Annotated in this window: 49 protein-coding genes and 1 pseudogene (1 of these 50 only partly in view); 9 read left to right on the top strand and 41 right to left on the bottom strand. The window is 73.4% G+C overall.

From position 1 onward, the window contains the following. The 5 genes from ACH436_RS00250 to ACH436_RS00230 all read right to left on the bottom strand — a co-directional run. Positions 1 to 1,259, bottom strand: partial view of a glycoside hydrolase family 3 N-terminal domain-containing protein gene (locus ACH436_RS00250; protein WP_430558181.1) — the 5' portion only. It extends 436 nt beyond the left edge of the window; only the first 1,259 of its 1,695 coding nucleotides appear in the window; the start codon lies at positions 1,257 to 1,259; the stop codon falls past the left edge of the window. Next, entirely contained in the window at positions 1,256 to 2,083 is an 828-nt protein-coding gene (locus ACH436_RS00245) for a carbohydrate ABC transporter permease (RefSeq protein WP_430558180.1), read from the bottom strand. The genes ACH436_RS00250 and ACH436_RS00245 overlap by 4 nt, the downstream gene beginning before the upstream one ends. After that, positions 2,080 to 3,051: a carbohydrate ABC transporter permease gene (locus ACH436_RS00240; RefSeq protein WP_430558179.1), complete on the bottom strand. Its 972-nt coding sequence runs from the start codon at positions 3,049 to 3,051 to the stop codon at positions 2,080 to 2,082. Before ACH436_RS00240 ends, ACH436_RS00245 begins: the two co-directional genes overlap by 4 nt. Before the next feature lie 3 nt (positions 3,052 to 3,054). Further along, positions 3,055 to 4,374 carry a sugar ABC transporter substrate-binding protein gene (locus ACH436_RS00235; RefSeq protein ID WP_430558178.1) on the bottom strand — a complete coding sequence of 440 codons (1,320 nt, stop codon included), beginning with the start codon at positions 4,372 to 4,374 and terminating at the stop codon, positions 3,055 to 3,057. Between the two features lie 325 nt (positions 4,375 to 4,699). Next, complete coding sequence (locus ACH436_RS00230) at positions 4,700 to 5,776, bottom strand: lipoyl protein ligase domain-containing protein (RefSeq protein ID WP_430558177.1); 1,077 nt, start codon at positions 5,774 to 5,776, stop codon at positions 4,700 to 4,702. A 148-nt stretch (positions 5,777 to 5,924) separates the two neighbouring features. On the opposite strand from ACH436_RS00230, the gene ACH436_RS00225 reads away from it, so the two are divergent. Both ACH436_RS00225 and ACH436_RS00220 read left to right on the top strand, forming a co-directional pair. After that, on the top strand, positions 5,925 to 6,977 hold the full coding sequence (locus ACH436_RS00225; protein ID WP_430558176.1) for a BadF/BadG/BcrA/BcrD ATPase family protein: 1,053 nt from the start codon (positions 5,925 to 5,927) through the stop codon (positions 6,975 to 6,977). After that, positions 6,974 to 7,861: a MurR/RpiR family transcriptional regulator gene (locus tag ACH436_RS00220; protein WP_430558175.1), complete on the top strand. Its 888-nt coding sequence runs from the start codon at positions 6,974 to 6,976 to the stop codon at positions 7,859 to 7,861. Before ACH436_RS00225 ends, ACH436_RS00220 begins: the two co-directional genes overlap by 4 nt. 42 nt (positions 7,862 to 7,903) lie before the next feature. Here ACH436_RS00220 and cimA read toward each other — a convergent pair whose 3' ends face one another. Beyond that, a complete protein-coding gene (cimA, locus tag ACH436_RS00215) occupies positions 7,904 to 9,565 on the bottom strand; it encodes a citramalate synthase (protein WP_430558174.1) in 1,662 nt (553 codons plus the stop codon). Between the two features lie 274 nt (positions 9,566 to 9,839). On the opposite strand from cimA, the gene ACH436_RS00210 reads away from it, so the two are divergent. After that, on the top strand, positions 9,840 to 10,439 hold the full coding sequence (locus tag ACH436_RS00210; protein WP_430558173.1) for a DUF6069 family protein: 600 nt from the start codon (positions 9,840 to 9,842) through the stop codon (positions 10,437 to 10,439). Here ACH436_RS00210 and ACH436_RS00205 read toward each other — a convergent pair. From ACH436_RS00205 to ACH436_RS00195, 3 genes are all read right to left on the bottom strand, one after another. Continuing rightward, on the bottom strand, positions 10,390 to 11,565 hold the full coding sequence (locus ACH436_RS00205) for a winged helix DNA-binding domain-containing protein (protein WP_430558172.1): 1,176 nt from the start codon (positions 11,563 to 11,565) through the stop codon (positions 10,390 to 10,392). The genes ACH436_RS00210 and ACH436_RS00205 overlap by 50 nt on opposite strands. A gap of 43 nt (positions 11,566 to 11,608) precedes the next feature. After that, positions 11,609 to 12,748: a branched-chain amino acid aminotransferase gene (locus ACH436_RS00200; RefSeq protein ID WP_430558171.1), complete on the bottom strand. Its 1,140-nt coding sequence runs from the start codon at positions 12,746 to 12,748 to the stop codon at positions 11,609 to 11,611. 216 nt (positions 12,749 to 12,964) lie between these two features. After that, entirely contained in the window at positions 12,965 to 14,008 is a 1,044-nt protein-coding gene (locus ACH436_RS00195; protein ID WP_430558170.1) for a 3-isopropylmalate dehydrogenase, read from the bottom strand. 106 nt (positions 14,009 to 14,114) lie between these two features. Here ACH436_RS00195 and ACH436_RS00190 point away from each other — a divergent pair, with 106 nt between their 5' ends. Both ACH436_RS00190 and ACH436_RS00185 read left to right on the top strand, forming a co-directional pair. Beyond that, positions 14,115 to 14,645: an ASCH domain-containing protein gene (locus tag ACH436_RS00190; protein ID WP_430558169.1), complete on the top strand. Its 531-nt coding sequence runs from the start codon at positions 14,115 to 14,117 to the stop codon at positions 14,643 to 14,645. Between the two features lie 34 nt (positions 14,646 to 14,679). Further along, complete coding sequence (locus ACH436_RS00185; protein WP_430558168.1) at positions 14,680 to 15,408, top strand: HEAT repeat domain-containing protein; 729 nt, start codon at positions 14,680 to 14,682, stop codon at positions 15,406 to 15,408. Between the two features lie 86 nt (positions 15,409 to 15,494). Here ACH436_RS00185 and ilvC read toward each other — a convergent pair whose 3' ends face one another. The 13 genes from ilvC to ilvD (ACH436_RS00120) form a co-directional block, all read right to left on the bottom strand. Then, the gene (gene ilvC / locus ACH436_RS00180; RefSeq protein ID WP_430558167.1) at positions 15,495 to 16,523 is read right to left on the bottom strand and encodes a ketol-acid reductoisomerase; all 1,029 of its coding nucleotides are present in this window, start codon (positions 16,521 to 16,523) and stop codon (positions 15,495 to 15,497) included. A gap of 86 nt (positions 16,524 to 16,609) precedes the next feature. Further along, positions 16,610 to 17,131, bottom strand: coding sequence for an acetolactate synthase small subunit (gene ilvN, locus ACH436_RS00175; protein ID WP_430558166.1), 522 nt, complete (start codon positions 17,129 to 17,131; stop codon positions 16,610 to 16,612). A gap of 29 nt (positions 17,132 to 17,160) precedes the next feature. Next, the gene (locus ACH436_RS00170) at positions 17,161 to 18,999 is read right to left on the bottom strand and encodes an acetolactate synthase large subunit (protein ID WP_430558165.1); all 1,839 of its coding nucleotides are present in this window, start codon (positions 18,997 to 18,999) and stop codon (positions 17,161 to 17,163) included. 289 nt (positions 19,000 to 19,288) lie between these two features. After that, the gene (locus ACH436_RS00165) at positions 19,289 to 20,377 is read right to left on the bottom strand and encodes an ABC transporter permease subunit (protein WP_430558164.1); all 1,089 of its coding nucleotides are present in this window, start codon (positions 20,375 to 20,377) and stop codon (positions 19,289 to 19,291) included. Then, a complete protein-coding gene (locus tag ACH436_RS00160; RefSeq protein WP_430558163.1) occupies positions 20,374 to 21,426 on the bottom strand; it encodes an ABC transporter ATP-binding protein in 1,053 nt (350 codons plus the stop codon). Before ACH436_RS00160 ends, ACH436_RS00165 begins: the two co-directional genes overlap by 4 nt. Before the next feature lie 133 nt (positions 21,427 to 21,559). After that, positions 21,560 to 22,876 (bottom strand): VOC family protein, encoded by a 1,317-nt coding sequence (locus ACH436_RS00155; protein ID WP_430558162.1) that lies wholly within the window; start codon positions 22,874 to 22,876, stop codon positions 21,560 to 21,562. Then, a complete protein-coding gene (locus ACH436_RS00150; protein WP_430558161.1) occupies positions 22,873 to 23,205 on the bottom strand; it encodes a 4a-hydroxytetrahydrobiopterin dehydratase in 333 nt (110 codons plus the stop codon). Before ACH436_RS00150 ends, ACH436_RS00155 begins: the two co-directional genes overlap by 4 nt. A 64-nt stretch (positions 23,206 to 23,269) precedes the next feature. Continuing rightward, on the bottom strand, positions 23,270 to 24,979 hold the full coding sequence (gene ilvD / locus ACH436_RS00145) for a dihydroxy-acid dehydratase (RefSeq protein ID WP_430558160.1): 1,710 nt from the start codon (positions 24,977 to 24,979) through the stop codon (positions 23,270 to 23,272). Positions 24,980 to 25,028: 49 nt separating this feature from the next. Continuing rightward, on the bottom strand, positions 25,029 to 25,472 hold the full coding sequence (locus tag ACH436_RS00140; RefSeq protein WP_430558159.1) for a hypothetical protein: 444 nt from the start codon (positions 25,470 to 25,472) through the stop codon (positions 25,029 to 25,031). A 51-nt stretch (positions 25,473 to 25,523) separates the two neighbouring features. After that, positions 25,524 to 26,810, bottom strand: a complete 1,287-nt coding sequence (locus ACH436_RS00135) for a kynureninase (protein WP_430558158.1) — start codon at positions 26,808 to 26,810, stop codon at positions 25,524 to 25,526. After that, complete coding sequence (locus ACH436_RS00130; protein WP_430558157.1) at positions 26,807 to 27,859, bottom strand: amidohydrolase; 1,053 nt, start codon at positions 27,857 to 27,859, stop codon at positions 26,807 to 26,809. Before ACH436_RS00130 ends, ACH436_RS00135 begins: the two co-directional genes overlap by 4 nt. Then, positions 27,856 to 28,764 (bottom strand): tryptophan 2,3-dioxygenase, encoded by a 909-nt coding sequence (locus ACH436_RS00125; RefSeq protein WP_430558156.1) that lies wholly within the window; start codon positions 28,762 to 28,764, stop codon positions 27,856 to 27,858. The genes ACH436_RS00130 and ACH436_RS00125 overlap by 4 nt, the downstream gene beginning before the upstream one ends. 77 nt (positions 28,765 to 28,841) lie before the next feature. Continuing rightward, positions 28,842 to 30,704 (bottom strand): dihydroxy-acid dehydratase, encoded by a 1,863-nt coding sequence (ilvD, locus tag ACH436_RS00120; protein WP_430558155.1) that lies wholly within the window; start codon positions 30,702 to 30,704, stop codon positions 28,842 to 28,844. A gap of 259 nt (positions 30,705 to 30,963) precedes the next feature. On the opposite strand from ilvD (ACH436_RS00120), the gene ACH436_RS00115 reads away from it, so the two are divergent. After that, positions 30,964 to 31,539, top strand: coding sequence for a DoxX family protein (locus ACH436_RS00115; RefSeq protein WP_430558154.1), 576 nt, complete (start codon positions 30,964 to 30,966; stop codon positions 31,537 to 31,539). 48 nt (positions 31,540 to 31,587) lie between these two features. Here ACH436_RS00115 and ACH436_RS00110 read toward each other — a convergent pair whose 3' ends face one another. Next, the gene (locus ACH436_RS00110) at positions 31,588 to 33,111 is read right to left on the bottom strand and encodes a peptide MFS transporter (protein ID WP_430558153.1); all 1,524 of its coding nucleotides are present in this window, start codon (positions 33,109 to 33,111) and stop codon (positions 31,588 to 31,590) included. Between the two features lie 106 nt (positions 33,112 to 33,217). Here ACH436_RS00110 and ACH436_RS00105 point away from each other — a divergent pair, with 106 nt between their 5' ends. Continuing rightward, positions 33,218 to 34,633, top strand: coding sequence for a cryptochrome/photolyase family protein (locus ACH436_RS00105; RefSeq protein ID WP_430559122.1), 1,416 nt, complete (start codon positions 33,218 to 33,220; stop codon positions 34,631 to 34,633). Here ACH436_RS00105 and ACH436_RS00100 read toward each other — a convergent pair. Further along, complete coding sequence (locus ACH436_RS00100; RefSeq protein WP_430558152.1) at positions 34,614 to 35,447, bottom strand: bifunctional allantoicase/(S)-ureidoglycine aminohydrolase; 834 nt, start codon at positions 35,445 to 35,447, stop codon at positions 34,614 to 34,616. The two genes, ACH436_RS00105 and ACH436_RS00100, sit on opposite strands and share 20 nt — an antisense overlap. Positions 35,448 to 35,608: 161 nt before the next feature. On the opposite strand from ACH436_RS00100, the gene ACH436_RS00095 reads away from it, so the two are divergent. Continuing rightward, positions 35,609 to 36,169, top strand: a complete 561-nt coding sequence (locus tag ACH436_RS00095) for a hypothetical protein (RefSeq protein WP_430558151.1) — start codon at positions 35,609 to 35,611, stop codon at positions 36,167 to 36,169. A gap of 68 nt (positions 36,170 to 36,237) precedes the next feature. Here the strand turns inward: ACH436_RS00095 and ACH436_RS00090 are convergent, their stop codons facing one another. The 13 genes and pseudogenes from ACH436_RS00090 to ACH436_RS00030 all read right to left on the bottom strand — a co-directional run bounded on the left by ACH436_RS00090 (position 36,238) and on the right by ACH436_RS00030 (position 51,663). After that, entirely contained in the window at positions 36,238 to 36,822 is a 585-nt protein-coding gene (locus ACH436_RS00090; protein ID WP_430558150.1) for a GNAT family N-acetyltransferase, read from the bottom strand. Next, positions 36,822 to 38,327, bottom strand: a complete 1,506-nt coding sequence (gatB, locus tag ACH436_RS00085; RefSeq protein WP_430558149.1) for an Asp-tRNA(Asn)/Glu-tRNA(Gln) amidotransferase subunit GatB — start codon at positions 38,325 to 38,327, stop codon at positions 36,822 to 36,824. The genes ACH436_RS00090 and gatB overlap by 1 nt, the downstream gene beginning before the upstream one ends. 18 nt (positions 38,328 to 38,345) lie before the next feature. After that, complete coding sequence (gatA, locus tag ACH436_RS00080) at positions 38,346 to 39,866, bottom strand: Asp-tRNA(Asn)/Glu-tRNA(Gln) amidotransferase subunit GatA (RefSeq protein WP_430558148.1); 1,521 nt, start codon at positions 39,864 to 39,866, stop codon at positions 38,346 to 38,348. 1 nt (position 39,867) lies between these two features. Further along, a complete protein-coding gene (gatC, locus tag ACH436_RS00075; RefSeq protein ID WP_429731461.1) occupies positions 39,868 to 40,164 on the bottom strand; it encodes an Asp-tRNA(Asn)/Glu-tRNA(Gln) amidotransferase subunit GatC in 297 nt (98 codons plus the stop codon). A 160-nt stretch (positions 40,165 to 40,324) separates the two neighbouring features. After that, the gene (gene aceB, locus ACH436_RS00070) at positions 40,325 to 41,944 is read right to left on the bottom strand and encodes a malate synthase A (protein WP_430558147.1); all 1,620 of its coding nucleotides are present in this window, start codon (positions 41,942 to 41,944) and stop codon (positions 40,325 to 40,327) included. Between the two features lie 62 nt (positions 41,945 to 42,006). Then, positions 42,007 to 42,483: a thioredoxin-dependent thiol peroxidase gene (bcp, locus tag ACH436_RS00065; protein ID WP_430558146.1), complete on the bottom strand. Its 477-nt coding sequence runs from the start codon at positions 42,481 to 42,483 to the stop codon at positions 42,007 to 42,009. 58 nt (positions 42,484 to 42,541) lie between these two features. Further along, a complete protein-coding gene (gene allB, locus ACH436_RS00060) occupies positions 42,542 to 43,873 on the bottom strand; it encodes an allantoinase AllB (protein WP_430558145.1) in 1,332 nt (443 codons plus the stop codon). Then, on the bottom strand, positions 43,870 to 45,063 hold the full coding sequence (locus ACH436_RS00055; RefSeq protein WP_430558144.1) for a glycerate kinase: 1,194 nt from the start codon (positions 45,061 to 45,063) through the stop codon (positions 43,870 to 43,872). The genes allB and ACH436_RS00055 overlap by 4 nt, the downstream gene beginning before the upstream one ends. Positions 45,064 to 45,152: 89 nt before the next feature. Next, the gene (gcl, locus tag ACH436_RS00050; RefSeq protein WP_430558143.1) at positions 45,153 to 46,940 is read right to left on the bottom strand and encodes a glyoxylate carboligase; all 1,788 of its coding nucleotides are present in this window, start codon (positions 46,938 to 46,940) and stop codon (positions 45,153 to 45,155) included. 38 nt (positions 46,941 to 46,978) lie between these two features. Further along, positions 46,979 to 47,878 (bottom strand): annotated as a pseudogene (locus ACH436_RS00045) (2-hydroxy-3-oxopropionate reductase); the annotation flags it as partial. A 37-nt stretch (positions 47,879 to 47,915) separates the two neighbouring features. Next, positions 47,916 to 48,728 carry a hydroxypyruvate isomerase family protein gene (locus tag ACH436_RS00040; RefSeq protein WP_430559121.1) on the bottom strand — a complete coding sequence of 271 codons (813 nt, stop codon included), beginning with the start codon at positions 48,726 to 48,728 and terminating at the stop codon, positions 47,916 to 47,918. Between the two features lie 203 nt (positions 48,729 to 48,931). Beyond that, entirely contained in the window at positions 48,932 to 50,188 is a 1,257-nt protein-coding gene (locus ACH436_RS00035) for a DUF6986 family protein (protein WP_430558142.1), read from the bottom strand. Continuing rightward, a complete protein-coding gene (locus ACH436_RS00030; RefSeq protein WP_430558141.1) occupies positions 50,185 to 51,663 on the bottom strand; it encodes an NAD-dependent malic enzyme in 1,479 nt (492 codons plus the stop codon). The genes ACH436_RS00035 and ACH436_RS00030 overlap by 4 nt, the downstream gene beginning before the upstream one ends. 109 nt (positions 51,664 to 51,772) lie before the next feature. Between ACH436_RS00030 and ACH436_RS00025 the strand changes: the two genes are divergently transcribed. Next, positions 51,773 to 52,522, top strand: coding sequence for an IclR family transcriptional regulator (locus ACH436_RS00025; protein WP_430558140.1), 750 nt, complete (start codon positions 51,773 to 51,775; stop codon positions 52,520 to 52,522). A gap of 23 nt (positions 52,523 to 52,545) precedes the next feature. Here ACH436_RS00025 and ACH436_RS00020 read toward each other — a convergent pair whose 3' ends face one another. The 4 genes from ACH436_RS00020 to uraD all read right to left on the bottom strand — a co-directional run bounded on the left by ACH436_RS00020 (position 52,546) and on the right by uraD (position 56,229). Next, positions 52,546 to 54,246 carry a nucleobase:cation symporter-2 family protein gene (locus ACH436_RS00020; RefSeq protein WP_430558139.1) on the bottom strand — a complete coding sequence of 567 codons (1,701 nt, stop codon included), beginning with the start codon at positions 54,244 to 54,246 and terminating at the stop codon, positions 52,546 to 52,548. 54 nt (positions 54,247 to 54,300) lie between these two features. After that, positions 54,301 to 55,245, bottom strand: coding sequence for a factor-independent urate hydroxylase (gene pucL, locus ACH436_RS00015; protein ID WP_430558138.1), 945 nt, complete (start codon positions 55,243 to 55,245; stop codon positions 54,301 to 54,303). Positions 55,246 to 55,390: 145 nt separating this feature from the next. Beyond that, a complete protein-coding gene (uraH, locus tag ACH436_RS00010; protein WP_430558137.1) occupies positions 55,391 to 55,729 on the bottom strand; it encodes a hydroxyisourate hydrolase in 339 nt (112 codons plus the stop codon). Then, positions 55,726 to 56,229: a 2-oxo-4-hydroxy-4-carboxy-5-ureidoimidazoline decarboxylase gene (uraD, locus tag ACH436_RS00005; protein WP_430558136.1), complete on the bottom strand. Its 504-nt coding sequence runs from the start codon at positions 56,227 to 56,229 to the stop codon at positions 55,726 to 55,728. The genes uraH and uraD overlap by 4 nt, the downstream gene beginning before the upstream one ends. Positions 56,230 to 56,715 lie beyond the last annotated feature (486 nt).

Here is a 56,715-nt window from a genome sequence, read left to right as displayed (position 1 = left end):
GCGTGGTCCAGCCGCAGCCGCAGGTCGACGACGTCGGGCGCACCGGCGAGCGCCGCTCGCGGGCCGACGGCACGGACCGCGCGCCGGGCCGCCTCGGCGCCCACCTCCGCGAGCGCCGCGAGCGCGGCCTCGGCCCGCCCGGCGGTACCCGCTCCGGTGTCCGCGCCAGGCCCGGCGCCAGGGCCGGCCCCGTCGCGTCGAGCGCGCAGCCGCCGCGCCAGGGACTCGGTGCGCCGCCGGGACGCGGAGAGCCGGTCCTGCGTCAGCCGCCCGGAGCCGACGGCGGCCACGAGGGCGTCGACGGCGGAGCGGAACAGCGCCTCGTCGTCCCGGCCGGTCGTCGTGCCGAGGCAGAGCAGGTCCGCGCCGCCCTCCACGGCGCGCACCGCGGCCTCGCCGACGTCGACGCCGTCGGAGACGGCGCGCATGTCGAGCGCGTCGGTGATGATCGGCCCGGCGTGGCCGAGCTCCCGGGCGAGCGCCGCGACCGCGGGCTCGAGTGACGCCGGAGCGGGCCCGAGGGCCGGCACGACGACGTGGGCGGTCATCAGCGCGTCGGCCGCAGGCCCGTCGTCGGTGCCCGCGCCGGGCGCGAGGGCCGCGGAGAACGGCACGAGGTCGCGGCCCCGCAGGGTGTCGAGGTCGGCGTCGACGACGGGCAGCGCGAGGTGCGAGTCGACGGTCGTGGACCCGTGGCCCGGGAAGTGCTTGGCGCACGTGCCCACGCCGCCGTGCTGCAGGCCGCGGGCGAACGCGACGCCGTGCCGCGCGACGGCCGCCGGCTCGGTGCCGAAGGCCCGCACCCCGATGACCGGGTTGCCGGGGGCGTCGACGTCGAGCACCGGCGCGAGGTCGAGGTCGATCCCGGCGGCCGCGAGCAGCCGGCCCAGGGCCTCGCCCGCGGCCCGGGTGAGACGCTCGTCGTCCACGACGCCGAGCGCCGCGGCGCCTGGCAGCGAGGACCCGGTCGCGGCCTCGAGCCGCGACACGTCGCCGCCCTCCTCGTCGGTCGCGACGAGCAGGTCGGGCGCGGCCTCGTGCAGGCGTGCCGTGAGCGCCGTCGTCGTCGCGAGGTCCGGCGTGTTGTGCGCGAAGAGCACCACCCCGGCGAGCCCGGCGCGGGCCGCGTCGAGCAGCCAGCCCGGTGGCGTGGTGCCGGTGAAGCCGGGCAGCAGCAGCCCGTGCACGGCCCGCCGGACGGCGCCGGTACCGGCGCCGGCGCTGGCACCGGCACCGGAACCGGCACCCCACCCGGTCATCCCTTCACCGCCCCGGCGGTGAGGCCCGACGCGAGCCGCCGCTGGACCAGGATGAAGAAGACCATCACGGGCACGGTGATGATGGTCGACGCGGCCATGATCGCGCCCCAGTCGTTCGAGTGCTGGCCGAAGAACGACCGCAGGCCGATGGCCACCGTGTAGTTCTGCGTCTCGCCGCCGAGCAGCGTCATCGCGAAGACGAACTCGTTCCACGCCGTGATGAAGCTGAAGATGCTGGTGGCCACGAGGCCGGGCGCGACGAGCGGCAGCAGGATCGAGCGGAACATCCGGCCCCAGGTGGCGCCGTCGAGGTAGGCGGCCTCCTCCAGCTCCACCGGCACGGCGGCGACGAACCCGCGCAGCATCCAGATGCCGAACGGCAGCGCGAGCGCCACGTAGACCACGACCAGGCCGGTGAGCGTGCCGAGCAGGTCGAGGTTGCGCACCTGGACGAACAGCGGGATGACGAGGGCCTCGAGCGGCACCATCTGCACGATCAGGACGAGCATGAGCACCTGGGTGCGCAGCTTGAAGCGGAACCGCGCCACCGCCACGGAGGCGAGCAGGGCGAGCAGCGACGAGACGAGCACGGTCGCGAGCGCCACGAGCAGCGAGTTGCGCAGGAAGACGTCGAAGCCGCCGTCGGTGAGCACGAACTCGAAGTGCTCGAGCGTCGGGTCGGCGGGCACGAAGGACGAGCCCCGCCCGGCCTTCCCGTCGAACGCGCTGACGAGCATCCAGTACGCCGGGAACAGCGTGAACACCAGGAGCAGCGTGACGGCGACCCCCTTGCCCACCTGGGTCGCGGTCCTGGGCCGGCTCACAGCTCCTCCTCCTTCAGGATGGTGCGCACGTAGGCGACGGTGATGCAGAGCAGCAGCAGGGTCAGCAGCACCGCGATCGCGGAGCCGAAGCCGTACCGGTTCTGCCCGAACGACTCGGTGTAGGACCACACGCCGAGGTTGAGCACCTCGCGGTTGCTGCCGGCGCCGCCCGGCATGAGGTACACCTGCGCGAAGACCTTGAAGTCCCAGATGGTCGACAGGATGATCACGACGGCGAAGATCTGCTTGAGTTGCGGCACGATCACGGAGAAGAACCGGCGCCAGGCGCCCGCGCCGTCGATCTCGGCGGCCTCCAGCAGCTCCTTCGGCACCCCGAGCAGGCCCGCGAGCACGGTGATCGCCACGAACGGGAAGCCGTGGTGGACCACGTTGAGCAGCACGATGGCGTAGAACGACCAGCGGTCGGTGAACCAGTTGACGGGCGCGTCCTGCAGCCCGAGCGACTGGAGCACGTGGTTGAACACGCCGCGGTCGGCGTCGAAGATCCACACCCACACGTACGTGCCGGTGACGGCGGGCATCGCCCAGGCCGCCATGATCGCGCTGGACACGATCGTGCGCCAAAGGCGGCCGAGCGACGCGAGCAGCACGGCCACCGCGGTGCCGAACATCACCGTGAACGCCACCGAGAGCACCGCGAACACCACGGTGTTCGGCAGCACGACCGTCCACAGCTGGGACGACGTGAACACCTCGACGTAGTTGCCGAGGCCGATCCAGTTCGGCTCGCCGGAGACGATCTCCTTCAGCCCGTAGTCCTGCAACGAGAAGAGCGCGACCCGGACCAGCGGCCACAGGAGCAGCGCCGCCAGGACGAGCAGCGCGGGGGTCAGCAGCATCCACGGCCGCACCCGCGCCAGGAGCGACTTGCCGAGCGGGCGGCGCCCGCCGGGCCCGGGCTGCTGCCCGGGCCCGGCGGGGACCGCGACGGGGAGGGTGCTCGTCATCCGTCAGCTGCCACCGTTGAGCAGCGACGTCATCTCGTCGGCCGCCTTCGTGCTGGCGGTCGGGACGTCCTCGCTCCCGGAGAGGATCGACTGCATCATCGTGCTCGTCGTGAGCTTGGCCTGCACGGCCCCGAAGTTCGGCGAGACGGGCACCGAAGCGCCGCCCTCGACGAACTGCTGCGCGAACGGCGCCACGAGCGGGTCGGTGCTCTTCAGGGTCTCGTCGAGCAGCGACGTCTGGCCCGGGAAGTAGCCGGCCTGCTCGCCCCACTTCGTGGCGAACTCGCCGGTGGTCATGAGCTCGACGAACGCGAACGCCAGGTCCTTGTCCTCCGCCGTCTCGAAGACGGACAGGTGCGAGCCGCCGAGCACCGACGGCGACATCCCGCCGTCCTTGCCCGGGATCGGGACGGCCGCGAACTTGCCCTCCATGTCCTTGTTCGCCTCGACGATGGCGCCCGGCGTCCAGGAGCCCATGATCGCCATGCCGACGTCGCCCTGGGCGAACGCGTCGAGCACGTCGGTCTCGCGCCACGTGGTGGCGCCGGCCGACGAGTAGCCGTCCTTCGCCAGCCCGGTCCAGAAGCTCAGGCCCTCCTGGGCCTCCGGGCTGTCGAGGCCGGACGTCCACGTGTCGCCGTCGAGCGTCGCGACGTCGCCGCCCGCGCCCCACACCCACGGGTACACCGTGAACTCGGCGTCGCCCGGCACCGCGACGGCGGTCTTGTCCGGGAACTCCTTCTTGATCGCCGCGGCCGCCGACTCGATCTCCGCCCAGGTCGTGGGCGGCTCGACCCCGGCCTTCTCGAAGATCTCCGTGTTGTACACGAGCGAGCGGACGCCGGCGTACCAGGGCATGCCGTACAGCTGGCCGTCGTAGGTGCCCGCCTCGACGAGGCCCTCCACCAGGTCGTCGCCCAGCCCCGCCTCCGCGACGTAGTCGTCGAGCGGCGCGAGCGCACCGGCGTCGGCGAACTCGGGCGTCCAGGTGGTGCCGGTCTCCGCGACGTCGGGCGTGGTCTGGCCCGCGATCGACGTGACGAACCGGTCGTGCGCGTCCGCCCACTCGACGAACTCGACGTTCAGCTCGGCGCCGGTCTCCTCCGTGAAGGCCTTGCCGACCTCGTCGAAGAAGGTGTCGGCGCTGGGGTTGGTGCCCTGCATGATCCAGACGTCGAGGGTCTTGCCCTCGCCGTCGACCGTCCCGTCCCCGCCCCCGTCGCCGGAGCTGCCGCCGCTGCCGCACGCGGCGACGCCGAGCGCCACCAACGCCGCGGTGGCCACGACCCCCACGTTCCTGCGGGTCCACATGTCTCGACGCATCGTCGTCCTCCCCCGGCGGCCCGCGGGCCGCCCTCCCTGGTGCGCGGCGCCGCGGTTCTCGCGGTCGCGCGCCGTCCTCGCGGTCATGTCCTGCCGACGTCCTCGTCGTCCGGCGTGACGTCGTCGTCTCGCTGTGCTGCTGATCGCCGTGGTGATCGCTGTGGTGCGAGCAGCACCCCGGTCCTGAAAGGAAGTTCCGGAGCATCGCTTCGTGAGGGAGATTACTGACCGAACGCGGATAACGAAAGCCCCCGCACCAACTCGTGACCCGACGGTGACCTCGTCGGCGCGTCGCGGTCGGTACGGAGGCGGTGGTGAGCGGGGCTCAGGGAACCCGGTTGATCCAGGCCGGGTCGGCGAACTTCGTCCGGACCAGCTCCTCGGCCCGGGCCAGCTCGTCGGGCCGCAGCTCGGAGTCCACGGTCCGGTGGTGGGCCTTGAAGTGCGCCTCGAAGGCGTCCAGGATCTCGTCGCGCGACATCCCTGTCTGCGACCGCAGCGGGTCCACCCGCTTGTCGGCGCTCCGGGTGCCCTTGTCGGAGAGCTTCTCCCGGCCGATGCGCAGCACCTCGAGCATCTTCGCGTTGTCGATGTCGTACGCCATCGTCATGTGGTGCAGCACGGCCCCGCCCGCCAGACGCTTCTGCGCCGAGCCCGCGAGCTTGCCCGCGGGCGACGCGACGTCGTTCATGCCGGAGAAGTACGCCTCGACGCCGACGTCGCGCAGCGCGCCCAGCACCCAGGAGTCGAGGAACGCGTACGACTGCTCGAACGACAGGCCGTCGACGAGCGACGCCGGCACGACCAGGGAGAACGTCACGCAGTTGCCGGCCTCCATGAACATGGCGCCGCCGCCGGAGATCCGGCGCACCACCGTCACGTCGTGCGCGCGCACGCCGTCCGGGTCCACCTCGTTCTTCAGCGACTGGAAGGACCCGATGAAGACGGCGCGCTCGTTCCAGTCCCAGAACCGCAGCGTGGGGCCGCGCCGCCCCTCCGCGAGCTCCTCGGTGAGCACCTGGTCCAGGGCCGCGAGCGTCGCCGGGGGAAGCGGGCCGGGGCGCAGCACCTCGAACGTGTGGTCGTCCCACGTGGTGGCGAGCCCCAGCGCCCGACGCACCGCGACCGCGACCGCCCACGCGTCGAAGCCCACCATCGTCACGCTGCCGGCCACCCGGCCGTCCTGCTCGGCGATCCGCAGCCCGTCGTCGACCGCGCGGGCCAGCTCGCTCGTGGACGTCTCGCGCGGCAGCCCGGCGAGGGCGGAGTCGATGACCTCGAGGGCGTCGTCGGGCTCCAGGAAGAAGTCGCCGCTGAGCCTGACGTCGGCGAGCAACCCGTCGCGCACGTCGAGGTCGACCGTCACGAGCTTGCCACCGGGAACCTTGTACTCACCATGCACGTCTCCACGGTAGCCGCGCCGCGGCCGGAGCGGAGGCGGCGTCGGTCACACCCGGCCCGACGGCTCCGCCGACCGTGCGGGCGAGAAGCCGGCGAGATTCTTTTTGTGAGGTGTCCAGCCTGAGAAAATCACTGCCACACTGGGTCCCGTGACCGGCCACGACGTCCCCCACGCCCCCGAGCACGTCGTCGCCGTGGACGTCGGCGGCAGCGGCGCCCGCCTCCTCGCCGTGCCGGTGCCCGACGGCGCCGGCCCCGCCGACGACACCGCCAGCACCCCGGTCTCCCTCACCGGCCGCCCGGTCCGCATCACCGCCACCGGCAGCGACGCGGCCGACGTGGTCGCCGAGCTCGTGGACGCGCTCGCCCGCCGGCGCCCGGGGCTGCGCGTCGCCGCCGCGGCCGTGTCGGTCACCGGCCTGCCCTCGCTCGTCCCCGACCCGGGCGCCCTGCACGCCGTGCTGCGCGACGCCGGCGCGCGCTCCACCGCCGTCGCCGCGGACGCGCTCGCCGCGCACCTCGGCGCCCTCGGCGGCCGGGCCGGCGCCGTCGCCGCGGTCGGCACCGGCGCCATCGTCCTCGCCACCGACCTGCGGCGCCGCTGGCACCGCGCGGACGGGTGGGGCCACCTGCTCGGGGACCTCGGCTCCGGCTCGTGGATCGGCGCGCACGGCCTGCGGGCCGCCGTCGCCACGCACGACGGACGCCCCGGGCCCGCCTCCCCCACGCTGCTCGCCGCCGCGCTCGAGCGGTTCGGGCCGGTCGAGGGCTGGCCCGCCGCGCTGTACGGGCGTCCCGACCGCGCGCACGTCCTCGCGTCCTTCACCCCCGCCGTCGCCGACGCCGCGGCCGCGGGCGACCTCGTCGCGCACGGCATCCTGCACGACGCCGGGACGCACCTCGCGGAGAGCCTCGCCGCCGCGCTGCGGCCCGGCATCCCGCCGCTCGCGGCCGTCACGGGCGGCGTGCTGCAGATCGGCGAGCCCGTGGCCACCCCGCTCAGGGCGCGGCTGCGCGCCCTGCGTCCCGACGTGCGGCTCGTGGACGCCGACGGGACCCCGCTCGACGGCGCGCTGCGCCTCGCCCGTTCCCTCGCCGACCCCCACGACGGCGACCTCGTGGAGCCCCACGACACCTGGCTCACCGTCCGGGCCACCACCCACCCGTCTCCGGCGCCCGCCGGGAAGGAGATCCGCCCATGAACGGTGACGTCCTCGTCCGGCTCCGTCAGGCCCTGCCCACCCTGCGACCCGCGGAGGCGCGCATCGCCACGGTCGTGCTCGACGACCCGCCCGGCGTCGTCGGCGCCACCATCACCGAGCTCGCCTCGCGCGCGGGCACGTCGCAGGCGACGGTCGTCCGCTTCTGCCGGGCCGTGGGCTATGCCGGCTACCCCGAGTTCCGCATCGACCTCGCGCAGGCCACGAGCCGCCGCGCCGTGGAGCTGGAGCGCTCCGGCATCGCGGAGGGCGAGATCAACCGGACCGACACCGCCACGGACGTCGTGTCCAAGATCGCCTTCCACGAGGCCCGCACGATCGAGGAGACCGCGCGCATGCTCGACCTCGACGCGCTGGAGCGTGCCGTCGAGGCCGTGGCCTCCGCGCCGCGCGTGGACGTCTACGGCGCCGGGTCGAGCGGCCTCACGGCGCAGGACCTCGGCCAGAAGCTCACGCGCATCGGCATCGCCTGCTTCGCCCCGGTCGACCTGCACGGCCAGCTCCAGTCCGCCGCGCTGCTGGGCGAGGGCTGCGTCGCCGTCGCCGTCTCGCACACGGGCACCACCATGGAGACCTGCCAGGCGCTCACGCTCGCCCGCGACGCGGGCGCCACGACCGTGGCCGTCACGAACTTCCCCGCCTCGCCCCTCGCGGAGCTCGCCGACGTCGTCCTGGCGACCACGGCGCGCGAGACCCAGTTCCGCTCGGGCGCCATGTCGAGCCGCATCGCCCAGCTCGCCGTCGTCGACTTCCTCTTCGTCCGCGTGGCGCAGCGCCGCTACGACCGGACCACCGCCGCCCTCAAGGCGACGTACGAGGCCGTCCAGCCGCACCGGCTGACGAACGGCAGCCGCGGCGCGCGGTGACGGTGTGACGGTCCGGCCGGCGCGGTGGCGCCGGCCGGGACGTCAGCGCGGCTCGACGCCCGCGTGCAGCAGGCCGTACACGTACGCGTCGATGAGCGACTCCCACGCGGCCTCGATGACGTTCGGCCCCACACCGACGGTGGACCACGAGTGCTGCCCGTCCGTGGTCTCGACCAGCACGCGGGTGGTGGCGTCGGTGCCCTGCTGGGCGTCGAGGATGCGCACCTTGAAGTCGATGAGCTCGAACTTCTCCATCTGCGGGTAGACGCGGGTGAGCGCGCTGCGCAGCGCCTGGTCGAGGGCGTTCACCGGGCCGTTGCCCTCGCCGGTCGCGACGATGCGCTCGCCGCCCGCGTGCAGCTTCACGGTCGCCTCGGCGACGGCGTCGGCGTCCCGGCCGTCGGCGTCGTGACCGGGGACAGGACCCGACGCGCCCACGACGGTCTCGACGATGGTCCGCCAGCTCTCCACCCGGAAGTACGTCTGCCGCGTGCCGGTGAGCTCCTCGCGCAGCAGCAGCTCGAACGACGCGTCGGCCGCGTCGAACGTGTACCCCTGCGCCTCGGCGTCCTTGACCCTCGTCGTGACGCGGGTCAGCAGCTCGCCCTGCCCGCTGAGGTCGTAGCCCAGCTCGCGGCCCTTGAGCTCGATCGACGCCCGCCCGGCCATGTCGGACACGAGCATGCGCATGTCGTTGCCCACCGCGGTGGGGTCGATGTGCTGGTACAGGTCGGGGTCGACCTTGATCGCGCTCGCGTGCAGGCCCGCCTTGTGGGCGAACGCGCTCGCCCCCACGTAGGGCTGCCGCGCGTACGGGGAGATGTTCGTGATCTCCGCGACGGCGTGCGCGATGCGCGTCGCGTCCTCCAGGCCGTCACCGGCGAGCGTGCGCAGGCCGTGCTTGAGCTCGAGGTTCGCGACGACGGTCACCAGGTCCACGTTGCCGGTGCGCTCGCCGTAGCCGTTGACGGTGCCCTGGACGTGCCACGCCCCGGCCGCCACGGCGGCGAGCGTGTTCGCGACGGCGCAGCCCGAGTCGTTGTGGGCGTGCATGCCGAGCAGCCGGTCCCCGGCGACGGCGTCGCGGCCGTGCGGCAGACCCAGCGACTCGCGCACCTCGGTGACGACGTCGGTGACCCAGTGCGGCAGCATGCCGCCGTTCGTGTCGCAGAGGGTGACCACCTCGGCGCCGGCCTCGAACGCCGCCTCGGCGGCCGCCCGCGAGTACGCCGGGTCGAAGCGGTGGCCGTCGAAGAAGTGCTCGGCGTCGACGACGACGCGGCGGCCCTCGCCCACGAGGAACGCCACCGTGTCGGAGATCATCGCGAGGCCCTCGGCGGGGGTGGTGCGCAGCGCCCGCTCCACGTGCCGCACGTCCGACTTGGCCACGAGCGTCACGACCGGGGCCTCGGAGTCGAGCAGCGCCCGCACCTGCGGGTCGTCCCACGCGCGCGTGCCCGCCTTGCGGGTGGCCCCGAAGGCCGCGAGCACGGCGTGCCTCAGCTCCAGCTCCTTGGCCGCCCGCCGGAAGAACTCCGTGTCCTTCGGCACCGCCCCGGGCCAGCCGCCCTCGATGAACCCGACGCCCAGCTCGTCCAGCAGCGGCGCGATGGCCAGCTTGTCCGCCACGGAGAGGTTCATGCCCTCCTGCTGCGCGCCGTCGCGCAGGGTGGTGTCGTACACGTGGAACGGGGTGGCGGTCATGCGGGACTCCCCAGGTCAAGAAGCTGAGCGTGCTGGTCAACAAAAAAGACCCCCCGGGGTACGGAAGGTCTGCGCGTCCGGCGGGTGGCCGGACGCGCTACGGAATGATGAGCGAGCGACGCTGGTGTGCGAGGCGTGTCATGGGCCACATGGTGCCACACCCGCGCGCCGACCGGACAGGCCGTCCACGGCGTGGCACCGGTCGCCCGCCCGTGCGACCGAGCCCGGGATGTGGTCGGCTGGGCACCGTCACCGAGGTCAGGAGGCATCACCGATGACCCGCACGCGGCCACCAGGCGGCCCGACCGACCAGACGCCGTCGACCCCGGGCACGACCCCGGGCATGACGCCGGGCATGACGCCGGGCGGCATCACACCGCCCCCGTCGGTGGTGCCGACGGCGGAACCGGTGGACGCCTGGGACGCGCCGGCGCCGACGTCCCGTGGCCTGCTGGCGCTGGACCGGCGCCGCTACTGGTCCGGCGCGGCCGTGACCGTCGTCGTGTGCGCCGTCCTGGGGCTCGCCGCGTCCGTGGTGTTCGACAGCGCGTTCGATGTCGGGCTGCTCGGCCCCTCCCGCCTGGTGCCGGACGCCCCCGGCCTGGCGTGGGCGTTCACCGGGGCCCTCTTCGCCCTGCTCGCGGCCGTCGTCCTCCAGCTGCTGGTGCGCGTCGTGCCGCGCCCGCGGATGTTCTTCGGCTGGCTCGTCGCGCTGGTCACCGTGATCCTCGCCGCCCTCGCGTTCACGGGCACGGGCGACGCCGCCTCGGCGGTCGTGACCGCCCTCGTGTGGATCGTGGTCGGGATCGCCGTCTCGGCGATGCTCACCGGCGTGCTCGGCCGGACTCTCGTGCGCCCTCAGCCGCCCAGGTGATCTCCCGCTCCGTCGAGCCCGCCGCCGCGAGGTCGAGCAGCGCGGCGGCCTCCGCCTCCAGCTCCTCCCGGTGGTGCGCCCACGCGTCGCCGCCGAACGGCTCGAGGTGCACCGTGGCGCGGCGGGCGTCCACGTCCAGGGACCACGTCCCCGCGACCCGCCCGTCCACCCAGAGGGTGGGGAGCACGTCGGCGTTGCGCCGGTAGACGAGCCCGGCGTGCTCGGGGTCGACGATCCGGGACCGCTCGTCCAGCGCCACGAGGAGCTGGTCCCAGCGCGGCAGGAGCCGGACCGGCGCCGGGGCGTCCCCGGGCACGACGTCGCCGTCGGCCAGGTCGAGCAGCTCGCGGCCGTCGGGGGCGGCGTACGTCCGCAGGTCCAGGAGCGCGAGCGCGCGCTTCAGCGCCCCGACGCCCCGGATCCCGACGCCGCGGGCGACGTCGCGCGCGGACGCGGGCCCGAAGGCGCGCAGGTACGCCTCGACCGCCCCCGCGCGCGCCTCGTCGGGCGGGAACGTGGGCAGCGGGTGCGGCACGCGGTCGGCGAGCCAGCGCGCCCCGTCCTGGTAGCGCGCCGCGACGTGGGAGCCCCACAGGCCGCTCGGCGGCACGTGCACGAGGCCGCCGCCGGCGCTCGCCAGCCGCCACCACGCGCGGCTCACGCCACCCGGGATCGCCGCGACGGCGTCGACGCCGGGGTACTGGTCGGCGGCGAACTCCTCCACCTCGTCGAGCGTGCGCGGCTCCGCGCAGAAGGCGCGCACCGCGGCGTTGAGGCCCACGAGGTCGACGCCGGCCCGCCGGGCGCTCGCCCGCCAGGCCGCCAGCCGCTGCTCGGCGGAGACCGCGTCGAGCAGCGGCCAGTGCGCGCTCGGCACCACGTGCAGGGTGGACCGCATGACGGTCGCCTTCACGACGTCGCCGCCGGTGAGGGCCTCCTCGAGGGTGCCGATCGTCTGCCCGGCCCGCCGCGCCCACAGGGCGACGTACGGCATGTCGGCGTGCTGGGCCTGCAGCCCGCCCACCCGTCCGACGACAGCGGTGACGCCGTCGTCGGAGCGGGTGAGCAGCTGCTGGCGCGCGAGCGTGGTGCGATTGAGCTCGTCGGCCGTGATCGGTGCGGGCATCGTGGCGACGGCTCCTCGCTCTCGGGCGCCGGTCAGGCGCGGTTCAGGCGAGCCGGCGCATCCAGCCGTGCCGGTCCGCGGCCCGACCGTACTGGATGTCGGTCAGCTCGTCACGGATCGCCATGGTGAGCTCGCCGGGCTCGCCGCCCGAGACCTGCAGGTCGAACTCGTCACCGGCGAGCCGGCCCACGGGGGTGATGACCGCGGCCGTGCCGCAGGCGAAGATCTCGCGCACGGTGCCGTCCTGGAGGCCGGCGACGACCTCGGCGAGCGGGATGCGACGCTCCACGGCCTGGTGCCCGCGGTCCGTGACGAGCTGCAGGATGGACGACCGCGTGACGCCCTCGAGGAACGAGCCCGTGAGCTCCGGGGTGTGCACCGAGCCGTCCGCCATGACGACGAACACGTTCATGCCACCGAGCTCCTCAAGGGACGTGTTCGTCGTCGCGTCGAGGTAGCAGACCTGGTCGAAGCCCTTCTCGCCGGCGAGCTGCTGCGGCAGCAGGCTCGCCGCGTAGTTCCCGCCGTACTTCGCGTCGCCCGTGCCGCCCGGCCCGGAGCGGTGGTAGTGCGTGTCGATCCAGATCGACACCGGCTTCACACCGCCCGCGAAGTAGGGGCCGACGGGCGAGGCGATCACGAGGTACTCGGCCTCGTTCGTGGGCCGCACCCCGAGGAACGCCTCCGACGCGAACGTGAACGGGCGCAGGTAGAGGCTGAAGTCCTCCCCGGACGGCACCCAGGCGATGTCCGTGCGCACGAGCGCCGCGATGGACCCGATGAAGTCGTCCACGGACAGGGCGGGGAGCGCCAGGCGGTGCGCCGAGCGCGCGAACCGTGCCGCGTTGGCGTCCGGGCGGAACGTCCAGACGGAGCCGTCCGCGTGCCGGTACGCCTTCATCCCCTCGAAGATCTCCTGCGCATAGTGCAGGACGGCGGTCGCGGGGTCGAGCTGCAGCGGGCCGTACTTCTCGACGCGCCGGTCGAGCCAGCCGTCGCCCCGGCGCCAGCTGATGCGCGCCATGTGGTCGGTGAAGACGGTGCCGAACTTCGGCGCCTGCAGCGCCGCCTCGCGCTCGGCGTCCGGGGTGGGCGCGTCCGTGGAGCGCACGTCGAACAGGGCGACGAGATCCTCGAGCTCGGCGGGCAGGATGCTGGAAGCGTTGGTGCTGGATGTGGTCATGATCGGGGGCCTTTCACCGGGTGACCCCTGTAGTTTTCCACGACCGTGCACCTCATGGGCACCGGCGTCGCTCCGACCACAGCGGCCACCCGGACGGAGAGAGACGTCGGGTGATCGACAGGGAGAGACGGCCAGGGCGGGCGGTGGCTCGGACGACACGTCCGACGGCGCGGCGCGGGTGGCGCCGCGCCGTCCGGTGAGGGCGGCGGGCCGCCGTCAGCCGTTGACGCGTGCGGCGAGGTCGCGCCCGACCTCGGCCGTCGTGCGTACTCGGTCGCCGCGCTCGACGAGGTCCGCCGCGACGGCGGCCTCCACGCGCGCTGCCTCCTCGGTGAGGCCGAGGTGGTCGAGCAGGAGGGACACCGACAGCACGGTGGCGGTCGGGTCGGCCTTGCCCTGGCCCGCGATGTCCGGCGCGGAGCCGTGCACCGGCTCGAACATCGACGGCGCGGTGCGATCGGGGTTGATGTTCGCCGACGCGGCGAGGCCGATGCCGCCCGTGATGGCGGCGGCCTGGTCCGTGAGGATGTCGCCGAACAGGTTGTCGGTGACGATCACGTCGAACCGCGAGGGGTTGGTCGTGAGGAAGATCGTGGCGGCGTCCACGTGCAGGTAGTCCGTGGTGACGTCGGGGAACTCGGCGTTGACGGCCTCGACGGTGCGCCGCCACAGGTGGCCGGCGTGCACGAGGACGTTGTGCTTGTGCACCAGGGTGAGGTGCTTGCGCGGGCGGGCCTGGGCGCGGGCGAAGGCGTCGCGCACCACGCGCTCCACACCGAACGCGGTGTTGACGGAGACCTCGGTCGCGATCTCGTGCGGGGTGCCGACGCGCAGCGCGCCGCCGTTGCCCACGTACGGGCCCTCGGTGCCCTCGCGCACGACGACGAAGTCGACGTCCCCGGGGTTCGCCAGCGGGCTGGTCACGCCGGGGTACAGCTTGCCGGGGCGCAGGTTCACGTAGTGGTCGAGCGAGAAGCGGAGCTTGAGCAGCAGGCCGCGCTCGAGCACGCCCGACGGCACGCTGGGGTCGCCGATGGCGCCCAGCAGGATCGCGTCGTGACCCTTGATGGCCTCGAGGTCGGCGTCGGTGAGCGTCTCCCCCGTGGCGTGCCAGCGGCGCGCCCCCAGGTCGAACTCGGTCGTGGAGACCTTCACGTCCGAACCGGCCACGGCCGCCTCGAGGACCGCGAGGCCCTGCTCCACGACTTCCGTGCCGATGCCGTCGCCGGCCACCACTGCCAGGTCGATGCTCCGCGTCATGGGCCGAGCCTAAGCCCGTGGGGTCATGATGCGGACAGAGATCTCATTCCCCGGACAGCCGGTCGGCGGCGCGCCCGCACGACCGTCACCTGGCAGGATGACGGCCATGACCGACGACGTGCCCCCCGGCCTGGACGACGCCGCGCAGGCCGACCACATCACGCGGTTCTGGGACGTGGCCCGCCCGAGCGCGGGACGCACCAGCCACGGCGGCGCCGTGGGCGAGCGCTCGGAGAACGTGGTGCCGCCGCCGGCGTGGTCGTTCGGCGACTCCCCCGAGCTGGCCGACGAGCTGCTGGGCCTCGTCCTCGACGGGGTGAAGACCGGCACGGCCGCCGCCCTGTGGGAGTACGAGGCCGCCGACGAGCCCCTGCCGCGCAAGGGCGACCTGTCGATCGTGCTGGACGGCGCCGGCACGCCGCGCCTGCTCATCCGGACGACGAAGGTCGAGACGGTGCCGTTCGACGCCGTCACGGCCGAGCACGCGGCCGCCGAGGGCGAGGGCGACCGCTCGCTCGAGCACTGGCGCGAGGGCCACGAGCGGTACTGGCGGCGCACGCTGTCGCAGATCGGGCGCGAGTTCGACCCGTCCATGCCGGTGGTGTGCGAGCGCTTCAAGGTGCTCTTCCGCGACTAGCCCGGCACGTCCGACCCACCCACGAGGGGCTGCCGTGACCGAGACGAAGGGCGCACGCTACCGCGCCGAGCTGCGCGCGCTCGCGCCGGACCGGGTGCCCGGCTACCTCGACGCCCGCTCCGGGCTCCCCGGCCCCCGCGCGAACCTCGAGCTGCTCGACGCCTTCGGGGACGTCGCGCCCCCCGGCCTCGTGCGGACGCTGGTCGACGACGCCGACGAGTACCTGCGTTCCTGCGCCACGGCCGCGCTCGGACGGCTGCTCGTCGACGCCGACGGCGCCCCGGCCGACACCCTGGCGACCCTGCACGCGCGGGCCACGGACCGGTCGTGGCGCGTGCGCGAGGCGGTCGCGATGGCGCTCCAGCGGGTCGGCGACCACGACCCGCGGGCGCTGCGCACGCTCGTCGCCGCCTGGGTGGCCGACCCGCACCCGCTGGTCCGCCGGGCGGCCGTCGCGGGCGTCTGCGAGCCCCGGCTGCTGCGGGACCCTCGGACGGCGTCGGCCGCGCTCGACGCGTGCCGCGCGGCCAGCGGGACGATCGAGGCGCTGCCGGCCGGTGCCCGGCGCGACCCGGACGTGCGGACGCTGCGCCAGGCCCTCGGCTACTGCTGGAGCGTCGCCGTCGCGGCCGACCCGGTACGGGGCCTGCCGGAGTTCGCGGCGCTCGAGGCGTCGACCGACCCGGACCTGGCGTGGGTGGCGCGGGAGAACCGGAAGAAGGCCAGGCTCCGGCGTGTGCTCCCGTCCGGGCCGGGCGACTGAGCCGCGGCGCGGGGTCCGGACGCACGTGCGGCCGCCGTCCCCGGGTGGGGGACGACGGCCGCGCGCGTCGCTGCTGACGGTGTGGGTCAGCGAGCGGCGCTGCCCTCCGTGTAGTCGGAGTCAGCGGGCTTGATCCACGAGAACATCTTCCGCAGCTCGCGGCCGGTGGTCTCGATCGGGTGCGCCTCGCCCTTCTCGCGCAGGGCGGTGAACTCGGGGGCGCCGGCGTCCTGGTCGGCGATGAAGCGCTCGGCGAAGGCGCCGTTCTGGATGTCCGCGAGGACGGCCTTCATGTTCTCCTTGACGTGCGGGTCGATGACGCGCGGGCCGGAGACGTAGTCGCCGTACTCGGCCGTGTCGGAGACCGACCAGCGCTGCTTGGCGATGCCGCCCTCGACCATGAGGTCGACGATCAGCTTCAGCTCGTGCAGCACCTCGAAGTACGCGACCTCGGGCTGGTAGCCCGCCTCGGTCAGCGTCTCGAAGCCGTACTGGACCAGCTGCGAGGCGCCGCCGCACAGCACGGCCTGCTCGCCGAACAGGTCGGTCTCGGTCTCCTCGGTGAAGGTCGTCTTGATGCCGCCGGCACGCAGGCCGCCGATGCCCTTCGCGTAGGACAGGGCCAGCTCCCAGGCGGAGCCCGACGCGTCCTGCTCGACGGCGACGATCACGGGCACGCCGCGGCCGTCGACGTACTCGCGGCGCACGAGGTGGCCCGGGCCCTTGGGGGCGACCATGAGCACGTCGTGGCCGGCCTCGGGCTTGATGTAGCCGAAGCGGATGTTGAAGCCGTGCCCGAAGACGAGCGCCGCACCCTCGTTGAGGTTCGGGGCGATCTCGTCGCGGTACACGTGCCGCTGCACCTGGTCCGGCGCGAGGATGACGACGACGTCGGCCTCCTTGACCGCGTCGGCGACGGTGAGCACGCGCAGGCCCTCGTCCTCGGCCTTCTTGGCGGACGCCGAGCCCTCGCGCAGGCCGACGCGGACGTCGGCGCCCGAGTCGCGCAGGTTCAGCGCGTGCGCGTGGCCCTGGCTGCCGTAGCCGATGACCGCGACCTTGCGCTGCTGGATGATGGACAGGTCGGCGTCGTCGTCGTAGAACAGCTCAGCCACGGTGATGCTCCTCGGTCTCGATACTTCGATTCGGTACTGCTGGTCGGTTGGTGGTCACCGGCAGGGGTGACGGTACGCGAACGGCGTCAGGCCGTGCGCACGCGCTCCAGCGCTCGGTCGGTGATGGACCGCGAGCCGCGGCCCACGGCGAGCGTGCCGGACTTCACGATCTCGCGGACGCCGTACGGCTCGAGCGCGCTGAGCAGCGCGGACAGCTTGGCGGCCGTCCCGGTCGCCTCGATGACGACGGTGTCGGGGACGACGTCCACGACGTGGGCGCGGAAGAGGTCGACGACCTCCAGCACGCCCGCCCGCGTGGCCGCGTCGGCCCGCACCTTGACGAGCAGGAGCTCGCGTTGCACGGACGACTCGGGGTCGAGCTCGACGATCTTGATGACGTTGACGAGCTTGTTGAGCTGCTTCGTCACGTGCTCGAGCGGGTGCTCCTCGACGTCGACCACGACGGTGATGCGCGAGATCTCCTCGTGCTCCGTGGGTCCCACGGCCAGGGAGTGGATGTTGAACGCCCGTCGGGCGAACAGCGCGCTGACCCGGGTGAGGACACCCGGCTTGTTCTCGACCAGCACGGACAGGGTGTGACGCGACATGGGTGGCTCCGTCTCTGCTCGTCGGCCGGTCAGTCTTCGCGGTCCCACGCGGGCGAGATGCCGCGCGCGTACTGGATGTCGTCGTTGGAGACGCCGGCGGCGACCATCGGCCACACCATGGCGTCGCGCGAGACCTGGAAGTCGATGACGACGGGGCGGTCGTCGATCTGCTGCGCCCGCTTGATGGCGGCGTCGACCTCGTCCTCGCGCTCCACGCGGATGCCCTCGCAGCCGTAGGCGTCCGCCAGCTTCACGAAGTCCGGGATCCGCCGCGTGCCGTGCCCGGTGTGCAGGTCGGTGTTGGAGTAGCGCTCGTCGTAGAAGAGCGTCTGCCACTGCCGCACCATGCCGAGCGAGCTGTTGTTGATCAGCGCCACCTTGATGGGGATGTCGTTGATCGCGCAGGTGGCGAGCTCCTGGTTGGTCATCTGGAAGCAGCCGTCGCCGTCGATGGCCCACACCTCGCGGTCGGGCTCGCCCACCTTGGCGCCCATCGCGGCCGGGACCGCGAAGCCCATGGTGCCGAGGCCCGCGGAGTTCAGCCAGGTGCGCGGGTGCTCGTAGCGGATGAACTGCGCCGCCCACATCTGGTGCTGCCCCACGCCCGCGGCGTAGATCGCGTCGGGGCCGGCCAGCTCGCCCAGGCGGGAGATCACGTGCTGCGGCGAGAGGTGACCGTCGGCGGTGGGCGTGTAGCCCAGCGGGTAGGTCTCCCGCCAGGTGTCGAGCTGGTGCCACCAGGAGGCCAGGTCCGGCTTGCCCACCTTGGCGTGCTCCGCCTCGAGGGCCGGCACGAGGTCCGCGATGACCTCGCGCAGGTCGCCCACGATCGGCACGTCCACGGGACGGTTCTTGCCGATCTCCGCGGGGTCGATGTCGGCGTGCACGATGGCGGCGGTCGGGGCGAAGCTCGACAGGCGGCCCGTGACGCGGTCGTCGAAGCGGGCGCCGAGGGCGACCACCAGGTCGGCCTTCTGCAGCGCGGCCACGGCGGGCACGGTGCCGTGCATGCCGGGCATGCCGAGGTGCTGCGGGTGGCTGTCGGGCACGGCGCCGCGTGCGGTGAGCGTCGTGACGACGGCGGCGCCCGAGGTGTCGACCAGGCGGCGCAGCGCCGCCGAGGCCCCGGAGCGAATGACGCCGCCACCCACGTACAGCACGGGGCGGCGGGCGGTCGCGAGCAGCTTCGCGGCCTCGCGGATCTGCTTGGCGTGCGGCTTCGTCACCGGGTGGTAGCCGGGCAGCGACATCTCCTGCGGCCAGGAGAACGTGGTCGAGGCGGTCATCGCGGACTTGGCGATGTCGACCAGCACCGGGCCGGGCCGCCCCGTCGACGCGATGTGGAACGCCTCGGCGATGGTGCGCGGGATCTCCGCCGGGTCGGTGACCAGGTAGGAGTGCTTGGTGATCGGCATCGTGATGCCGACGATGTCCGCCTCCTGGAACCCGTCGGTCCCGATGAGCGACTGCGCCACCTGCCCGGTGATCGCGACCAGCGGCACGGAGTCCATGTGCGCGTCGGCCAGCGGGGTGACGAGGTTCGTCGCCCCCGGGCCGGAGGTCGCCATCGTCACGCCGACCCTGCCGGTCGCGTGGGCGTAGCCCTGGGCCGCGTGCCCGCCGCCCTGCTCGTGCCGCACGAGGACGTGGCGGATCTGCTTGGAGTCCATGAGCGGGTCGTAGAGCGGGAGGATCGCGCCGCCCGGGATGCCGAAGACGTTCTCGACGCCGACCGACTCGAGCGAGCGGACGATCGACTCGGCGCCGGTGACCTCCTCACCGGACACGGTTCGGCCGGAGGCGCCGTCGGCACTGCGTGACGCGGTGCGGGCGGCCACCTGGGCGGGGGTCGGGTTCGGCTGGACCATCGGTCTCTCCTGCCGGTCGGTCTTGCGGGCGAAGGGTCTGGCGAGGGGTGTCGCTGCAATGAAAAACCCCCCGGTCCCGGGATGACGGGACTGACGAGGGGTGAGCGCGCTGACGAAGCCTGGTGCGTGGGCCTAGTCGGCGCGCCCGGGAAGAAGTACTACGAGGATCGTCTGCACGGATCGAACGTTACGCCCGCCACAGGCCGATGTCACGTCGTGAGCCCGGTGTCCCATCATGCGGACGGCATGCGGGGCACCGGGCTCACGACCTGCGGTGGGAGCGGGCCGGTCAGCTCACGTCGCGGCGCCGGAACACCAGCACCGCGAGCAGGGTGACGAGGGCGGCGAGCGCCGCCAGGGTCAGCCCGCCCTGCGCGGTGGTCACGACGTGGTCCACGGGGACGCACTCGAAGACACCGTCGGCGTTCGGGGTGCAGCGCTCGGTCGTGAACACCAGCCCGCCCTGCAGCCAGGCCGAGAGCGCCGTCGTCGGCAACCAGCGCTGCGCCTCACCGATCGTGAAGGCGAAGGCCAGGCACGCCCACGCGACGACGCCGACCAGGACGACGGCGGCCGCCGCGTGCTTGAGCAGGGTGCCGAGCGCCACGCCCAAGGCGGCGAGCACCACCCCGGCGGCGAGGAGGCGCCCGGTGAACGCGGCGACCTCCAGCCAGACGGCGCCGGTGAGGTCCCCGAGCGTGCCGAACGAGGCGTACACGGCGTACGACGCGCCGACCAGCAGCGCGAACCCGACGAGCACCAGCGGGACCGTGCCGACGGCGGCGGCCACCACCTTCGACCAGTACACGCGCTGCCGGCGCGGCTCGAACGTCAGCCACATGCCCAGCGACCCGCTGTTGATCTCGGCGGTCACGAAGCTCACCCCGACCACCAGCGCGACGAGGAGCAGCAGCACCGCCAGGTCGTCGACCGACGCCAGCCCGGACCAGCCGTTCCACACCGACGCGCGGATCTCCTCCACGGCGGCCGCCGTGGCGTCGTCGCCGGTGGAGGGAGCCTCGTCCCCGAACATCATCGCCTGCTGGGCGGCGTCGGGGACGAAGGTCTGCGTGGGCGGCAGGTACCAGTCCAGGCGCGGTGCCAGCTGGTCGCAGCCCCAGTCCGCGGGCGTGGACCCCTGGGCCTCGGCGTCGGCCTCGCACGCGGCGACCTGCTGCTCCCCCTCCTTCTCCCAGACCTCCTGGTCGGCGGCGAACCTCTCCTGCGCGTCCGCGACCTCCTGGTCGCTCGGCGGAGGCGCCGACAGGTACGTCGCCGCTCCGCTCAGGACGACCAGCGCCAGGATCCCGACGCACGCCCATCGGGTGATCTGCCGCGCCCACAGCCGGCGCAGCTCCACCCGCAGCAGCCGGCTCATGCCTCCCCCTCCGTGGACGGTGCCGGCGCGGCGGCGTGCGCGGGCTCCGGCGGCGGCCCACCGCGCCGGGTCCGGCCGCTCTTGTGGGTGTGGCCGCCCGGGGTCTCGTGCGCCGTGAGGCCGAGGAAGACCGACTCGAGGTCGGCCTGGAGCGGCGTGAGCTCGCGCACCCACACGCCGCGCTCGCCGAGGGCGCGGTTCACGGCGGCGGGGTCGGCGGCACCGTCGACGACGAGCGCGTCGTGCTCGCGGCGCACGAGCAGCCCGCCGGTCTCGAGCACGCTGGTGGCGATGGTGAGGTCCGTCGGCGCGACCCGCAGCCGGACCGAGCCCGTCGCGGAGCCGGCGCCGATGAGGTCGGCCACCCGCCCGGCGGCGACGAGGCGCCCGCGGGCCACGATCGACACCGTGTCCGCGATCTGCTCCACCTCGGCCAGGATGTGGCTGGAGACCAGCACCGTCTTGCCCTGGTCGGCGAGCCCGCGCATCGTCTGCCGGATCTCGCGGATCCCCGCGGGGTCGAGGCCGTTGGTCGGCTCGTCGAAGATGAGCAGGTCGGGGTCCTTGAGCAGCGTCGCCGCGATGGCCAGCCGCTGCTTCATCCCGAGCGAGTAGCCCTTGTACCGGTCCTTCGCCCGTCCGGTGAGACCGACCTCGTCGATGACGGCGTCCACGCGACCCGCGGGGGCGCCGATCGCGTCGGCGAGGAGGCGCAGGTTGCGGCGGGCGCTGAACGCGGGGAAGAACTTGGGGCTCTCGACGATGGCGCCCACGCGGCCCACCACCTCGGGCAGCCGCTTCGGCACCTCGTGCCCGAAGATCGTGGCGGTGCCGCGGTCGGGCCGGACCAGGCCCAGGAGCATCCGGATCGTCGTCGTCTTCCCGGACCCGTTGGGCCCGAGGAACCCGTGCACGCCGCCGACCGGCACCTGGAGGTCGAGCCCCTCCACCCCGACCGACCTGCCTCGCACGCTGCGGTACGTCTTGCGGAGCCCCCGGGTCTCGATCGCGAGCTCCCCGGCACCCCGGCCACCGTCCAGCACGGCCACCGCCACCTCCTCGTGGCCGCGGCGCGGCCCTTGCGGTCGCGCCCGTCGGACGACGGCGCTGCCAGGGAGGATAGAGCAGCCTTGACGCCGGCGAAAGGTCCCTTCTACCTGCGATTGACCGTCACCCGGCAGTTCACCCGCCCCAGGCCTCGGCGCGCCCCGGGATCACGGCGATGTCCACCTCGTTGCCCTCCGGGTCGGCGACGGTGCGCCAGAACGGCGCCTCCGCCTCGCGCACCACCGTGCCGCCGGCGGCGACGGCGGCCGCCACCCGCGCGTCCGCGACGTCGGCGGGGACCATGACGTCCACGTGCACGCGGTTGCGCTGCTCGCGCGGCTCGGCCATCGGCTGCAGGAACACCGACGGCCCGCGCAGCAGCGGGTCGTACAGGTCCGTCGTGCCCCGCTCGACGTACCCGAGCGCCGCAGCCCAGAACCGTCGCACGGCATCGACGTCGAGCGCGTCGAGCGTGAGCTGCACGTCGCGCAGGACGGCGGGCTCGGCGCGCAGCCCGAGCTCGCGAGCCGCGGCCTGCGCCCGCTGCGCCACCCCGAGGCGCGCGGGCCCGATCCACCCGTCCTCCGGCGGCCCGACCCGCAGGGTGACGCCCGAGAAGCGCAGGTCGGCGAACAGCGGCACGCCCGCCTCCTGGGCCGCGCGGGCCACCCGGGCGACCAGCTCGACCCCCGCGTCGAAGCCGCCCGTCGCGTAGTACGCGCTGGCGCCCTGGAGCACCCGCCAGTCCTCGACGCCGCCCGCCGCCCGGAACTCCTCCGGCGTGAGCAGGCCGTCGGGCAGGTCCTCCTCGAACCCCTCCCAGGCGATGACGTCGGCCTCGTTCCCCTCGGCGTCCGCGAGCGTCCACCACTGCGGCACGAACTCCTCGGTCGTGACCCGCCCGCCGGCCGCGAGCGCCGCGTCGACGCGCCCCTGCCGCACGTCGTGCGGCACGAAGACGTCGAGGTGGAGCCGGTTGCGCTGCGGTCGCGGCTCGTCCATCGCCTGGAACCAGATGCCCGGCCACCGCCCGTGCGGGTCGCGCAGGTCCTCGCCGGAGCGCGTGTGCCCGAGGACCGCGCCCCAGAACGGCATCACCCGCTCGCGGTCGGCGGCGTCGATCGTCAGCTCCACCTCCTGCACGGCCCTGGGGTCGGCGGCGAGCCCGAGGTCTGCCGCGGCGGCGGAGATCTCCCGCGCCAGGGCGACGTCGCGCTCGCTCAACCCGTCGACGTCGTGCGACCAGAGCCGCACGACGACGCCGTCGGGCCGCAGGTCCACGTCGGGGTGGTGGTTCGCCGCGTCCGCGAGCACGGCGACGCGCTCGAGCAGGACGGCGCCCTCCCCCGGCGACCCGGTGCGGAACAGGGCGCTCGCGCCGGTGCCGAGGGCGCGCCAGTCGCCGGTGCCCGCGGCGGCCTCGAACCGTGCCGCGGAGAGCTCGTCGGTCATGCCCCGCTGCCCGCCCGGCGGCGGGACGTCTCGACCGGGAGCTCCAGCTCGGCCGCGGCGTCGCTGATCCGCCGGGCCAGGTCCACGTCGCGCGTGGTCAGGCCCCCGGCGTCGTGGGACGACGTGCGGACCAGGACGGTGGCGTAGCGCAGGTCCACGTCGGGGTGGTGGTTCACCGCGTCGGCGATCTCCGCGATCGCGTCCACGAACCGTGCGCCGGCCGCGAAGGACCCGGAGCGGAAGACGGCCCACGCGGAGCCGTCGTCCGCCTGCCAGTCGGCGACACCGTCGGCCTGGGCGAACTGTCGCGGGGTGATCGAGTCGCTCATGGGCCCAGCATGGCGCGCCCGCGCACGGTTCGCGCGCCGTCGGCCGGCGGTCGGCCCCGGGCACTCACCCCAGGACGGCGCCGCGCGACGCGGACTGCACCAGCTTGGTGTACTTCGCGAGGACGCCGCGGGTGTACCCGTGCGAGAGCGGCGCCCAGCCGTCGCGGCGGGCGGTGAGCTCGGCGTCGTCGACGAGCAGCTCGAGCGTCTTGTGCGCGACGTCGAGTCGGATGCGGTCGCCGTCGCGCACGAACGCGATGGGCCCGGCGTCGACGGCCTCGGGCGCGATGTGCCCGACGCACAGGCCGGTGGTGCCGCCGGAGAAGCGCCCGTCGGTGATGAGCAGCACGTCCTTGCCCAGCCCCGCGCCCTTGATCGCGCCGGTGATGGCGAGCATCTCCCGCATCCCGGGACCGCCCTTGGGGCCCTCGTAGCGGATGACGACGACGTCGCCCGCGGTGATGGTGCCGTCCTCCAGCGCGTCCAGGGCGCCGCGCTCGCGCTCGAAGACGCGGGCGGTGCCCTCGAAGACGTCGGAGTCGAAGCCGGCCGACTTCACCACGGCGCCCTCGGGGGCGAGCGACCCGTGCAGGATCGTGATGCCGCCCGTCGGATGGATGGGCCGGTCCAGCGCGCGCAGGATCTTGCCGTCCGGGTCGGGCGGGGCGATGTCCGCGAGGTTCTCGGCGACGGTGCGGCCCGTGACGGTGAGGCAGTCGCCGTGCAGCAGGCCGGCGTCGAGCAGCGCCTTCATCACGACGGGCACGCCGCCGATGCGGTCGACGTCGTTCATGACGTACCGGCCGAACGGCTTGAGGTCGCCCAGGTGCGGCACGCGGTCCGCGACGCGCGAGAAGTCGTCCAGGGTGAGCTCCACCTCGGCCTCGTGCGCGATGGCGAGCAGGTGCAGCACCGCGTTGGTGGACCCGCCGAACGCCATCACGACGGCGATCGCGTTCTCGAAGGCCTCCTTCGTGAGGATCTGCCGGGCGGTGATGCCGCGGCGCAGCAGCTCGACGACCGCTTCCCCGGAGGCCTGCGCGAACGCGTCGCGGCGCCGGTCGGCGGACGGCGGCGCGGCCGACCCGGGCAGCGACATGCCGAGGGCCTCGGCGGCCGACGCCATCGTGTTCGCCGTGTACATGCCGCCGCACGCACCCTCGCCCGGGCAGATCGCCCGCTCGATCCGGCCGACGTCCTCCTCGCTCATCAGCCCGCGGGCGCACGCCCCGACGGCCTCGAACGCGTCGATGATCGTCACGTCCTTCTCCGTGCCGTCGGAGAGCTTCACCCAGCCGGGCATGATCGAGCCCGCGTAGAGGAACACGCTCGCGAGGTCGAGCCGCGCGGCCGCCATGAGCATGCCCGGCAGCGACTTGTCGCAGCCGGCCAGCAGCACCGAACCGTCGAGCCGCTCGGCCTGCATCACCGTCTCCACCGAGTCGGCGATGACGTCGCGGGACACCAGCGAGAAGTGCATCCCCTCGTGGCCCATCGAGATCCCGTCGGAGACGGAGATCGTGCCGAACTCGAGCGGGTACCCGCCGCCCGCGTGCACGCCGTGCTTCACCGCCTGCGACAGGCGGTCCAGCGACAGGTTGCACGGCGTGATCTCGTTCCACGAGCTCGCGACGCCGATCTGCGGTTTCGCGAAGTCGTCGTCCCCGAGCCCGACGGCGCGCAGCATGCCGCGCGCGGCCGTCGCCTCCAGGCCGTCGGTGACCTGCCGGGAGCGGGGCTTGAGGTCCGGGGTGGCTGCGGCGTCGGCGCTCATGGACTCACTGTAGGAGCGGCGTCGCCCCGGGTCGCGGCGGGCGGCTCTCTCAGCCGGCCGCCGCCTCCGGGCGCTCCCCCACGCCCGCCCACTCCTGCAGACAGGCGATCACGAGCGCGGGCGCGAGGTCGTACCGCGGCAGGGTGACCTCTCCGCCGGCGTGCTCGACGACGACCCGGGCGGACCAGGTGGGCCGGTCGCGGAGGTTGCCGCGCACGGCGCGGACCGCGCCGCGAGGGATCGTCAGGGGGCGTCGACGCCGTTCCACCCGGAGCTCGTCGTCGGTCAGGACGAGCTGACCGCTCCTGGACGCGACGAGCTGCGCGATCGCGGCCACCATCCCGAGTGCGGCCGCGACGCCGAGGAGGATCGTCGGCCAGTCCACGGCGTCGAGCAGGCGGACCGTCTGGACGGCGAACAGGCAGGCCCACGTGGCGAGCAGGCCCCAGGCGAGGCGGGGCTGCCGCGGCGTGCGGGCGACGACATCGTGCACGCGCGGCCCCCTCCGCCGAGGTCCAGGCGGAGCCCGTCAGGCGCCGCGCCCTCAGTCTTGCGGCGGGCCGCCGTGCTCGCCCGGGGCACCGCCGAGCTCGACGAGCGCGTCCCGCACCGCCTCGACGCCGACGCGCACCTCGTCGAACGACGTCGACAGCGGCGAGAGGCCGAGCCGCAGGCCGTTCGGGCGGCGGAAGTCGGGGATCACGCCGCGCCGCCACAGCAGCGGCAGGGCGTCGGCGAACGCGTCGTGGTCGACCGTGACGTGGCTCCCCCGGCGCTCGTCGTCGCGCGGCGAGGCCACGCGGACGCCGAGCGGCACGAGCAGGTCGTCGACGAGCTCCAGCGCAAACCGGGTGAGCGCCACGGACTTCGCGCGCACCGCGTCCAGGCCGGCCTCGGCGACGAGGTCGAGCATGTCCTGCATGGCCAGCATCCCGACGATCGCCGGCGTGCCGGACAGGAACCGCCGCACCCCGGCGTGCGGCGCGTAGGCCGGGCCCATCTCGAACGGCCGGTCGCTGCCCATCCACCCCTGGATCGGCTGGACCAGCTCGTCCTGGAGGTCCGCCCGCACGTACCCGAACGCCGGCGAGCCCGGCCCGCCGTTCAGGTACTTGTAGGTGCAGCCCGCGGCGAGGTCCGCGCCCCAGGCGTCCAGCACGACCGGCACCGCACCCGCGGAGTGGCACAGGTCCCACAGCACCAGCGCGCCGGCGCCGTGCGCGCGCCGCGTGATCTCGGCGGCGTCGCTCACGTACCCGGAGCGGTACGCGACGTGGCTCAGCACGACGAGCGCGGTCCGGTCGGACAGGACCGCGGACACCTGCTCGGGCGTGACCCCGCCGTCGTGGTCGGGTGCGATCCACCGCAGCGTGGCCCCGTGCTCGCGCGCGACGCCCTCCAGCACGAAGCGGTCGGTCGGGAAGTTGCCCGAGTCGAGGACGATCTCGTCACGGCCGGCCACCCGCGGCGAGGACAGGGCCGCCCGCACCAGCTTGTAGAGGATGACGGTCGTGGAGTCACCGACGAACGTCTGGCCGGCCGCCGCGCCCAGCGCGACGTCGCCGATCCGGTCGCCGAGGCGCAGCGGCAGGTCGTACCACTCCTCGTCCCAGCCGCGGATGAGCCGGGCGCCCCAGGCGTCGGTCGCGAAACGGGCCAGCCGCTCGGCCGACGCCTTCGTGGGGCGGCCCAGCGAGTTGCCGTCGAGGTAGGCGGTCACCTCGTCCGAGTCGACGAACGCCGACCGGAACCGGGCCAGCGGGTCGGCGGCGTCCAGCGCCGCGGCACGGTCGCGCCGGGCGGCGGCGCGGGCGGTGGTCTCCGTGGTCATGGGGCTCCTCCGAGGTCGGCGGACGGGCGGGCGGCGGGCGGGACGAAGTCCGGGTCCCGCAGGTCGGCGACGTCGAGGACGGTCGCGCGGGCGAGCCAGGCGGCGTGGACGGCGCCCGGGTCCGAGGGCGCGGGCGCCGGGCCCGGCACGAACGACACGAGGCCGGCGGGAGGCGCGTCGCCGACCAGCGCCACGAGCAGCGAGCGGCGTCCGAGACCCGCCTCCGCCAGCGCGGCCAGCTCGCGCGCGTTCAGTCCCACCGGCAGCGGGCCGTTGCCCAGGTCGGTGCCGTACCGGACCCGGCCCCCGGCCGCGGCGAAGCGGCGCACGTTGTCCAGCGCCACCGCGTGGGCGGGCGTCGGGTCGCCCCAGCCGTGGATGTCGAGCGTGCTGAGCCAGGTCATCGACCGTCGGTCGGGCGGACTCGTCGTCGTCGCGCCGGCGGCCATCGCCACGAGCAGCTCGTCGGGCAGCCGCTCGCTGAACGGGGCGTGCGCGAGGCGGTCGACGCCCGCCTCGAACGCCCGCGCCGCCTGCCCCGCGCCCTCGGTGTGGGCGACGACGGCGCGGCCGAGCCCGTGCGCGTGGTCGACGACGGCGGCCAGGGTGGCGTCGTCGGGCGTCGGGCCGGCCTCGGCGTGCAGCGCGACCTTGACGAACGACGCCCTCGCGGCGACCTGCCGGTCCACCGCCGCGACGGCGGACGCCGGGTCCTCCACCTCCTCCACCGCTCCCGGGGCCGCCCAGCCGCGGTCCGTCGGGTATCCCCCGGGTGCCGTGAGGAAGGCGCCCGCGAACGCGACGCGCGGCAGGCGCGGGTCGGCGGCCAGGGCCGCGACGTCCCCCGGGACGCCGCCGAGGTCGTGCACGGCGGCGACGCCGTGGGCGCGCAGCGGTGCGGGGTCCACGAGGCCGAGGTGCACGTGCGCGTCGGTGAACGGGGGCAGCAACGTGCCGGCCTCCGCCAGCCGGGCCCGCACCGGCGACGGGACGTCGGAGGGCAGGACGACCGGGGTGACGCCCGGCGGCACGCGCAGCGGGCCGGTCACGACCGCGCGCCCGGGCCCGCGGTCGCGCCGAGCTCGGTGCGCACGGCGAACAGCTCGGGGAAGAAGGTGAGGTCGAGGGCGCGCTGCAGGAACCCGACGCCGCTGGAACCGCCGGTCCCGCGCTTCGTGCCGATGATCCGCAGCACGGTCTTCATGTGCCGGAACCGCCAGAGCTGGAAGTTGTCCTCGAGGTCGACCAGCTCCTCGCACGTCTCGTACGCCGACCAGTCCGCCTCCGGGTCCGCGTAGATGCGGCGGAACACCTCGACCAGGTCGTCGTCGAGCGTGTGCGCGGTGGTGACGTCACGGTCGAGCACCCGGCGGGGCACGTCGTGGCCGTGCCGGGCGAGGTAGCGCAGGAACTCGTCGTACACGCTGGGCTCGGCGAGCAGGCGCGCGAGCTCGTCGCGCGCGTCGGGCTCGGCGTCGAAGACCGCGAGCATGCGGGCGTTCTTGTTGCCGAGCAGGAACTCGACGGCGCGGTACTGCCAGGACTGGAACCCCGAGGCGTTCCCGAGGAAGCCGCGGAACTGCGCGTACTCGCTGGGCGTGAGCGTCGCGAGCACCGACCACTGCTCGGTGAGCGTCCGCTGCACGTGCTTGACGCGCGCGATCCGCTTGAGCGCCGCGCCGAGCTCGTCGGCCGCGAGCAGGTCTCGCGCGGAGACGAGCTCGTGCAGCACCAGCTTGAGCCAGAGCTCCGTGGTCTGGTGCTGCACGATAAACAGCATCTCGTCGTGGTGCACCGGGGAGCTGATCGGCTCCTGCGCGGCCAGGAGCGTGTCCAGGTGCAGGTAGGAGCCGTACGTCATCCGCTCCCGCAGGTCGGTGACGATCTCCGGCTCCAGCTCCCGCTCGTTGGACGGGCCGGCGGGCACGTCGTCGGGCTCGGGCTGGTCGACCATGCCCGGGAGCCTATGTCACGCCGACGCCCGCCCCGGTCCGACAGCGTCGGGCCCGGGCGGGCGTGCGGCGGGGGCGGTCAGCGGCGCGCGATGAGCGACACGTCGCGCACGGCGCCACGGTCGGCCGACGTCGCCATCGCCGCGTACGCCTGGAGCGCCGGGGAGACGTAGCGGTCGCGGTTCACCGGCTGCCACGGGTTCTCGCGCGCCTCCATCTTGGCGCGACGCTCGGCGAGCACCTCGTCCGGGACGTTGACGCGGATGAGCCGGGTGTCCACGTCGATCTCGATCTCGTCGCCGTCCTCGATCAGGCCGATCGTGCCGCCGGCCGCCGCCTCGGGCGACACGTGTCCCACGGAGATGCCGCTCGACCCGCCGGAGAACCGGCCGTCGGTGATGAGGGCGCAGACCTTGCCGAGCCCGCGGCCCTTGATGAACGACGTCGGGTAGAGCATCTCCTGCATCCCCGGGCCGCCGGACGGGCCCTCGTAGCGCACGACCACGACGTGGCCCGGCTGCACCTGCTTGGTGAGGATCTTCTCGACGGCGTCGTCCTGCGACTCGCAGACGAGGGCCTTGCCCACGAAGTGGAAGACGTCGGGGTCGACACCGGCGGTCTTGAAGACGGCGCCGTCCTCGGCGAGGTTGCCGCGCAGCACGGCCAGGCCGCCCTCGACGGTGTACGCGTGCTCGAGGTCGCGGATGCAGCCGTTCTCGGCGTCCGTGTCGAGGCTGTCCCAGACGTTCGACGTCGAGAACGCCTGCGTGGTGCGCACGCCGCCGGGAGCGGCGTGGAAGAGCGCCGTGGCGCGCTCGGTGGCCTTGCCGCCGCGGATGTCCCAGTCGTCGAGCCAGGCGCGCAGGGTCGGCGTGTGCACCGAGGTGACGTCGTGGTCGAGCAGGCCCGCGCGGTCCAGCTCGCCCAGCAGGGCGGGGATGCCGCCGGCGCGGTGCACGTCCTCCATGTGGAAGTCCGGGTGGTTGGGCGCCACCTTGCTCAGGCAGGGCACGCGACGGCTGATCGCCTCGATGTCCGTGAGGTCGAAGTCGACCTCGCCCTCCTGGGCGGCGGCGAGGATGTGCAGCACCGTGTTGGTCGAGCCGCCCATCGCGACGTCGAGCGCCATGGCGTTCGAGAACGCCGCCTTCGTGGCGATCGAGCGCGGGGCGGCCGAGTCGTCCTCGTCCTCGTAGTAGCGCTTCGCGAGGTCGACGATGGTGCGCCCCGCCTCGAGGAAGAGCTCCTTGCGGGCGGAGTGCGTGGCCAGCGTCGAGCCGTTGCCCGGCAGCGACAGCCCGAGCGCCTCGGTAAGGCAGTTCATCGAGTTGGCGGTGAACATCCCGGAGCACGACCCGCACGTGGGGCAGGCGTTCTCCTCGACCTGCGCGAGGGCGGCGTCGGACACGTTGTCGTCGGCCGAGTAGTTGATCGCGTTGATGAGGTTGAGCGGCGTCTTCGCGACGCCGTCCGCGACGATCGCCTTGCCGGCCTCCATGGGCCCGCCGGACACGAAGATCACGGGGATGTTGAGCCGCAGCGCCGCGTTGAGCATGCCCGGCGTGATCTTGTCGCAGTTGGAGATGCACACGAGGGCGTCGGCGCAGTGCGCGTTGACCATGTACTCGACCGAGTCGGCGATGAGGTCGCGGCTGGGCAGCGAGTAGAGCATGCCGGCGTGCCCCATGGCGATGCCGTCGTCCACGGCGATGGTGTTGAACTCCTTCGCCACGCCGCCGGCCTCCTGGATCGCGGAGGCGACGAGGTCTCCCATGTCCTTGAGGTGCACGTGACCCGGTACGAACTGCGTGTACGAGTTGGCGATCGCGACGATCGGCTTGCCGAAGTCGTCCGCACCCATGCCGGTGGCGCGCCACAGCGCGCGGGCACCGGCCATGTTGCGGCCGTGGGTGGACGTCCGAGAGCGCAGGGGACGGCTCATGTCAGCTCCTTCGACGAGTTCTGCCGCGCCGTCGCGGACGACGCGCACGAGCACGCTACGCCCGCCGTCCCGTATCGCGGGCATCCGTCCGCCCAGTGGTCCATTTGCCTGCTGAAACGATCCGAAGGTCACGATCCGGTTGCGACGCGCCGCGCGACCTGGGCAGGTTGGCCCCGTTCCTCAGTAATCCGTCCAAATCGGACGCACGCCCATCCACATCGCACGCACCACGCAGCGCACCACGATCAGGGAGCTACTCATGACCGCGACCGCCGCAGGCAGCACGTCCGGCACGAACGTCACCGACCACGCCCGGGACGGGGAGGACGCCGCGCTCGTCGTCACCCGGCCCGGCGCGCGCCGCGCCCTCGCACTGTGTCGCCTCCTCCTGGCCGTGGTCTTCCTCTGGCCGGTGGCCGACAAGACCTTCGGCCTCGGCTACGCCACGCCGGGCGAGGCGGCCTGGGTGGCGGGCAGCTCGCCCACCGCGGGCTACCTGGGCTCGATCGAGAGCCCGCTCGCCGGTGCCTTCGCCGCGCTGAGCGGCCCCCTCGTCGACTGGCTGTTCATGCTCGGCATGCTCGGCACGGGCCTCGCCCTGCTGCTCGGCATCGGCCTGCGCGTCGCCGCCGTGGCCGGCGGGCTGCTCATGCTGACGCTGTGGCTGTCGACGTGGCCCTTCGCCGCGGGGTCCCAGAACCCGCTGGTCGACCAGCACCTCGTGTTCACGGCGCTCCTGGCCGCCCTCGCGCTCACGCGTGCCGGCGACACCTGGGGCCTCGGCCGCGCCTGGGCGGCCTCGCCGGTGCCCGGCAGCGCGACCTGGCTGCGCTGAGCGCGAGGCACCCCGAGGAGAACCCGGCGCACCCCGGCGCCGGCGCGATCAGGACGCGCCGGCGCTGTGGGTGCGCTCCATCTCGTCGGCGTGCCGGATGTGCCGCGTCACCCACGGGGCCAGCAGCAGGAGGACGCCCGCGAACACGAGCGCCACGACGCCGATCCCGCCGAAGTACGCGGTGTCGGAGACGCCCTCGGTCGCCTCGATGGTCTGCGCGGTGATCGCCTGGCCGGCGGCCGACGACAGGAACCACAGCGCCATCGCCTGGCCGCGGAACGCCCGCGGCGCCAGCAGCGTCGTCGCCGCGATCCCCACCGGCGACAGGCACAGCTCGCCGAGCGTCTGGATCACGTAGACGCCGATGAGCACCCACGGCGGGGCGAGCTCGCCCTCGAAGACGGCCGACATGCCCGCGAGGAACAGGAACGACAGCGCCGCGAGCGTCAGCCCCATGACGAACTTGTACGCCGTGGGCGGCCGGTCCCCCGTCTTCGTCCAGATCCAGGCGAACACCGGCGCCAGGATGATGATCGACGCCGGGTTGACCGACTGGAAGAACGCCGGCGAGAGCTCGAGGCCGAAGAGCTGCAGCTGCGTCCGGTCGGCGGCGAAGGCCGCCAGCGTCGTGGCCGCCTGCTCGAAGATCATCCAGAACAGCATCGCGGCGACGAAGAGCGGCACGTACGCCACGACGCGCGGGCGCTCCGCCGCCGTCACGCGCTTGGACCGGTACATCACCACGAGCAGCACCACCGGCGTCACGAGCGCCAGGTAGGACACGGCGTCGATGAACGTCCTGACGGCCCAGCCACCGGCGACCACCGCCGCCAGCGCGGCCGCGACGGCGATCGCGCCGACCACGTAGAGGCCGAGCCGCACCACGGCGGGCCGGTCCTCCGGGGTGATCGGGTTCGGCACGTCCGTCCCGGCGTCGCCCAGGTACCGGTAGCCGCCGACGAAGAAGACGAGGGCGAACGCCATCCCGATCGCGGCCACCGCGAAGCCCGCGTGGTAGCCCCAGGTCTGCTCGACGAGGCCGACGATCAGCGGCGAGAAGAATGACCCCAGGTTGATCCCCATGTAGAAGATCGAGAACGCCGGGTCGCGGCGCTCGTCGTCGCGCGAGTACAACTCGCCCACCATCGACGACACGTTCGGCTTGAGCAGGCCGGTGCCGAAGGCGACCAGGCCGATGCCCAGCATCGAGAAGCCGTACGTGGGCAGGGTGAGGGACACGTGCCCGGCGGCGATGATGATCCCGCCGTACAGCACGGAGCGCCGCGCCCCGATCACCCGGTCGGCGAGCCAGCCTCCGACCACCGACAGCAGGTACACCGACGTGCCGTAGATCGAGACGAACGCGGCCCCGGTGGTCGCGTCCATCCCGAGGCCGCCGTTGGCCACGGTGTCGGTCAGGTAGTACAGCAGGATGGCGCGCATGCCGTAGTAGCTGAACCGCTCCCACAGCTCTGTCCCCGCCAGCGTCATGAGGCCGCGCGGGTGCCCGAAGAACGCGCGGTCCCCCTCGTGCTCAGGGTGCGGTGCCGGTGCCGCGGCCTGGTCGGTCATACCGGAAACTCTGACACCGCGGGGCCTCGACGGCGACTGCTGCGGGACACCACGGGAGGCCTGCACCCGGCCCGGACCCTACGGTGGTGCGGTGCCAGCGACCGTGATGTGGTTCCGCCGCGACCTCCGCCTCGGCGACAACCCGGCCCTGCTCGCGGCGGTCGACCGAGCGCGCGCCGGGGACGGCGAGCTCGTCGGGCTCTACGTGGTGGACGACGACCTGTGGCGCCGGGCGGGTACCAACCGGCTCGCGTACCTCGTGCGCTCGCTGGCCGCGCTCGACGACGCGTGCGGAGGCCGGCTCGTCCTGCGGCGGGGCGACCCCCGGGCGGTCGTCCCCGACGTCGTGCGGTCCGTCGGGGCCGAGGAGGTGCACGTCGCGGCGAGCCACGAGCCGCTCGGCAGGCGGCGGGACGAAGCGGTGGAGGCGCTGCTCGCGGAGGCGGGGACACCCCTCGTGCGCACCGGGTCGCCGTACGCCGTCTCCCCCGGGCGGGTGCTGACCGGGGGCGGGACGCCGTACCAGGTGTTCACCCCGTTCCGGGCGGCCTGGTACGAGCACGGCTGGCGCGCACCGGCCGGCCGGCCCCGCGAGATCCCGTGGGCCACGGTGGCGTCCGACGACCTGCCCGCGGCCCCCGCCACGGACGCCCGCCTGCCCCGCGCCGGCGAGGCCGCCGCGCGGCGGCGCTGGCACGCCTTCTGCCGGGACGGGCTCGCGGGGTACGGCGCCCGCCGTGACCGCCCCGACCTCGAGGGGACGTCGTCGATGTCCGTGCACCTGCGCTGGGGCGAGGTGCATCCGCGCACCCTGCTGGCCGACCTCGCGGCGGCCCAGGCGGACGGCGCCCCCGCGCAGGACGTGGCGGCCTTCCGGTCAGAGCTGGCCTGGCGGGAGTTCCACGCCGACGTGCTGCACCACCGCCCCGAGGGGCGCAGCCGGTCGCTGCGCGCCGTCGTGCCGGACGACGCCTGGGCCGGCGGCGCGGCCGCGGACGACGCGTTCCAGGCCTGGGCGGCCGGCCGCACCGGCTACCCCCTGGTCGACGCCGGCATGCGTCAGCTCCTCGCGACCGGCTGGATGCACAACCGCGTCCGGATGATCGTCGCGTCGTTCCTCGTCAAGGACCTGCACGTGCCCTGGCAGCGGGGCGCGAGCCACTTCATGGCCCACCTGGTCGACGGGGACGTCTCCCAGAACCAGCTCAACTGGCAGTGGGTCGCCGGCACGGGGCACGACGCGGCGCCGTACTTCCGCGTGTTCAACCCGGTGACCCAGGGCAAGAAGTTCGACCCCGAGGGCGACTACGTCCGGCGCTGGGTGCCCCAGCTGCGCGGCCTCGACGGACTCGCGGTCCACGAGCCGTGGCGCCTGGACCCTCCGCCGCGCGGCTACCCGGCGCCGATGGTCGACCACGCCCACGAGCGCCGCGTGGCGCTGGACGACTTCGAGCGCGCCCGCCGCCGGCCCCGCGACGGCGACGGGGCCGGCCGTGCCGGGGTCAGCGGCGGTCGAGCCTGACCTGCCGGTTGACGTCCTTGTACAGCAGGTAGCGGAACGGCTTGGGGCCGCCGGCGTAGCAGGCCTGGGGGCAGAAGGCGCGCAGCCACATGAAGTCGCCCTCCTGCACCTCGACCCAGTCCCCGTTGAGCCGGTAGACGGCCTTGCCCTCGAGCACGTACAGGCCGTGCTCCATGATGTGCGTCTCCGCGAAGGGGATGGAGCCGCCGGGCTGGAACGTCACGATGTTGACGTGCATGTCGTGCGCCAGGTCGTCGGGGTCGACGAAGCGGGTCGTGGCCCACGCGCCGTCGGTGTCCGGCATGGGGCGCGGCTCGATGTCCTGCTCGCGGGTGACGAAGGTCTTCGCCTCGTGGCCGTCGATCCGCTCGTAGACCTTGCGGACCCACTGGAACGCGGCCTTGGCGTCCGAGCGGTTGTGCAGCGACCACTGGTCGCCCGCGGCGAGGTACGCGTACCCGCCGGGCTCGAGCACGTGCTCCTCCCCGCCGACCGTGAGGGTCAGCGTGCCCTCGGTGACGAAGACGACCGACTGCACGGTGTCCTCGATCTCGCCGCGGTCGGCTCCGCCGCCCGGCGAGACCTCGACCACGTACTGCGCGAACGTCGTCGCGAAGCCCTCGACGGGGCGCGCGAGCACCCACAGGCGGGTCTTGTCCCAGCCGGGCAGGTTGGAGGTGACGATGTCGCGCAGCACGCCGCGCGGGATGACCGTGTACGCCTCGGTGACGATCGCGCGGTCGGTGAGCAGCTCTTCCTGCCCGGGCAGCCCGCCCTGCGGGGTGTAGTAGCGGGTGGTCTGCGGCTGCGTCATCGTCACTCCTCGTCGGGCGGCGTATTCCATGTTTCGGAATCCTACTTCTGCGATACGAACTTAGGCCTGCGGCGCCGGCATGTCAACGCGCCCACCATCCTGACCCACGCGCGTCAACCTGTGGTTGACATGCCTTGTCAACCACAGGTTGACTACCGGGCATGAGAGAGATCCGCGCCGCCCTCCAGGCGGTGCAGACGGCGCGTCAGCAGCTCGACGCGGCGGTCCGGAAGGCGCGCGCCCAGGGACACACCTGGGCCGAGATCGGAGCGGAGATGGGCATGAGCAGACAGGCGGCGTTCAAGCGGTTCGGCCGGCCGACCGACCCGCGCAGCGGCGAGGAGATCCGCGGGCGTGGCACGGACGAGGTGGTCGCGCTGACCGACCGGGTCTTCGCGCTGGTCGCGGCCGGGCAGCACGAGGAGCTCGCGGGGCTGATGGAGCCGCGCACCGCCGAGGAGCTCACCCCCGACGTCGTCGGCGCCGCGTGGCGATCCGTGCTCGCGGAGGTCGGCGGGCTCGACCGCTGCCGCGGCACTCAGGTAGAGCTGCCCGACGGCAGCGTCGTGGCGGACGGCGAACAGGTCCTCGGCACCGTCATCGGTACCACCACGCTCGTGTGCGAGGCGGGCGAGGTCCTCGGGCGGGTCGCCTTCGACGACGCGTCGCGCGTCGTCGGGCTCCTCATCGTGCCCACCGATCACGGCCCCCTGCCGTTCTGAGCGCCGCTGTTCGCCGGTCGAGCCCGAGGAGATCACGAGGGTCCCGTCAGGCCCGACCGACGGCGGGCTCAGGCCGTGCCTGCCCCGGCGCGGAACTCGTCCTCGAGGACGCTCATGACGACGGCGTCGGCCCAGCCCTGCCCGTCGCGGAACGCGTCGCGCAGGCGCCCCTCCTCGCGGAAGCCGAGCGAGTCGTACAGTGCACGCGCCCGCGGGTTGACGCTGATCACCGCGAGGCTCACGCGGTGCAGCCTCGGCCCGGAGCCGTCGTCGAACGCGAACCGCAGCACCTCGCCGATCGCCTCACGCCCGTACCCGCGGCCCCGGTAGTCCGGCATCATCCGCAGGCGCAGGTTCGCCGACCGCAGCTCGAGGTCCACCCGGTCGAGGGAGATCTCGCCGAGCAGGTCATCGCTGACGAGCTCCCCGTCCCGCACGGCGGCGGACGTGATCGCCCAGTCGTACCGGCCGGGCAGGTCGGCCGCGCGCGCCGCCCACGAGTCCACCTCGGCGCGCGACGACGCGGCGTTCGTGCCCATGCCCGTCAGCCGGCCGCCGTCCGGGTCGCGCAGCGAGGCCCAGAGCCGGTCCGCGTCGCGCGCCTCGATCGGGCGCAGGCGCACCAGCTCCCCGTGCAGGACGGGCGACCGCATCAGCCGATCCTCTCCAGCACCAGCTCCCGGACGCGCTTGGCGTCCGCCTGACCCTTGGTCGCCTTCATCACCGCACCGATGATGGCGCCGACCGGGCCCTGGTTGCCGCCGCGCACCTTCTCCACGATGTCGGGCTGCGCCGCGAGGGCCGCGTCGATGGCCTCCAGCAGCGGACCGTCGTCGGACACGACCTCGAGACCGCGCGCCACGACGACCGCCTCCGGGTCGCCCTCGCCGGCGAGCACGCCGTCGAGCACCTGGCGGGCGATCTTGTCGTTGATGCGCCCGGAGTCGACGAGCCTCTGGAGCTCGCCGATCTGGGCGGGCGTGATCGCGAGGTCCGCGAGCTCGACCTCGTCCTGCTTGGCCCGGCGGGCCAGCTCGCCCATCCACCACTTGCGCGCGGCCGCGGGGGTGGCCCCGGCGGCGACGGTCGCCTCGATGAGGTCGAGCGCGCCCGCGTTGACGACGTCGCGCATCTCGGCGTCGGCGAAGCCCCACTCGTCGTGCAGCCGGCGGCGCCGGGCCTGCGGCAGCTCCGGCAGCGTGGCGCGGATCTCCTCGACCCACTCGCGCGACGGCGCGACGGGCACGAGGTCGGGCTCCGGGAAGTACCGGTAGTCCTCGGCGTCCGACTTCACCCGGCCGGGCGACGTGGAGCCGTCCTCCTCATGGAAGTGGCGCGTCTCCTGGATCACGGTCTCGCCCGCGTCGAGGAGCGCGGCCTGGCGCGAGATCTCGTAGCGCACCGCACGCTCGACGGAGCGGAACGAGTTGACGTTCTTCGTCTCCGTGCGCGTGCCGAGCGGCGACTCGGGCGTGGGGCGCAGCGACAGGTTGACGTCCGCGCGGACGTTGCCGCGCTCCATGCGCGCCTCGGACACGTCGAGCACGCGGAAGATGTCGCGCAGGGCCTGCACGTAGGCGCGGGCCACCTCGGGCGCCCGCTCCCCCGCACCGGTGATCGGCTTGGTGACGATCTCCACCAGCGGCACGCCAGCGCGGTTGTAGTCGACCAGCGAGTACTCGGCGCCGTGGATGCGGCCGGCGGAGCCGCCCACGTGCGTGTTCTTGCCGGCGTCCTCCTCCATGTGCGCACGCTCGATCTCGACACGGTGCACCGTGCCGTCCTCGAGCTCGACGTCGAGCCAGCCCTCGAAGGCGATCGGCTCGTCGTACTGCGACGTCTGGAAGTTCTTCGGCACGTCCGGGTAGAAGTAGTTCTTCCGCGCGAACCGGCAGCTCTCCGCGATCTGGCAGTTGAGCGCCAGGCCGATGCGGATCGCGTACTCGACGGCGGTGCCGTTGACGACGGGCAGCGCGCCGGGCAGGCCGAGCGACACCGGCGTGGTCTGCGTGTTCGGCTCCGCGCCGAACGACTGCTCGGCCGGGCAGAACATCTTGGTGCGGGTGCCGAGCTCGACGTGCACCTCGATGCCGATCACCGGGTCGTACCGGCGCACGGCGTCGTCGTAGGAGACGAGAGCAGGGGTGGTGGTGGTCACGGTGGTGTTCTCCTGTTCTCAGCCCAGCTCGGGCGCGCGGGCCAGCAGGGGCGCGCCCCACGTGGACTCGAGGGCCGACTCGAGCGCGGCGCCGACGCGGTAGAGGCGGTCGTCCGCCTTGGCGGGCGCGAGGATCTGGAAACCTGTCGGCAGGCCGGCGCCGCCCTCCGACGACTCGGCCAGGCCGTTGGGCACCGAGATGCCCGGCACGCCGGCGAGGTTGGCCGGGATGGTCGCGACGTCGTTGAGGTACATCGCCAGCGGGTCGTCCAGCTTCTCCCCCAGCTTGAACGCCGTGGTGGGCGCCGTGGGCGAGACCAGCACGTCCGCCTGCGCGAACGCGGCGTCGAAGTCGCGCTGGATGAGGGTGCGGACCTTCTGCGCGCTGCCGTAGTAGGCGTCGTAGTAGCCCGCCGACAGGGCGTAGGTGCCGAGCACGACGCGGCGCTTGACCTCGTCGCCGAAGCCCGCGCCGCGGGTCGCGGCCATGACGCGCTCGGCGGTGACCGGCCCGTCGGCCGGCTCGACCCGCAGGCCGAACCGCATGCCGTCGAACTTCGCGAGGTTGCTCGACGCCTCCGCCGGCATGATCAGGTAGTACGCGGCGAGCGCGTAGTCGAAGCTCGGGCAGGAGACCTCGACGACCTCCGCCCCGGCCTTGGTCAGCAGCTCGAGCGACTCGTGGAAGCGCGCGAGCACGCCGGGCTGGTAGCCCTCGCCCTGCAGCTGCGTGACGACGCCGACCTTGAGGCCGGACAGGTCGCCCAGCGCGCCCTGGCGGGCGGCGTCGACCAGCCGCGGCAGCGGCTCGGCGATGGACGTCGAGTCGCGCGGGTCGTGGCCGCCGATGAGCTCGTGCAGCAGCGCCGAGTCCAGCACGGTGCGCGTCACGGGGCCTGCCTGGTCGAGCGACGACGCCATGGCGATGAGGCCGTAGCGCGAGACGCCGCCGTAGGTGGGCTTCACGCCGACGGTGCCGGTGACGGCCCCCGGCTGGCGGATGGAGCCGCCCGTGTCGGTGCCGATCGCGAGCGGCGCCTCGAAGGCGGCGACGGCCGCGGCGGAGCCGCCGCCCGACCCGCCGGGGATGCGGTCGAGGTCCCACGGGTTGTGGGTGTTGCCGAACGCGGAGTGCTCGGTGGAGGAGCCCATCGCGAACTCGTCCATGTTCGTCTTGCCCAGGATCGGCAGGCCCGCGGCGCGGATCTTCTCGACGAGCGTCGCGTCGTACGGCGGGATCCAGCCCTCGAGGATCTTGGAGCCGGCCGTGGAGGGCAGGCCCTTCGTCACGACGACGTCCTTGACGGCGATCGGCACGCCGGCCAGCGGGTGCAGCTCCTCGCCGGCGGCGCGGCGGGCGTCGACGTCGGCGGCCGTGGCCAGCGCGTCGTCCTCGCTCACGTGCAGGAACGCGTGCACGTCGCCGTCGACGGCGGCGATGCGGTCCAGGTGCGCGCGCGTGGCCTCGACGCTCGAGGCCTCCTTGCGCGCGAGGGTCTCGGCGAGCTCCGCCGCGGACAGGCGGGTCAGGTCCGTCATCTCACTCCTCCCCGAGGATCTGCGGGACGGCGAAGCGCCCGTCCTGCGCGTCCGGCGCGGCGGCCAGCACGTCGGCCACGGGCAGCGCCGGCTGGGGCACGTCCTCGCGGAACACGTTCGTCAGGGGCAGCGGGTGGCTCGTCGCGGGGACGTCAGGGGTGGCGACCTCGCGCACGCGGGCGATCGAGTCGACGATGACGTCGAGCTCGCCGGCGAGCCGGTCGACCTCGTCGTCGCGCAGGTCGATCCGGGCCAGGGCGGCGACGCGCGCGACCTCGTCTCGGGAGATGGTGGACATGGCCGCCAGTCTAGTGGTCGGCACATGTCCGGGAGGTTGTCTCCACATCACGGTGCAGACGGCGAGACGGCCGGGACCACGCCACACAGGTCGCGGTCCCGGCCGTCTCCGGTCCGGCGGTGCTCGGCGCCCCCGTCGCAGCCGAGCGTGCCGGGTCTCCTCAGTCCATCCGCTCGTAGGCGGCCGTCGTGAGGAAGTCGATGTACTCGTCGGCGACGGCCACGTCCATGAACGTGGCCCGCGCCTCGTCGAAGGCGGCGGCGCCGCCCGGGAGCTTCGCCACCTCCTCGTCGACGATGCGCTCGACGAGCTCCCGCGTCACCTTCTCGCCGCTGTCGGCGAGGACGACGTCGTTGTGCAGCCACTGCCACACCTGCGACCGGGAGATCTCCGCCGTCGCGGCGTCCTCCATGAGGCCGAAGATGGCGACGGCGCCGAGGCCGCCCAGCCAGGCCTGGAGGTACTGGATGCCGACGGAGACGTTGTTGCGCAGGCCGGCCTCGGTGACGGTGCCGGGCGTCTTGTCGACCGACAGCAGGTCGGCGGCCGTGACGCGCACGTCGTCGCGGGTGCGGTCGATCTGGTTCGGCCGGTCGCCGAGCACCGCGGTGAAGGCCTCCTCGCACGTGGCGACCATCCCGGGGTGCGCCACCCACGAGCCGTCGAAGCCGTCGCCGGCCTCGCGCGCCTTGTCGGCGCTCACCTTGGCGTAGGCCTGCTCGTTCGCCTCGGCGTCCTTGCTCGGGATGAACGCGGCCATGCCGCCGATGGCGTGGGCGCCGCGCTTGTGGCAGGTCGAGACGAGCAGCTCGGTGTAGGCCCGCATGAACGGCACCGTCATGGTGATCTGGTTGCGGTCGGGCAGCAGGAACTCCGAGCCACGGGTCCTGAAGTTCTTCACCACCGAGAACAGGTAGTCCCAGCGGCCGGCGTTGAGGCCCGCCGAGTGCTCGCGCAGCTCGTAGAGGATCTCCTCCATCTCGAACGCGGCAGGGATGGTCTCGATGAGCACGGTGGCGCGGATGGTGCCGCGCGGGATGCCGAGCGCGTCCTGGGCGAGGACGAACGCGTCGTTCCACAGCCGCGCCTCGAGGTGGGACTCCATCTTCGGCAGGTAGAAGTACGGACCGAGACCCTTGGCGATCTGCCGCAGGCCCGCGGTGGCGACGTAGAGCGCGAAGTCGACCAGGGAGCCCGAGGCCTCCTGGCCGTCGACCAGGACGTGCTTCTCGTTCATGTGCCACCCGCGGGGGCGCATGATGATCGTCGCCAGCTCGTCGTCCGGCTTCAGCGCGTAGGACTTGCCGGCCTCGTTGGTGAAGTCGATCCGGCGCTCGATGGCGTCGAGCAGGTTGAGCTGGCCGCCCACCACGCTGCGCCACTGCGGCGTGTTGGCGTCCTCCTGGTCGGCGAGCCAGCACCTCGCGCCCGAGTTGAGCGCGTTGATCGTCATCTTGCGGTCGGTCGGGCCGGTGATCTCCACCCGGCGGTCGACCAGGCCGGGTGCCGGCTCCGCGACCTTCCACGAGTCGTCGGCGCGGATGTGCGCGGTCTCGGGCAGGAAGTCGAGCGTGCCGCCGTCGGCCAGCGCCTGGCGGCGTCGCTGCCGCGCCTCCAGCAGCTCGAGGCGACGGGGGCCCAGCTCGCGCTGCAGGGTCACGATCAGGTCGAGCGCGGCCGGGGTGAGCACCTCGGTGTCGCGCGCACCGATCTCTGCGGTGATGGTCAGGCCGTCGGGGAGCTCCACGACAGTCCCTCCTTGTTCTGCGAAGCGTTGCATATTGAAAGTTCGATTACGCATAGCGGAATCGCCTGGGTGAAACCCTAGCGGGTCCGCGGCGCTCAGGCACCCACGAGCCGCGCGCGCAGCGCGGCCACGTGCCCGGTGGCCTCGACGTCGTACTCGGCGGACCGGAGCGTGCCGTCCGGCTCGACGACGAACGTGCAGCGGTGCACCCCGTCGAACGTCCGGTCGCCGATCGTCTTCGGGCCCCAGGTGCCGTACGCGTCGGCCACGGCGTGGTCCGCGTCGCTGAGGAGGGGGAAGGTGAGGTGCTCGGACTCCACGAAGGCGCGGACGTCCTCGACCGGGTCCGCGGAGACCCCCACGACGGCGTACCCCGCCCCGGCGAGCGACGCGAGGTTGTCGCGGAAGTCGCAGGCCTCGGTGGTGCAGCCGGGGGTGCCGGCCTTCGGGTAGAAGTACACGACCACGCCCTTGTCGGCCGCGGCACGGACGTCCGCGAGGGACACCGGGGTGCCGGCGGAGTCGGGCAGGGTGAAGTCGGGGGCGGTGTCGCCCGGCTGGAGTCGCGTCATGATGCGTCCTCGTTCGTTCTTCTCGGTGACGGGGGGACCGTGGGGGGCGGCCGGGCGCTCAGCCCTCGCCGCGGCGCAGCAGGGTGCCGGCGGGCTCGTCGCCCACCTCGCCTCCCCGCAGCAGGGTGCGCCGCACCACGCCCGTGAGGTCGCGGCCGGCGTACGGCGTGACCGGGTTCTTGTGGTGCAGGCGGGCCGGGTCGACGACGAACGTCGCGTCGGGGGCGAAGACCGCGAGGTCCGCGTCCTTGCCGACGACGATGCCGCCCTTGCGCTCCAGGCCCACCAGCGCGGCCGGGCCGGCGGACATCCACCCGACGACGTCCGCGAGGGGGACGCCGCGGCGGCGCGCCTCGGTCCAGACGACGGCGAGGCCGAGCTGGAGCGACGCGACGCCGCCCCACGCCTCAGCGAAGTCGCCGGAGGCCGGCTGCTTGAGCTCGGCCGTGGCGGGCGAGTGGTCCGTGACGACGATGTCGATCAGGCCGTCGCGCAGGCCCTGCCAGAGCCGGTCCTGGTTGTCCTGCTCGCGGATCGGCGGGCAGCACTTGTAGGCCGTCGCGCCGTCGGGCACGTGGTCGGCGTCGAGCGACAGGTAGTGCGGGCAGGTCTCGACCGTCAGGCGCACGCCCTCGGCGCGGGCCGCCGCGATCATCGGCAAGGAGTCTGCGTCCGACAGGTGCAGCACGTGCGCGCGGGCCCCGGTGGCGCGGGCCGCGTCGATGAGCGCCGCGATCGCCGTGGACTCGGCCTTGGCGGGTCGTGACGCGAGGAAGCTCCGGTAGGCGGGCCCGGGTTCCTGCGGGGCGTCCTCGAGGGTGCCCGGGTCCTCGGCGTGCACGATCATCAGGGCGCCGAACGTCGTCAGCTCCGCGAGGTCGGCGCGCAGCTCCGCGTCCTCCAGGTGCCCGAACTCCGGCACCCCCGAGTCGGCGAGGAAGCATTTGAACCCGAACACCCCGGCGTCGTGCAGGGGGCGCAGGTCGGCGGTGTTGCCCGGTACCGCACCGCCCCAGAAGCCGACGTCGACGAACGCCTGGTCCACGGCCCGCTGCTTCTTGACCTCGAGGTTCGCCGTCGAGGTGGTGGGCGGCAGCGAGTTGAGCGGCATGTCGACGATGGTCGTGACGCCGCCCGCCGCCGCGGCACGCGTAGCGGTGGCGAAGCCCTCCCACTCGGTGCGGCCGGGCTCGTTGACGTGCACGTGCGAGTCGACCAGGCCGGGCAGCAGCACCTCGTCCTCCGCGAGCTCCAGCACCGTCGCGCCGGTCAGGCCCGCACCGAGCGGCACGACGGCGGCGATCCGGCCGTCGGTCACGCCCACCTCGACCGCGCGCTCCCCCTCGGGGGTGACGGCACGGGCGGCGCGGACGACGAGGTCGTGGGTCATGCGTTCTCCAAGGTGTTCAGGGCCGCGGGGTTCAGGGCCGGCAGGTGGTCGGCGAGTCGCGCCGCGAGGGTCTCGAGCAGCGGGCCCGCCTCGGCGAGGCAGCGGGCGACGTCGGGCTCGACGTCGGTGAGGGCGTGCACCGCGCGAAGGCCGGCCGTGGCCGCCTGCGCGGGGCTCAGGGTGGTGCGGCCGCAGACGGCGACCGTGGGGACGCCGCGTGCGGCCGCCGCGGCGGCCACGCCGACCGGGGTCTTGCCGTGCAGGGACTGCGCGTCGAGGCTGCCCTCCCCCGTGACGACGAGGTCGACGCCGGCGAGCCGGTCGGCGAAGCCGGTGAGCGCCAGCACCTCCTCGACGCCCGGGCGCCGCTCCGCGCCGAGCAGCAGGCAGGCGAAGCCGACGCCGCCCGCGGCCCCGGCGCCGGGCTCGGCGGCGTGGCCGCGGGCCCCGGTGACGCCCACGGTGGCGAGCACGTCGACCCAGGTCGCCAGGCCCAGCTCGAGCTCCACCACGGTCTCGGGGCCCGCGCCCTTCTGCGGCCCGTACACGGCGGCCGCGCCGTGCTCGCCGAGCAGCGGGTTGTCCACGTCGCTCGCGAGGACGATCTCGGTCTCGGCGAGCGCCGGGTGCAGTCCCGACAGGTCCACGTCCACCAGCTCGTGCAGGTGGCCGCCGCCGTCGGCGAGGTCGCCGGCGCCCGTGGTGAGTCGCGCGCCCAGGGCGGCCAGCATCCCGGCCCCGCCGTCGGTGCTGGCGGAGCCGCCCACCCCGACGACGATCTCCCGGGCGCCCGCGTCCAGGGCGTGCGCGACGACCTCGCCCAGGCCTCGGGACGTGGCGGCGAGCGCCGTGCCCGGCGTCGGGTCGACCATCCCGAGCCCGGTGACGGTCGCCATCTCGACGACGGCGGTGGCGCCACGCCGGGCGTACCGGGTGGCGACCGGGTCCCCGAGGGGGCCGGTCGCCACGAGGTCCACCGCGGTGTACCCGGCGGCGAGGGCGGCCTCGAGGGTGCCCTCGCCGCCGTCGGCCACGGGGAGCTCGCTGGTGAGGACGCCGGGCGCCACCCGCCGCAGGCCGGCCGCCAGGTGGGCGGCCACCTCGCTCGCGGTGAGGGAGCCCTTGAACTTGTCCGGGGCGAGCAGCACGCGCGCCGTCGTCGGACGTGTCGTCGTCACTGGCGTCGTCACCGTCGCTCCACCCCCTCGTCCGTCGGGCCCGCCCGTCCTCGTCATCGTCTCTCCCGTCGCCGTCGTCGGGTACTGCTCGGCCGGTCGCGCTAGTCGAGCAGCGCGATGGCCGTGGGCGAGTCCTCGGCCGAGATGGCCAGGTCCTCGAACTCGTTCACCCCGTCGAGCTCGGCACCCATCGCGATGTTGGTGACCCGCTCGAGGATGACCTCGACCACCACGGGGACGCGGAACTCCGCCGTCATGGCCTGCGCCTTGGCGAACGCGGCGCCCAGGTCCTCCGGGTCCTTGACGCGGATCGCCTTGCAGCCCAGGGCCTCGGCGACCTTGACGTGGTCGACGCCGTAGCCCTCGGGCTCCCCGTCGCCGTCCGACATGTTGATGTTGTCGAACGCGAGCGACACGTGGAAGTCCATGTCGAACGCGCGCTGCGACTGGCGGATCAGGCCCAGGTAGGCGTTGTTCACCACGACGTGCACGTAGGGCAGGTGGTGCTGCGCGCCCACGGCGAGCTCCTCCAGCATGAACTGGAAGTCGTAGTCGCCGGAGAGGGCGACGACGTTGCCCTCGGGCAGCGCCCGCGAGACGCCGAGCGCGGCCGGTCCGGTCCAGCCCAGCGGGCCCGCCTGGCCGGCGTTGATCCAGTGCCGCGGGTGGTAGGTGTGCAGCAGCTGGGCGCCGGCGATCTGCGACAGGCCGATCGTGGTGACGTAGACGGTGTCGCGGTCGAAGGCCTTGTTCATCTCCTCGTACACGCGCTGCGGCTTGATCGGGATCTCGGTGAAGTGCGTCTTGCGCTGCAGCGCCCCCTTGCGCTCCTGCGCCGAGGCGGCCCACGCCGAATAGTCCTTCACCTTCCCGGCGGCCTTGCGCTCGGCGGCGACCTCGAGCGCGGTGCGCAGGAACGCGCCGGCATCGGAGACCACGCCGTAGTCGGGCGCGAACACGCGGCCGATCTGCGTGGGCTCGATGTCGACGTGCACGAAGGTGCGGCCCTCGGTGTACGTCTTCAGACCGCCGGTGTGGCGGTTGGCCCACCGGTTGCCGACGCCGATCACGAAGTCCGACTCCAGGAACGTCGCGTTGCCGTAGCGGTGCGACGTCTGGATGCCGACCATGCCCGCGGTCAGCGGGTGGTCGTCGGGGATCGCGCCCCAGCCCATGAGGGTCGGCACGACCGGCACGCCGAGGGTCTCGGCCAGCTCGACCAGCTCGGCCTCCGCACCGGCGTTGATGATGCCGCCGCCGGCCACGATCAGCGGGCGCTCGGCGGCCAGCAGCATGTCGATCGCCTTGGCGACCTGCTCGCGGGTGGCCTGCGGGCGCTCCACGGGCAGCGGCTGGTAGGTCTCCGGGTCGAACTCGATCTCCGTCATCTGCACGTCGATCGGCAGGTCGATGAGCACCGGGCCGGGACGGCCCGAGCGCATGAGCTGGAACGCGCGCTGGAAGACGCCCGGCACCTGCGACGCCTCGAGGACCGTCTTGGCCAGCTTGGTGACCGGCGCGGCGATCGACGCGATGTCGACGGCCTGGAAGTCCTCCTTGTCGAGCTTGGCCACGGGGGCCTGGCCCGTGATGCACAGCATCGGGATCGAGTCCGCCCACGCGGCGTACAGGCCCGTGATCATGTCGGTGCCCGCGGGGCCCGACGTGCCGATGCAGATGCCGATGTTGCCGCGCTCGGCACGCGAGTAGCCGTCGGCCATGTGCGACGCGCCCTCGACGTGCCGGGCGAGCACGTGGTGGATGCCGCCGTGCTGGCGCATGGCGTCGTAGAACGGGTTGATGGCGGCGCCGGGGAGGCCGAAGGCCTCGGTGGCACCCTCCTTCGCCAGGATGGCGACCGCGGCGTCGACCGCGCGCATGCGGGGCATGGTGCTCTCCTTCGAGTCTTCTGGAACGTCGGGTCGGCTCAGCGGCCGGACAGTCGCGCGATGGCGTTGAACAGGCCGGAGTGGTCCAGCGAGCCGTCGCCCTCGGCGCGGGCCGCGGCCATGAGCTGCGCCACGACGGCGCCGACGGGGGCGACGACGCCCTGCTCGCGGGCGGCGGTGGTGAAGATGCCCAGGTCCTTGTGGTGCAGGTCGATGCGGAAGCCCGGCGCGAACTCGCGGCCCAGCATCTTCTCGGCCTTCTGGTTCAGCACGGCCGAGCCGGCGAGGCCGCCGCCGAGGACCTTGACGGCCGCCTCCGTGTCGACGCCGAACGCCTCGAGGAAGACCACGGCCTCGGCCAGGAGCGCGATGTTCCCGGCCACGATGAGCTGGTTCGCGGCCTTGACGGTCTGGCCGGAGCCCGAGGGACCCACGTGCACGACCGTCTTGCCGACCGCGTCGAACACGTCGGACGCCGCGGCGAAGTCCTCGGCGGAGCCGCCGACCATGATCGACAGGGCGGCGTTCTTCGCGCCCGCCTCGCCGCCGGAGACCGGCGCGTCGAGGTAGCGGAAGCCGGCGGCCTTCGCCTGCTCGGCCAGCGCGACGGTGACGTCGGGGCGGATCGACGAGAAGTCGATGATCAGGGTGCCCGGCTGCGCGTTCGCGAGGACGCCGTCGTCGCCGGTGAGCACGCCCTCGACGTCCGGGGAGTCCGGGACCATGACGGCCACGACGTCGGCGGCCTTGACCGCCTCGGCGACGGAGGAGGCGGCGGTGCCGCCCGCCTCGACGAGGGGCTGCGCCTTGGCGGCCGTGCGGTTGTAGCCGACGACGGCGTGCCCGGCGTTCTGCAGGTGGACGGCCATCGGGCTGCCCATGATGCCGAGGCCGATGAAGGCGATGGTGCTCATTGGTCGTGTCCTTCCGGGGAGGTCAGGGTGGTCGCGGTGCCGGCTGCGCGGTGTCGGCTGCTCAGCGCGCCGATCGCTGCTCGCGCGGGAGCCAGGCGAACGGGTCGGCGTCGCCCGAGGGCTCCGCCTTGTACTCGAGGCCGACGGGGCCGGCGTAGCCGGCGGCGCGGAGGTCGTCGATCCAGCGCTGGATCGGCAGGTCCCCGCTGCCCGGGGCGCCGCGGCCCGGGGCGTCGGCGATCTGCACGTGGGCGATGCGGTCGCCGTAGGTCTTGAGGTCGAGGTCCACGTCGGAGCCGTTGACCGACAGGTGGTAGACGTCGAACAGCAGCCCGAGGTTGGTCGCGCCGTGCTCGTCGCGGACCCGGTCGAGGACGGCGACCGCGTCGGCCGACGTCTTGAGCGGGTAGGCGGGGGTGCCGGAGACCGGCTCCAGCAGCACGGTGCCGCCGATGCGCTCGACCGCGCGGGCGGCGAGTGCGAGGTTCTCGGCGCCGAGCGCGTCCTGCGCCGCCGGGTCCTCGCCGTCGACGCGGTTGCCGTACAGCGCGTTGAACGCGCGGCAGCCGGTGCGCTCGCCGATGCGGGCGACGACGTCGAGGTTCGCGCGCAGGTCGGCCGTGCGCTCGGGCCAGGAGATCAGGCCCCGGTCGCCGCCGGGCATGTTGCCGGCGTCGAAGTTGAGGCCGGTGAGCTGCACGCCGGCGTCGGCCAGGGCCCCGACGAACGCGTCGATCTCGTCGGCCGCGGGCGTCGGGGTGGCGAAGGGCCACCAGAACTCGACGCCGTCGAAGCCGGCCGCCTTCGCGGCCGCCGGACGCTCCAGGAGCGGCAGGTCCGTGAGGAGGATCGAGCAGTTCACGGTGTAGGGGATCTGGTCCGTCATCGCTGACTCTCTTTCGCCAGATGGAAGATTGGTTCCTTGTTGTGAAAACGCTACGCCGCGTCGACGCGTCGGTCAACCCCTGCCCGGGCCCGTCCCGCGGTGCGGTCGTGACCCCGCGCACACACCGACGGCCCGGCAGGACGTCGTCCTGCCGGGCCGTCGGGGCCGTGCGCTGCGCGAATGCCGCGGGGTCAGCCCCCGAGCGGGCGCGTCACCATCGCGGTGAGCTCGTCGGGCCGCAGCCCGACGCGCTCGGCGATCTCGTCGGCGCCCAGCGCGCCGCAGTCGACGCCACGCTTGAGGTACCACGCCAGCGCCTTGGCGGTGGCGGGCTCGTCGAGCACCGCCCCCTCGACCTTGTTCACGTAGTTCGACAGGCGCTCCGCCGCAGGCTCGAAACCCTCCCGGTAGAACGCGTACGTCGCCGCGAACCGGCTCGGCAGCTGCCCCGGGTGCAGGTCCCACCCCTGGTAGTACCCGCGTTCCAGCGAGCGGCGCACCAGGCGGCCGTGGTTGGCCCACGCCGCGCGCACCTGCGCGTCGTCGCCGACGGGCAGGACGTTCGTCGACCCGTCGGACAGGCGCACGCCCGTGCCGGCCGCGGCGAGCTGCATGACCTCCTTGGCCAGGTCCGCCGCCGGGTGCTCCATCGACTGGTACGCCGCCGCGACGCCGAGCGACGCCGAGTAGTCGTACGTGCCGTAGTGCAGGCCGCTCACGCGCCCCGCCCCCGCATGGATCATCCGCGCCACGGTCGCCGTGCCCGCGGAGTCGAGGATCGACTGCGGCGTCTCGACCTGCACCTCGAAGCGCAGCCGCCCCACCGGCAGGCCGTTGGCCTCCTCGAGGCGCTCGCACACCGCGACCATCGCCTCGACCTGCGCCACGCCGGTCACCTTCGGCAGGGTCAGCACGAGCCCGTCGGGCAGCTCGCCCGACGCGGCGAGCGTGCTGACGAAGACGTCGAGCGTCCGCAGGCCGCGGGCGCGGGTCGGGCGCTCGAAGCACTTGAAGCGGATGCCGACGAACGGCGTCGCTCCCCCGGCGTCCAGCTCGGCGCGCAGCGCGCCCGCCGCAGCGGCCGTCACCTCGTCCTCGTCGGCGTCGGGGTGCGTGCCGTAGCCGTCCTCGAGGTCGATGCGCAGGTCCTCGATCGGCTCGGTGGCGAGCTTGCGCTCCACCTGGGCCGCGACAGCCTCGCGCAGGTCGTCCCGCACGCCGACGGCGTCCAGCAGCGCCTCCGTCCCCTGCGCCTCGACGGCCGCGCGGGCCTGGGCGCCCCAGTCCTGCGCGAGCCCTGCGGCGTACCGGTGCGCCGGCACGTACACGGTGTGCACGGGCTGGCGCGTGCCGTCGTCGCCGGGGTACGCCCGCTCCAGGTGGGCGTCGTGCGCGGCGAGCCGACGCTCGACGTCGTCGAGCGCGGCCTGGTCGAGGGCGGCCTTCACCGGGCCACCGCCACGCCCTCGGCCTGCAGCGCACGACCGAGGTGCTGGGCCAGGTGCTCGGCATCCTCGGCGCGGTGCTCCGCGACCGGGACCTCCTTGAGCCCCTCGGCGCGCACGGCGTCCGCGACGGCCTCGGCGACGCGGCTGTCGAACACGCCCGGGATGACGAAGGCGGAGTTGAGCTCGTCGTCGCTCACCACCGACGAGATCGCCACGGCGGCGACGCGCAGCATCTCGTCCGTGATCTGCGTGGCGCCCGCGTCCAGCAGGCCACGGAACAGGCCCGGGAACGCCAGCACGTTGTTGATCTGGTTGGGGTAGTCGCTGCGGCCGGTCGCCACGACGGCCGCCGTCTCGCCCGCGGCGATCGGGTCGACCTCGGGCGTCGGGTTCGCCAGCGCGAACACGATGGCGCCGTCGTTCATCGTCGCGACGTCCGCGCCGGTGAGGATGTTCCCCGCCGAGACACCGACGAAGACGTCGGCGCCGACCAGCCCCTCCTTGAGGGTCCCGGTGAAGCCCGACGGGTTGGTGTTCTCCACGATCCAGGTGCGGTTCTCGTCGTCGCCCGCCGACTCCGGCGTGAGCGCGCCGTGCCGGTCGAAGCCGATGATGTCCTTGGCGCCCTGCGCGAGGAGCAGCCGGATGATGGCCGAGCCCGCGGCGCCGACGCCGGAGACCGCGATCCGCACGTCCTCGATCTTCTTGTCCACGACCTTGAGCGCGTTGATGAGCGCCGCGAGCACCACGATGGCGGTGCCGTGCTGGTCGTCGTGGAAGACCGGGATGTCCAGCTCCTCGCGCAGCCGCTTCTCGATCTCGAAGCAGCGCGGCGCGGAGATGTCCTCGAGGTTCACGCCACCGAAGCCGGGGGCGATCGCCTTGACGGTGCGGATGATCTCCTCGGTGTCGGTCGTGTCCAGGGCGATGGGCCAGGCGTCGACGTCGGCGAACTGCTTGAACAGGGCCGCCTTGCCCTCCATCACGGGCATGGCCGCCTCGGGGCCGATGTCGCCGAGCCCGAGGACGGCGGTGCCGTCGGTGACGACCGCGACGGTGTTGCGCTTGATGGTGAGGCGGCGAGCGTCCTCCGGGCGGTCGGCGATCGCCAGGCAGACGCGCGCGACGCCCGGCGTGTAGGCGCGCGAGAGGTCGCGGCGGGTCTTCAGGGGCACCTTCGGGGTGACGGAGATCTTGCCGCCGAGGTGCATGAGGAACGTCGAGTCCGACATCTTCAGCACGCGCACGCCGTCGAGGGCGTCGAGCGCGGCGACGATGCCCTCGCCGTGCTCGGCGTCGACCGTGTCGCAGGTGACGTCGACGACGATCGTGTCGGCGTGCGACTGGGCGATGTCGACGCCCATCACCGAACCACCGGCCGCGGCGATCTCGTGGACGATCTCGCTCGTCGCCCGCTGCGAGGCGGGCGCCTCGACGCGGAGGGTGATCGTGTAGCTGGGGCTGGGCATCGCCATGGCCTGGGTTTCCTTTCGTGGCACTGATGACATGAAGTTCCGAGATGTGGAAGGATGGTTTCTAGAACCGGGATCGGTTCCGAAGACTTTGCGGAGGGGGCCCACACCCATGGCGAACGGCACCGGAGTCCAGTCGGTGGACCGGGCGATCGACCTGCTCGAGATCATGACCGACCTCGGCGGCGACGCCGCGCTGAGCGAGCTGGCGGCCGCCGCCGGCCTCCCGCTCCCCACGATCCACCGCCTCATGCGCACGCTCGTCGGTCGCGGCTACGCGCGCCAGCTCCCGAACCGCCGCTACACCCTGGGCCCTCGTCTCATCCGGCTGGGTGAGAGCGCCGGCCGCCAGCTCGGTGCCAGCGCCCGCCCTCACCTGGAGCGGCTCGCCCGCGAGCTCGGCGAGAGCGCCAACCTCGCGATGATCGACCGCGACATGGTGGTGTACGTCGCCCAGGCGTCGTCGTCGTACTCGATGCGGATGTTCACCGAGGTGGGCCGCCGCGTCTACACGCACTGCACCGGCGTCGGCAAGATGGTGCTCGCCGAGCTGCCGGACCAGACCATCCGCGACATCGTGGGCCGCGTCGGGATGCCGCCGGCCACCGACCTGTCGATCACGGACCCGGACGACCTCATCAAGGAGATCGGCACGATCCGCGAGCAGGGGTACGCCGTCGACGACGGCGAGCAGGAGATCGGCGTCCGCTGCTTCGCCGTGCCCGTGAAGGACGCGCCCACCCCGACCGCGCTCTCGGTGTCCGGGCCGGCGGCCCGGGTCACCTACGAGTTCGGCGAGGCGGCGCTCCCGCTGCTCCACGAGGTGGCCGACACCATCTCGAGGGAGCTGCTCGCCGCCTGACGGCGCGCGCGGCGCCGCAGTCCTCACGCCTCCCCCGGTTCGGCGGCGCCCGCGGGCACCAGCCGCTGGTGGGAGTCGTCCGCCGGAGCGTCGACCACACCGGTCCGACGGCCCGCGACCGCGATGGGGGCGGGCTCGCGGATCTGCAGCACGTCGGGCACGCCGTCGGCGTCCAGGTCGATCGCCGACACGCAGCCCGACCGGCGCCCGTGCCCGTGGCGCACCCGCGCACGCACGTCCGCGTTGAGCCGGGCGCGACGGCGCTCGTCCTGACGCTCGGCGTCCAGCTTCGCGAAGTACTCGGCGCGGCGCTGCTCCTGCTCCTCCGTGACCACGAGCCGCGCCGACGAGCCCGCAGTGAACACCGAGGGGTCCTTGCTGCGCCGGCCCCAACGGATCTCGTTGAAGACGAGGTTGAGCAGGACGGCGACGACGGCCGCGGCCGCGATCCCGGAGTGGAAGATCATCCCCACCCAGGACGGGAACTGGTCGTAGAAGTCCGGCACCGCGATCGGGATGATGCCGAAGCCCAGGGCGACCGCGACGAGGGTGAGGTTGAGGTTGCCCTCGTACTCGACGCGCGAGAGCGTGCGGATGCCCGAGACGGCCACCGAGCCGAACAGGACGATGCCGGCGCCGCCCAGGACGGGCGACGGGATCGCGGCGACCACCTGCCCCAGCACCGGGAACAGCCCCAGCACGAAGAGGACCGCGCCTCCCGCCGCGACGGCGAAGCGCGAGCGGATGCCGGTGATCGCGACCAGGCCGACGTTCTGCGCGAACGCCGAGGCCGGGAACGAGTTGAGGAACGGCGCGACCAGCGTGGCGGCCATGTCCGCCCGCAGACCGTCGCCCACGCGCTTCGCGTCGACCTTGGTGTCGAGCACCTCGCCGATGGCGATGAGGTCGGCGGTGGTCTCGGTCATGATGACGAGGATGACGATCGTCATCGAGATGATCGCGCCGATCTCGAAGACGGGGGCGCCGAAGACGAACGGCGTCGGCAGGGCGAACGGCGACCCCTCGCCGACCCCGGAGAAGTCCGCGAGGCCGAGGGGCACGGCCGCCACGGTGCCGAGGATGATGCCGAAGAGGATGGACAGCCGGGAGATCGTCCCCTGCAGGAACCGGCTGAGCACCAGCACCACGACGAGCGTGCCGAGCCCCAGCGTGATGTTGGGTACCGACCCCCAGTCCGTCGCCTCCTCGTCGCCGCCCATCATCCAGCCCGCCGCCGTCGGCAGCAGCGACACCCCGATGATCGTGATGATCGTCCCCGTCACGACGGGCGGGAAGAACCGCACCACCTGCGCGAAGAACGGGCTGATCGCCAGGCCGATCACCGCGGCCACGATGATGGAGCCGAAGACGGCGGGCAGGCCGCCGTCCCCGCTCGCCACCGCGACCATGGTGGACACGGTGGCGAACGAGATGCCCTGCACGAGCGGGAGCTGCGATCCGAAGAAGCGGATGCCGAGCGTCTGGAGGGCGGTGGCCAGCCCGCTGACGAGCAGCGCCGCCGAGACGAGGACGCCGATCTCCGCCCCGGTCAGCCCCGCCGCCTGCCCGACGATGATCGGCGGCGCGATCACGCCGCCGTACATCGTCATGATGTGCTGCAGGCCGTAGAGGAACGTCTTGCCGAGCGGGTACCGCTCGTCCTCCGGCCTGCCGCCCTGCGGCGTGGCGGTGGCGGCCGCCGCGTCGATGGTGGTCGTGCTCATCTCGATGCTCCTTCGAACCGACTGCACGGTGCTTCGCTGATCAGCGGACCCGGGTCAGCAGAACCCCGTGACGGTGGCCCACGCGCGCGGCTCGGCGTCGGCGCCCTCACGCTTCACCTCCGCCTCGATCTTCCCGTAGGGCCGGTCGGCGACGTAGAAGACCTCGTTCGGGTTCTCCAGGCCGAAGGGCTCGAAGTCCACGACGAAGTGGTGCAGGTTCGGCATCGAGAACTTGATCTCCCCGATCTCCGGGTGCGCCTCGAGCACGCGCTTGCCCATCTGGTAGAGCGTCTGCTGCAGCGCGAGCGAGTGCACGTCGGCGAAGGTCTCCAGCAGGATGCGGCGCACGTCGTCGTAGACGGCGTTGAAGTCGATGTCCAGCGACGTGTAGCGCCAGCGGGCCGTCACCGACGTCGCGAGGATGCGGTCGGTGGTCTCCTGCAGCGTGGTGTAGCGGTCCTTCGGGAAGCCGTGGAACTCGGAGCCCGTGGACTTGAGGACCTTGAGGTCCTCCAGGCCGGACACGACGAAGACCTCGTCGCCCTCGCGCTGGACCACCGTGGTGCGGGTCTCGGTGCCACCCTTGACGAACGCGTGGTCGTGCTCGCCGTCGGTCACGTGGTTGGTCAGCGACGAGGGGATGTGCTCCCAGGTGTACTCCTTGGCCTCCCAGCGGCCGCCCTCGATCCACTCGAAGCTCGACACGAAGTGCTCGCCCAGACGCAGCGCGAACTCCTCCGGCGAGGGGATGCCGTCCTTGGCGAGCGCGAAGACGGTGTTCTTCTGCGTGTCCGTCGGGACGACGCGACCCTGGTCCCCGTCGATGTGCGCGGCGGAGAAGTCTCCCCGGAGCTGCGAGGTCACCGAGAGCTCGGTGATCCGGTGACGCGCCTGGTCGCGATCGACCTTCATGACGCGGACCTCGGCCTTGCCGTACTGGTTGTCCCCCAGCACGATCGTGCCCGTGGTGACCTGGGCGTCGGTGGCGGTGGCGGTCATTGCTGACTCCTTCATCTGTTGTTGCGCATCCGTTGTTGCGTTGCCCGGGACCGCCCACGATGGCGGCCCCGGTACGTCCCCGATGACGATGACGCGGGTCGCGGCGTCTGTGCCGCGACCGTGGTGACGCAGGCCTGAAGGCCCCTCAGCTCCCGCGGTACGTGGAGTACGCGAACGGGCTGAGCAGGCAGGGCACGTGGTAATGGTCGCGCCCGGCCTCGACGGTGAAGTCGATGGTGATCGACGGGTAGAAGGTCGCGACTCCCCGGGCGGCGAAGTAGTCGCCGGTCGCGAAGGTCACGCGATAGGTGCCGGGCTCGATCGACTCCGGCCCGAGGTCCTTCACGCGGCCGTCCGCGTCGGTGGTGGCGTCCGCGAGCCGGGTCGCGTCGTCCGCGCCGACGCTCCACAGGGAGACGCCCACGCCGGCGGCCGGCAGGCCGGACACGGCGTCCAGCACGTGGGTGGTGATGTGCGAGGTCATGAGAGTTCTCCTTCCAGCCGCAGCACGGCGATCTCCCGCAGCTGCTGGCCGGCGATACGTCGCTCGGTGGCGGGGTCGTTCCCCAGGCGCTCCTCGAGCGAGGCGAGGATCTCCTCGGCGGTGCGCCCTGCGGCCCGGATGAGGAAGACGTGACCGAACCGCTCCTCGTACGCGCGGTTGCCCGCGCGCAGCCGGTCCTCCACCGACCCGCTCAGGTCACCGAGGCCGGCCTGCTCCCGGCGCGAGTGCGCCGCGTCCGCGTCGTCCCCGGACGCACGCTCGCCGATCCGGGGGTGCCGCGAGAGCGCGGAGTCGATCTCCTCGTCGCTCCACGGGTCCGCCACCGAGCGTGCCGCGGCGAGTGCAGCCTCCGTGTCCGCGTACGGGCGGCCCGCGACCACCGCGTCAGCCCAGCGGGCGACGGCCGCGCACGAGAGCACCTGGGCGCGTGCGGCTTCGCTGTCCGCCGCGTTGAATGCCTCGAGACCTGCACTCGTCATCGAGCGATCCTCCTTCGGGGATTCCGCCCACCGGAAGTGGGTTTCCGTTCAGTGAAGTCTCACTCTCGCCCGGCCGCCATGTCAAGTGAGTCTGCGCTCAGTAAGACTGAGTCGCACGGGTCCAGCCCCGCATGTGGACAGACACACGTCATCCCCGCAGGTCGGAGGCAGAAGACGGGCAGAGAGCACCGCCTGTGAAGACCCTGCGGAGAGTGCTCGAGACCGCGGCTGCGCTGTCGAGCTCGGCGGGCCCGGCGGTGGGCACCCGCGCGGCCGGCGCCCCACGGCGCTGGTGGGGCCGGCCTGGTGCGGCGCGCACGCGCGGGCACGCAGGAGGCGCACGGGCGCGGCCCACGGTGTGGGCCCCGGGTCTGGGGGCGTCGTGGCGGGGGTGTTCGGGGTATGCGAAAGGCCCACCCCGGGTGTGGGGTGGGCCTTTCGTGAATGGGTGTCCGGCGGCGTCCTACTCTCCCACCCCCTCGCGAG

Origin of the sequence: Isoptericola sp. NPDC019693, assembly GCF_044389085.1 — a bacterium.
In the GTDB taxonomy this organism is placed as follows: domain Bacteria; phylum Actinomycetota; class Actinomycetes; order Actinomycetales; family Cellulomonadaceae; genus Isoptericola.
The sequence above is the reverse complement of the archived record's forward strand: the minus strand, read 5'-3'. Positions and strand labels throughout refer to the sequence as shown.

Excerpts from the sequence above, each read along its gene's own strand:
- ACH436_RS00110 (WP_430558153.1), bottom strand. The coding sequence starts at position 33,111 with ATGACCGACCAGGCCGCGGCACCGGCACCGCACCCTGAGCACGAGGGG.
- aceB (WP_430558147.1), bottom strand. The coding sequence starts at position 41,944 with ATGCAACGCTTCGCAGAACAAGGAGGGACTGTCGTGGAGCTCCCCGAC.
- ACH436_RS00030 (WP_430558141.1), bottom strand. The coding sequence starts at position 51,663 with ATGGCGATGCCCAGCCCCAGCTACACGATCACCCTCCGCGTCGAGGCG.
- ACH436_RS00195 (WP_430558170.1), bottom strand. The coding sequence starts at position 14,008 with ATGACGCGGAGCATCGACCTGGCAGTGGTGGCCGGCGACGGCATCGGC.
- ACH436_RS00150 (WP_430558161.1), bottom strand. The coding sequence starts at position 23,205 with ATGAGCGACTCGATCACCCCGCGACAGTTCGCCCAGGCCGACGGTGTC.
- ilvD (WP_430558160.1), bottom strand. The coding sequence starts at position 24,979 with ATGAGCGCCGACGCCGCAGCCACCCCGGACCTCAAGCCCCGCTCCCGG.
- ACH436_RS00115 (WP_430558154.1), top strand. The coding sequence starts at position 30,964 with ATGACCGCGACCGCCGCAGGCAGCACGTCCGGCACGAACGTCACCGAC.
- ilvN (WP_430558166.1), bottom strand. The coding sequence starts at position 17,131 with ATGTCGCGTCACACCCTGTCCGTGCTGGTCGAGAACAAGCCGGGTGTC.
- cimA (WP_430558174.1), bottom strand. The coding sequence starts at position 9,565 with ATGACCGCCACCCCGTTCCACGTGTACGACACCACCCTGCGCGACGGC.
- ACH436_RS00105 (WP_430559122.1), top strand. The coding sequence starts at position 33,218 with ATGTGGTTCCGCCGCGACCTCCGCCTCGGCGACAACCCGGCCCTGCTC.
- ACH436_RS00240 (WP_430558179.1), bottom strand. The coding sequence starts at position 3,051 with ATGACGAGCACCCTCCCCGTCGCGGTCCCCGCCGGGCCCGGGCAGCAG.
- ACH436_RS00020 (WP_430558139.1), bottom strand. The coding sequence starts at position 54,246 with ATGAGCACGACCACCATCGACGCGGCGGCCGCCACCGCCACGCCGCAG.
- ACH436_RS00095 (WP_430558151.1), top strand. The coding sequence starts at position 35,609 with ATGAGAGAGATCCGCGCCGCCCTCCAGGCGGTGCAGACGGCGCGTCAG.
- ACH436_RS00170 (WP_430558165.1), bottom strand. The coding sequence starts at position 18,999 with ATGGTCCAGCCGAACCCGACCCCCGCCCAGGTGGCCGCCCGCACCGCG.
- ACH436_RS00235 (WP_430558178.1), bottom strand. The coding sequence starts at position 4,374 with ATGCGTCGAGACATGTGGACCCGCAGGAACGTGGGGGTCGTGGCCACC.
- ACH436_RS00135 (WP_430558158.1), bottom strand. The coding sequence starts at position 26,810 with ATGACCACGGAGACCACCGCCCGCGCCGCCGCCCGGCGCGACCGTGCC.
- pucL (WP_430558138.1), bottom strand. The coding sequence starts at position 55,245 with ATGACCGCCACCGCCACCGACGCCCAGGTCACCACGGGCACGATCGTG.
- bcp (WP_430558146.1), bottom strand. The coding sequence starts at position 42,483 with ATGACGCGACTCCAGCCGGGCGACACCGCCCCCGACTTCACCCTGCCC.
- ACH436_RS00220 (WP_430558175.1), top strand. The coding sequence starts at position 6,974 with ATGAACGGTGACGTCCTCGTCCGGCTCCGTCAGGCCCTGCCCACCCTG.
- ACH436_RS00205 (WP_430558172.1), bottom strand. The coding sequence starts at position 11,565 with ATGCCCGCACCGATCACGGCCGACGAGCTCAATCGCACCACGCTCGCG.
- ACH436_RS00200 (WP_430558171.1), bottom strand. The coding sequence starts at position 12,748 with ATGACCACATCCAGCACCAACGCTTCCAGCATCCTGCCCGCCGAGCTC.
- ACH436_RS00165 (WP_430558164.1), bottom strand. The coding sequence starts at position 20,377 with ATGAGCCGGCTGCTGCGGGTGGAGCTGCGCCGGCTGTGGGCGCGGCAG.
- ACH436_RS00210 (WP_430558173.1), top strand. The coding sequence starts at position 9,840 with ATGACCCGCACGCGGCCACCAGGCGGCCCGACCGACCAGACGCCGTCG.
- allB (WP_430558145.1), bottom strand. The coding sequence starts at position 43,873 with ATGACCCACGACCTCGTCGTCCGCGCCGCCCGTGCCGTCACCCCCGAG.
- gcl (WP_430558143.1), bottom strand. The coding sequence starts at position 46,940 with ATGCCCCGCATGCGCGCGGTCGACGCCGCGGTCGCCATCCTGGCGAAG.
- ACH436_RS00100 (WP_430558152.1), bottom strand. The coding sequence starts at position 35,447 with ATGACGCAGCCGCAGACCACCCGCTACTACACCCCGCAGGGCGGGCTG.
- ACH436_RS00125 (WP_430558156.1), bottom strand. The coding sequence starts at position 28,764 with ATGGTCGACCAGCCCGAGCCCGACGACGTGCCCGCCGGCCCGTCCAAC.
- ilvD (WP_430558155.1), bottom strand. The coding sequence starts at position 30,704 with ATGAGCCGTCCCCTGCGCTCTCGGACGTCCACCCACGGCCGCAACATG.
- ACH436_RS00090 (WP_430558150.1), bottom strand. The coding sequence starts at position 36,822 with ATGCGGTCGCCCGTCCTGCACGGGGAGCTGGTGCGCCTGCGCCCGATC.
- uraH (WP_430558137.1), bottom strand. The coding sequence starts at position 55,729 with ATGACCTCGCACATCACCACCCACGTGCTGGACGCCGTGTCCGGCCTG.
- gatC (WP_429731461.1), bottom strand. The coding sequence starts at position 40,164 with ATGTCCACCATCTCCCGAGACGAGGTCGCGCGCGTCGCCGCCCTGGCC.
- uraD (WP_430558136.1), bottom strand. The coding sequence starts at position 56,229 with ATGACGAGTGCAGGTCTCGAGGCATTCAACGCGGCGGACAGCGAAGCC.
- ACH436_RS00190 (WP_430558169.1), top strand. The coding sequence starts at position 14,115 with ATGACCGACGACGTGCCCCCCGGCCTGGACGACGCCGCGCAGGCCGAC.
- ACH436_RS00025 (WP_430558140.1), top strand. The coding sequence starts at position 51,773 with ATGGCGAACGGCACCGGAGTCCAGTCGGTGGACCGGGCGATCGACCTG.
- gatA (WP_430558148.1), bottom strand. The coding sequence starts at position 39,866 with ATGACGGACCTGACCCGCCTGTCCGCGGCGGAGCTCGCCGAGACCCTC.
- ACH436_RS00155 (WP_430558162.1), bottom strand. The coding sequence starts at position 22,876 with ATGACCGACGAGCTCTCCGCGGCACGGTTCGAGGCCGCCGCGGGCACC.